This window comes from Magnetospirillum sp. XM-1, assembly GCF_001511835.1.
In the GTDB taxonomy this organism is placed as follows: domain Bacteria; phylum Pseudomonadota; class Alphaproteobacteria; order Rhodospirillales; family Magnetospirillaceae; genus Phaeospirillum.
Genome location: NZ_LN997848.1, coordinates 1 through 55,862, shown reverse-complemented (window position 1 = coordinate 55,862; position 55,862 = coordinate 1). Strand labels below are relative to the sequence as shown.

At 63.0% G+C, this 55,862-nt stretch carries 57 protein-coding genes and 1 tRNA gene (1 of these 58 running past the window's edge); 17 read left to right on the top strand and 41 right to left on the bottom strand.

The annotated features are described in order from the left end of the window. The 5 genes in view from XM1_RS00280 to XM1_RS00265 are tightly spaced (at most 56 nt apart) and all read right to left on the bottom strand, a layout consistent with a single transcriptional unit that may run on beyond the window. A protein-coding gene (locus XM1_RS00280; protein ID WP_172821873.1) for a phage tail tape measure C-terminal domain-containing protein crosses the window boundary here: on the bottom strand, positions 1–1,062 show its beginning. It extends 1,884 nt beyond the left edge of the window; only the first 1,062 of its 2,946 coding nucleotides appear in the window; its start codon is at positions 1,060–1,062; the stop codon falls past the left edge of the window. Beyond that, positions 1,049–1,219 (bottom strand): hypothetical protein, encoded by a 171-nt coding sequence (locus tag XM1_RS22930; protein WP_231920633.1) that lies wholly within the window; start codon positions 1,217–1,219, stop codon positions 1,049–1,051. Before XM1_RS22930 ends, XM1_RS00280 begins: the two co-directional genes overlap by 14 nt. A 56-nt stretch (positions 1,220–1,275) precedes the next feature. Then, the gene (locus XM1_RS00275; protein ID WP_068427994.1) at positions 1,276–1,800 is read right to left on the bottom strand and encodes a hypothetical protein; all 525 of its coding nucleotides are present in this window, start codon (positions 1,798–1,800) and stop codon (positions 1,276–1,278) included. A gap of 8 nt (positions 1,801–1,808) precedes the next feature. Beyond that, entirely contained in the window at positions 1,809–2,771 is a 963-nt protein-coding gene (locus tag XM1_RS00270; protein ID WP_068427991.1) for a phage tail tube protein, read from the bottom strand. 25 nt (positions 2,772–2,796) lie between these two features. Then, complete coding sequence (locus XM1_RS00265) at positions 2,797–3,225, bottom strand: acyl-CoA transferase (RefSeq protein WP_068427986.1); 429 nt, start codon at positions 3,223–3,225, stop codon at positions 2,797–2,799. A gap of 100 nt (positions 3,226–3,325) precedes the next feature. Between XM1_RS00265 and XM1_RS00260 the strand changes: the two genes are divergently transcribed. Continuing rightward, positions 3,326–3,652 (top strand): type II toxin-antitoxin system RelE/ParE family toxin, encoded by a 327-nt coding sequence (locus tag XM1_RS00260; RefSeq protein WP_068427975.1) that lies wholly within the window; start codon positions 3,326–3,328, stop codon positions 3,650–3,652. Then, positions 3,649–3,969: a helix-turn-helix domain-containing protein gene (locus XM1_RS00255; RefSeq protein ID WP_068427972.1), complete on the top strand. Its 321-nt coding sequence runs from the start codon at positions 3,649–3,651 to the stop codon at positions 3,967–3,969. The genes XM1_RS00260 and XM1_RS00255 overlap by 4 nt, the downstream gene beginning before the upstream one ends. Here the strand turns inward: XM1_RS00255 and XM1_RS00250 are convergent. The 7 genes from XM1_RS00250 to XM1_RS00220 form a co-directional block, all read right to left on the bottom strand. Further along, positions 3,938–4,588: a DUF6441 family protein gene (locus tag XM1_RS00250; protein ID WP_068427969.1), complete on the bottom strand. Its 651-nt coding sequence runs from the start codon at positions 4,586–4,588 to the stop codon at positions 3,938–3,940. The genes XM1_RS00255 and XM1_RS00250 overlap by 32 nt on opposite strands. Before the next feature lie 179 nt (positions 4,589–4,767). Next, the gene (locus XM1_RS00245) at positions 4,768–5,079 is read right to left on the bottom strand and encodes a hypothetical protein (protein WP_068427968.1); all 312 of its coding nucleotides are present in this window, start codon (positions 5,077–5,079) and stop codon (positions 4,768–4,770) included. Position 5,080: 1 nt separating this feature from the next. After that, a complete protein-coding gene (locus XM1_RS00240) occupies positions 5,081–6,103 on the bottom strand; it encodes a major capsid protein (protein ID WP_068427967.1) in 1,023 nt (340 codons plus the stop codon). Positions 6,104–6,117: 14 nt separating this feature from the next. Then, positions 6,118–6,507 (bottom strand): head decoration protein, encoded by a 390-nt coding sequence (locus tag XM1_RS00235; RefSeq protein ID WP_068427966.1) that lies wholly within the window; start codon positions 6,505–6,507, stop codon positions 6,118–6,120. Between the two features lie 2 nt (positions 6,508–6,509). After that, complete coding sequence (locus tag XM1_RS00230; RefSeq protein ID WP_068427965.1) at positions 6,510–7,730, bottom strand: S49 family peptidase; 1,221 nt, start codon at positions 7,728–7,730, stop codon at positions 6,510–6,512. Positions 7,731–7,738: 8 nt separating this feature from the next. Beyond that, complete coding sequence (locus tag XM1_RS00225) at positions 7,739–9,202, bottom strand: phage portal protein (protein WP_068427964.1); 1,464 nt, start codon at positions 9,200–9,202, stop codon at positions 7,739–7,741. Between the two features lie 2 nt (positions 9,203–9,204). After that, entirely contained in the window at positions 9,205–9,414 is a 210-nt protein-coding gene (locus XM1_RS00220; protein ID WP_068427963.1) for a hypothetical protein, read from the bottom strand. 118 nt (positions 9,415–9,532) lie between these two features. Between XM1_RS00220 and XM1_RS00215 the strand changes: the two genes are divergently transcribed. Continuing rightward, complete coding sequence (locus XM1_RS00215) at positions 9,533–10,150, top strand: plasmid pRiA4b ORF-3 family protein (protein WP_068427960.1); 618 nt, start codon at positions 9,533–9,535, stop codon at positions 10,148–10,150. Here XM1_RS00215 and XM1_RS00210 read toward each other — a convergent pair. Then, complete coding sequence (locus XM1_RS00210; protein ID WP_369816021.1) at positions 10,147–11,982, bottom strand: phage terminase large subunit family protein; 1,836 nt, start codon at positions 11,980–11,982, stop codon at positions 10,147–10,149. The genes XM1_RS00215 and XM1_RS00210 overlap by 4 nt on opposite strands. A gap of 106 nt (positions 11,983–12,088) precedes the next feature. Then, complete coding sequence (locus XM1_RS24750) at positions 12,089–12,397, bottom strand: hypothetical protein (RefSeq protein WP_231920631.1); 309 nt, start codon at positions 12,395–12,397, stop codon at positions 12,089–12,091. 325 nt (positions 12,398–12,722) lie between these two features. On the opposite strand from XM1_RS24750, the gene XM1_RS00200 reads away from it, so the two are divergent. Beyond that, entirely contained in the window at positions 12,723–13,232 is a 510-nt protein-coding gene (locus XM1_RS00200) for a DUF3489 domain-containing protein (protein WP_068437315.1), read from the top strand. 176 nt (positions 13,233–13,408) lie between these two features. Here the strand turns inward: XM1_RS00200 and XM1_RS00195 are convergent, their stop codons facing one another. From XM1_RS00195 to XM1_RS00150, 10 genes are all read right to left on the bottom strand, one after another. Continuing rightward, the gene (locus XM1_RS00195; RefSeq protein WP_068427951.1) at positions 13,409–13,672 is read right to left on the bottom strand and encodes an HU family DNA-binding protein; all 264 of its coding nucleotides are present in this window, start codon (positions 13,670–13,672) and stop codon (positions 13,409–13,411) included. Positions 13,673–13,732: 60 nt separating this feature from the next. Continuing rightward, a complete protein-coding gene (locus XM1_RS00190; protein WP_231920630.1) occupies positions 13,733–13,924 on the bottom strand; it encodes a hypothetical protein in 192 nt (63 codons plus the stop codon). Between the two features lie 14 nt (positions 13,925–13,938). Next, positions 13,939–15,195 (bottom strand): site-specific DNA-methyltransferase, encoded by a 1,257-nt coding sequence (locus XM1_RS00185; protein ID WP_068427946.1) that lies wholly within the window; start codon positions 15,193–15,195, stop codon positions 13,939–13,941. Beyond that, entirely contained in the window at positions 15,195–16,706 is a 1,512-nt protein-coding gene (locus tag XM1_RS00180; RefSeq protein WP_231920629.1) for a DNA cytosine methyltransferase, read from the bottom strand. The genes XM1_RS00185 and XM1_RS00180 overlap by 1 nt, the downstream gene beginning before the upstream one ends. A 303-nt stretch (positions 16,707–17,009) precedes the next feature. Further along, positions 17,010–17,474 (bottom strand): DUF6362 family protein, encoded by a 465-nt coding sequence (locus XM1_RS00175; RefSeq protein WP_068427941.1) that lies wholly within the window; start codon positions 17,472–17,474, stop codon positions 17,010–17,012. Next, on the bottom strand, positions 17,467–17,664 hold the full coding sequence (locus XM1_RS00170) for a hypothetical protein (protein WP_068427937.1): 198 nt from the start codon (positions 17,662–17,664) through the stop codon (positions 17,467–17,469). The genes XM1_RS00175 and XM1_RS00170 overlap by 8 nt, the downstream gene beginning before the upstream one ends. Beyond that, entirely contained in the window at positions 17,661–18,080 is a 420-nt protein-coding gene (locus XM1_RS00165; RefSeq protein WP_068437312.1) for a hypothetical protein, read from the bottom strand. The genes XM1_RS00170 and XM1_RS00165 overlap by 4 nt, the downstream gene beginning before the upstream one ends. A 189-nt stretch (positions 18,081–18,269) precedes the next feature. Further along, positions 18,270–20,666, bottom strand: coding sequence for a phage/plasmid primase, P4 family (locus XM1_RS00160; RefSeq protein ID WP_068427934.1), 2,397 nt, complete (start codon positions 20,664–20,666; stop codon positions 18,270–18,272). Beyond that, the gene (locus XM1_RS00155) at positions 20,627–21,385 is read right to left on the bottom strand and encodes a PD-(D/E)XK nuclease family protein (RefSeq protein ID WP_068427931.1); all 759 of its coding nucleotides are present in this window, start codon (positions 21,383–21,385) and stop codon (positions 20,627–20,629) included. Before XM1_RS00155 ends, XM1_RS00160 begins: the two co-directional genes overlap by 40 nt. After that, complete coding sequence (locus XM1_RS00150) at positions 21,385–21,591, bottom strand: DUF6511 domain-containing protein (RefSeq protein ID WP_068427927.1); 207 nt, start codon at positions 21,589–21,591, stop codon at positions 21,385–21,387. The genes XM1_RS00155 and XM1_RS00150 overlap by 1 nt, the downstream gene beginning before the upstream one ends. Between XM1_RS00150 and XM1_RS25110 the strand changes: the two genes are divergently transcribed. After that, positions 21,590–21,715: a hypothetical protein gene (locus XM1_RS25110; RefSeq protein ID WP_255360605.1), complete on the top strand. Its 126-nt coding sequence runs from the start codon at positions 21,590–21,592 to the stop codon at positions 21,713–21,715. The genes XM1_RS00150 and XM1_RS25110 overlap by 2 nt on opposite strands. Before the next feature lie 74 nt (positions 21,716–21,789). Here XM1_RS25110 and XM1_RS00145 read toward each other — a convergent pair whose 3' ends face one another. The 8 genes from XM1_RS00145 to XM1_RS00110 form a co-directional block, all read right to left on the bottom strand. Beyond that, positions 21,790–23,469 (bottom strand): DEAD/DEAH box helicase, encoded by a 1,680-nt coding sequence (locus XM1_RS00145; RefSeq protein WP_068427924.1) that lies wholly within the window; start codon positions 23,467–23,469, stop codon positions 21,790–21,792. Positions 23,470–23,480: 11 nt separating this feature from the next. Further along, positions 23,481–24,062 carry a hypothetical protein gene (locus tag XM1_RS00140; protein ID WP_068427921.1) on the bottom strand — a complete coding sequence of 194 codons (582 nt, stop codon included), beginning with the start codon at positions 24,060–24,062 and terminating at the stop codon, positions 23,481–23,483. An 18-nt stretch (positions 24,063–24,080) separates the two neighbouring features. Continuing rightward, the gene (locus XM1_RS00135; RefSeq protein WP_068427918.1) at positions 24,081–25,013 is read right to left on the bottom strand and encodes an ATP-binding protein; all 933 of its coding nucleotides are present in this window, start codon (positions 25,011–25,013) and stop codon (positions 24,081–24,083) included. Beyond that, complete coding sequence (locus XM1_RS00130; protein ID WP_068427915.1) at positions 25,013–25,303, bottom strand: hypothetical protein; 291 nt, start codon at positions 25,301–25,303, stop codon at positions 25,013–25,015. The genes XM1_RS00135 and XM1_RS00130 overlap by 1 nt, the downstream gene beginning before the upstream one ends. A 140-nt stretch (positions 25,304–25,443) precedes the next feature. Further along, a complete protein-coding gene (locus XM1_RS00125) occupies positions 25,444–25,647 on the bottom strand; it encodes a hypothetical protein (protein WP_009870337.1) in 204 nt (67 codons plus the stop codon). 89 nt (positions 25,648–25,736) lie between these two features. Further along, the gene (locus XM1_RS00120) at positions 25,737–26,486 is read right to left on the bottom strand and encodes a sigma-70 family RNA polymerase sigma factor (RefSeq protein ID WP_068427911.1); all 750 of its coding nucleotides are present in this window, start codon (positions 26,484–26,486) and stop codon (positions 25,737–25,739) included. 97 nt (positions 26,487–26,583) lie between these two features. Further along, entirely contained in the window at positions 26,584–26,829 is a 246-nt protein-coding gene (locus XM1_RS00115) for a hypothetical protein (RefSeq protein ID WP_156428592.1), read from the bottom strand. Between the two features lie 93 nt (positions 26,830–26,922). Further along, a complete protein-coding gene (locus tag XM1_RS00110; protein WP_068427905.1) occupies positions 26,923–29,127 on the bottom strand; it encodes a hypothetical protein in 2,205 nt (734 codons plus the stop codon). Between the two features lie 185 nt (positions 29,128–29,312). Between XM1_RS00110 and XM1_RS00105 the strand changes: the two genes are divergently transcribed. The 7 genes from XM1_RS00105 (at position 29,313) to XM1_RS22920 (ending at position 35,305) form a co-directional block, all read left to right on the top strand. After that, positions 29,313–29,516 carry a hypothetical protein gene (locus tag XM1_RS00105; protein ID WP_068427902.1) on the top strand — a complete coding sequence of 68 codons (204 nt, stop codon included), beginning with the start codon at positions 29,313–29,315 and terminating at the stop codon, positions 29,514–29,516. Further along, positions 29,513–29,962: a DUF2924 domain-containing protein gene (locus XM1_RS00100; RefSeq protein WP_068427900.1), complete on the top strand. Its 450-nt coding sequence runs from the start codon at positions 29,513–29,515 to the stop codon at positions 29,960–29,962. Before XM1_RS00105 ends, XM1_RS00100 begins: the two co-directional genes overlap by 4 nt. Then, positions 29,959–31,299, top strand: coding sequence for a recombinase family protein (locus tag XM1_RS00095; protein WP_068427897.1), 1,341 nt, complete (start codon positions 29,959–29,961; stop codon positions 31,297–31,299). Before XM1_RS00100 ends, XM1_RS00095 begins: the two co-directional genes overlap by 4 nt. Continuing rightward, positions 31,296–31,688, top strand: a complete 393-nt coding sequence (locus XM1_RS00090; RefSeq protein WP_068427893.1) for a hypothetical protein — start codon at positions 31,296–31,298, stop codon at positions 31,686–31,688. Before XM1_RS00095 ends, XM1_RS00090 begins: the two co-directional genes overlap by 4 nt. Positions 31,689–31,907: 219 nt before the next feature. Continuing rightward, positions 31,908–33,085, top strand: a protein-coding gene (locus tag XM1_RS00080; RefSeq protein WP_156428591.1) for an IS3 family transposase whose coding sequence is annotated in 2 segments (ribosomal slippage) — positions 31,908–32,166 and positions 32,166–33,085 — 1,179 coding nt in all. Because the reading frame shifts where the segments join, the coding sequence is not laid out codon by codon here. Positions 33,086–33,368: 283 nt separating this feature from the next. Continuing rightward, a complete protein-coding gene (locus XM1_RS22925; RefSeq protein WP_369816020.1) occupies positions 33,369–33,785 on the top strand; it encodes a very short patch repair endonuclease in 417 nt (138 codons plus the stop codon). Continuing rightward, complete coding sequence (locus XM1_RS22920) at positions 33,782–35,305, top strand: DNA cytosine methyltransferase (protein WP_082700302.1); 1,524 nt, start codon at positions 33,782–33,784, stop codon at positions 35,303–35,305. Before XM1_RS22925 ends, XM1_RS22920 begins: the two co-directional genes overlap by 4 nt. On the opposite strand, the gene XM1_RS00070 is transcribed toward XM1_RS22920, so the two are convergent. From XM1_RS00070 to XM1_RS00060, 3 genes are read right to left on the bottom strand one after another with little or no spacing between them, the layout of a single operon-like run. Beyond that, on the bottom strand, positions 35,284–37,353 hold the full coding sequence (locus XM1_RS00070) for an AIPR family protein (RefSeq protein WP_068427884.1): 2,070 nt from the start codon (positions 37,351–37,353) through the stop codon (positions 35,284–35,286). The genes XM1_RS22920 and XM1_RS00070 overlap by 22 nt on opposite strands. After that, positions 37,350–38,324 (bottom strand): PD-(D/E)XK motif protein, encoded by a 975-nt coding sequence (locus XM1_RS00065; protein WP_068427881.1) that lies wholly within the window; start codon positions 38,322–38,324, stop codon positions 37,350–37,352. The genes XM1_RS00070 and XM1_RS00065 overlap by 4 nt, the downstream gene beginning before the upstream one ends. Further along, positions 38,311–41,046 (bottom strand): Z1 domain-containing protein, encoded by a 2,736-nt coding sequence (locus tag XM1_RS00060; protein WP_068427879.1) that lies wholly within the window; start codon positions 41,044–41,046, stop codon positions 38,311–38,313. Before XM1_RS00060 ends, XM1_RS00065 begins: the two co-directional genes overlap by 14 nt. Positions 41,047–41,302: 256 nt before the next feature. On the opposite strand from XM1_RS00060, the gene XM1_RS00055 reads away from it, so the two are divergent. Continuing rightward, positions 41,303–42,841, top strand: a complete 1,539-nt coding sequence (locus XM1_RS00055) for an ATP-binding protein (protein WP_068427877.1) — start codon at positions 41,303–41,305, stop codon at positions 42,839–42,841. Between the two features lie 25 nt (positions 42,842–42,866). Here the strand turns inward: XM1_RS00055 and XM1_RS23760 are convergent, their stop codons facing one another. Together XM1_RS23760 and XM1_RS00045 are read right to left on the bottom strand one after the other, a co-directional pair. Continuing rightward, the gene (locus XM1_RS23760; protein WP_156428590.1) at positions 42,867–43,157 is read right to left on the bottom strand and encodes a hypothetical protein; all 291 of its coding nucleotides are present in this window, start codon (positions 43,155–43,157) and stop codon (positions 42,867–42,869) included. 25 nt (positions 43,158–43,182) lie between these two features. Further along, positions 43,183–43,275: transfer RNA gene (locus XM1_RS00045), tRNA-Ser, on the bottom strand. A 232-nt stretch (positions 43,276–43,507) separates the two neighbouring features. Between XM1_RS00045 and XM1_RS00040 the strand changes: the two genes are divergently transcribed. From XM1_RS00040 to XM1_RS00025, 4 genes are all read left to right on the top strand, one after another. Beyond that, positions 43,508–43,756, top strand: coding sequence for a hypothetical protein (locus XM1_RS00040; protein WP_231920627.1), 249 nt, complete (start codon positions 43,508–43,510; stop codon positions 43,754–43,756). A gap of 445 nt (positions 43,757–44,201) precedes the next feature. Continuing rightward, entirely contained in the window at positions 44,202–46,442 is a 2,241-nt protein-coding gene (locus XM1_RS24745) for a trehalose-6-phosphate synthase (protein WP_068427867.1), read from the top strand. Then, positions 46,439–47,188, top strand: coding sequence for a trehalose-phosphatase (gene otsB, locus XM1_RS24740; protein WP_231920626.1), 750 nt, complete (start codon positions 46,439–46,441; stop codon positions 47,186–47,188). Before XM1_RS24745 ends, otsB begins: the two co-directional genes overlap by 4 nt. After that, complete coding sequence (locus XM1_RS00025; protein WP_068427865.1) at positions 47,185–48,963, top strand: glycoside hydrolase family 15 protein; 1,779 nt, start codon at positions 47,185–47,187, stop codon at positions 48,961–48,963. Before otsB ends, XM1_RS00025 begins: the two co-directional genes overlap by 4 nt. Positions 48,964–49,188: 225 nt before the next feature. On the opposite strand, the gene gyrB is transcribed toward XM1_RS00025, so the two are convergent. From gyrB to dnaA, 4 genes are all read right to left on the bottom strand, one after another. Then, complete coding sequence (gyrB, locus tag XM1_RS00020; protein ID WP_068427862.1) at positions 49,189–51,639, bottom strand: DNA topoisomerase (ATP-hydrolyzing) subunit B; 2,451 nt, start codon at positions 51,637–51,639, stop codon at positions 49,189–49,191. Continuing rightward, entirely contained in the window at positions 51,639–52,817 is a 1,179-nt protein-coding gene (gene recF, locus XM1_RS00015) for a DNA replication/repair protein RecF (RefSeq protein ID WP_068427859.1), read from the bottom strand. Before recF ends, gyrB begins: the two co-directional genes overlap by 1 nt. Next, on the bottom strand, positions 52,814–53,932 hold the full coding sequence (dnaN, locus tag XM1_RS00010; RefSeq protein ID WP_068427856.1) for a DNA polymerase III subunit beta: 1,119 nt from the start codon (positions 53,930–53,932) through the stop codon (positions 52,814–52,816). The genes recF and dnaN overlap by 4 nt, the downstream gene beginning before the upstream one ends. A gap of 243 nt (positions 53,933–54,175) precedes the next feature. Then, on the bottom strand, positions 54,176–55,579 hold the full coding sequence (gene dnaA, locus XM1_RS00005) for a chromosomal replication initiator protein DnaA (protein WP_068427854.1): 1,404 nt from the start codon (positions 55,577–55,579) through the stop codon (positions 54,176–54,178). Between the last annotated feature and the right edge of the window lie 283 nt (positions 55,580–55,862).

Sequence of the window (55,862 nt, the reverse complement as noted above, 5' to 3'; positions counted from 1 at the left end):
CAGATGCTCCCAGGCCAGCCCCAGATCATGGGCGGCCTTGGCCGTACTTCCCATGCCGTCCTCAGCCAGCCCCTTGAAGCGGGCATTGGCCTTGTCGAGGAACAAGGTGACGGCCTCGACCTTCTGGCCATGCTCGAACAGGGTACGGATATTGGTGAGTTCGGAGGCGGTGAGCAGGTTCCACTGCTCATCGAACCGCTTTACCCCCTCATAGCCCTTGGTCACCGCCTCGGCCAGTTGCTCGGCGCCCTTGGCCATGTCCTGGCCGGAAGCCGCGGCGAAATCTCCGGCTAGTCCGGCGACACGGCGGAAGGTGTCGCCACTCAGCTGATTGTTCTTAAGAAGCGCTTGGACCATGGCGACGGCGTCGTCATGGCCGAACGGCCCCTTCTGGTACGAGGTGCTGATCACCGACTTCAGATCGGCCACCGACAGGCGAGCCGAATCACCCATGGCCCGGAGCGCCACCGACAGACGGCGGGCTTCGTCTTCCATCTTCATCAGATGGGCAAGGCCAAGCGCCACCGGTGCCGCCATGGCGGCAATTGCAGCACCCCAGCCGATGATGGCAAGGCTGCCGGCTCCGAACACCGAGGTCAGCCGCATGCCTTCCATGGCGAAGGTGCGGATCGGGCTTTGCCCGGCCATCAGCATCTCGGCTGAAGCGCGCACCGAATGACTGACCGCCTGGATCTGCCAGGTGGCCATGCCATGGGCATTGCCCATGGTGGTGACCGCGCCGCTGGCTTCAGCGCAACGATCCTTCAGCAGCTTCAGGAAGCGACCATGCTCATCGCCGCTGATGGTTCCCCGCTTCAGGGCCTCGGCGAGCATGTCTTGGCCGCGCGCCATGTCGGCCTGAGCCCGAATGGCCGGATCGAGGCTCTCCTTGAGCCTGCGGATGGTGGCTTCAAACTTGGCCGACGAAGTGCCGGCCCGATCAGAGGCGGCCTCGATCAACTTCAGAGCACTCTGGCCGCGATCGCCCAATTCCACCAAGGCGGCTTTCACCGCCTCGGCATTGGTCAGGCTCAATCGGATCGCAAGGTCACGGGTCGCCATGATCGGTCTCGCCCTGGTGAAGTGATGCCAGACCTTCAACCATGCCGGCCTCGGCATGGGGCAAGAGTTCGGCCATGGCGCGAGGGCAATAGCCCAGGCCGGTCCCCATGGTCAGACTGGCGGTGAGATCGATACCGATGATGGTGGCGCCGTTCATACGAAGTTGGCCGGTGGAACGTTCCAGCAGATCCCAGGCCTGCCACCCCTCGATGGTCAGAGGAGCGTGTTCGACGGTGGGGCAGCGTTTGCCTTCGGCGTTTTTGCGGCCACGGGCGCAAGGGGAACCGTCGTCGCGGCACCGTCGGCAATACTCCTTCCCGCCGCCCCAGAGCCACCGAGCGCGGGAGTGGAGGCGTTTTTTTCCACGTCCAACATGGTCAGGGGTTCGAGATAGGCATGGTGGAACACCTGGGCCAGAATCGGCTGGCCATCGATGAGGGCTTCGATGGAGGCAGGCGTTACCGGCACCGAGCCATCGGCATCACCGATGCCCTCCCAGGCCAGGATCGCGTAAAGCGCCAGGCCCTTGGTGATCAGCGCCCGGTAAAGCGCCTCCCGGATGGTTTGATTGGCGCCATCCAGCGGTAGTTCGCCGTCGTCCTCCAACTGCCCCATCAGTTCCAAGGCCCGGGCCTGGATCAGGTTGTAGACCGGTGTGGTGAGGGGCCGGACCTGTACACGGACATCGCGTCCGAGGTCGAACCAGCGGGGTTCATCGGACAGATCGAGACGGATCATGGTGGCCCTCAATAGCTGGCGATGTCGTTGGTCAGTTTGACCTGAAGCAGATAGCCTGCTGTCGGATCGTGGGCGGCGCGCCAGTCATAGGTGGCCTGGATGCCGCCTGGGCCTTTGACCTCCTGCTTCTTGCGCGGCAGAAACACCCGCGGAAGATGGAAGGTCAGGGCATAGCCTTCGGCCCCCGGAATGGTGAAGCCGTATTCCAGCTCCACCGGGCTCTCTGCGGCAATGGCTGCCGTCAAGGTGGTGTCGGTGGAGAAGCGCACATCGATGGAGCCTTCGGCGGTGGCCTCGGTTTCATCGACACCGTCGATCATGCCGTCGGAGCGGATGGTTTCGACCCGCTCGAGGTTGTTGGCATAGGTCAGCTTGCCGCCCACCACATTGGCGAGTTGGGTGCCGCCCACTTTGATGGTGCCGCTACCCTGGCTGAACCGCTTGAGCGCCAAGGTAGCCGGCGCTGCGTCAATGGTCTGGCTCGCCTGGGTTTCGCCCTGGGCGACCAGGGATACGGTGGCATTGGCCGCTCCCGACCGGGCCATGGTGAAGGACAGCTTGTCCAGTTTGGCGCCGCTATGGCGGAAGAACTTTGCCGTCGCCAATCGGGCATGGCCGATTTCCAGGCCCAAGCTGGGCAGGTCGCCGCCCGAGGTGAAGCAATGGCTGAAACTGCCATCATGGTGATCGGTGGTGACGGGAGCTCCGAACAGACCCTTCAGCCAGAAGCCCAACCCGCGCAGATCGAGAGGCACACCAATGTCACCCTCATCCTTGACCGCCTCGTAGAACGGATCCTGGGCATCACGCCCCTGGCCCAGCAGCGGGTCGTAGCCCAACGGGCGCTCGGCTCCCAACGCGGAATCCTTGAAGCTGAGCCTGGTGTAGCCGTTGGCCGGCAGGGTGCCGTAAGCCGCCTCAAACGCAGCCAGCAGGATGCAATCGGAGCCATAGGCCCGCGTCTTTGCCATGATGAATTCCTTGGTCGGAGATTGATCAGCCCAGCGGATTGGTGCTGGCGTAATGGATGGTGACCGGGACCACGGCCCCTTTCAGCCCGGCGGCCCCATCGATGGCGAGGTCATGGGTCTTGGGCGCCCCCCAATCCAGCCAATCGGCGAGGCCGCCCAAGGATCGGTCGGCCTCCAGGGCTTGGCCCACGGCCATGAGCAGGCCGTCGAGGGCGGTGTTGGCATCGCCAGCCCCGCGGCTGACAATTACCTCGATTTCCGCTTTGTGCTGCCAGAGATAGGTCGGAGGCGACACCAGCATCTCAGGCTCGCCGGGATCGCCGTCACGCAGGACAATCAGGCCGCCCACTGGGACCGTTTCCGGCAGCGGGGCTTCCCGCTTCGCCGTGGCGCCGGGGATCGTTTCCAGGCGGGCCAGGAGAGCCTGGAGGATCTGCTCTCGCGTGGTGGGCATTCGGTATTCCTGCGGGCATTGTCCATTTGGAAGCCTTGAAGCCTCCGCAGACCGCCGTTATGTGTTGCCGAATATCGCACGAGTGCGATATTGTCGCGGTATGGAATGGCGGATCGAAATTCTGAACGAGACGGTAAAAGCGGAAATCACCGCCCTGCCGATGGATATCCGGGTCAAACTGACCCACATCCTCGACATGATGGTGTCGCTCGGACCGCAAAGGATGCGCGAGCCCCATGTCAAGCCGCTACGCGACAAGCTGTGGGAAATGCGGATGAAGGGTAAGGACGGAATCGCACGCGCGATTTACGTTCTCGCCCATGAACGACGGATCGTCATCGTCCATGCTTTCGTGAAAAAGACGCAGAAGACCCCGCCGTACGCTATCGATCTGGCCCTCCAACGGGCCAAGGAGTTGGAACCATGACCCTGCCGTTTAATGCTCTCAAGGACGAGTGGATGAAGGATCCGGCCTTCCGGGCAGAATACGACGCTCTGGCGCCGGAATTCGCCCTGGCGCGGGCGCTGATCGAGGCGCGTTCCAACGCAGGGCTCACCCAGGCTGAAGTTGCGGAACGGATGGGAACCACGCAGTCGGTGGTGGCGCGCATCGAGAGTGGCCGCAATCCGCCGAACCTCCGCACCCTTGAAAAGTATGCTCATGCCGTTGGAACGAGGATCGCGGTCACGCTGGTCCCCACGGTATTGTCGGCTACGACGCCCCACCATCCCGCCAGTTCCTGATCACGAGATCAGGCACGGCATCGATCCATTTCTGCGCGGCTGCCGCCACGTCCAGGCGTTTGCGCAAACTCACCTGGGGCACCAGGATGAACATCACCACCGAGGCCAGCCCGTTGCCGCTTCTCAGGGCGCTGTCGCTGCCCTTGGCAAAGCCGCCCCGTTTGCCGTTGCGGGCCCGCATGTTGTCGGCCACCAGCAGGGACACGCCCGAACTTCGATAGATGAAGCGAAGCCTCTGGCCCCGCATCCGCTCCCACATGCCCGGATCCATACGTTTGCCGCCGACGCCTTTGCCGGCGGCGGGGGTTGGAATGGCCAGCCAGAACCCTTTCTGTGAGCGGATGACGGTTCCATCCTCGAAAGCCGAGACGATGTCCGGGGCCTTGCTGAAGACGTAGCCGGCTGCTCGCAGGCTGGTCCCATTCTTGGGGTAGACTTCCGAGCGCCAGGTATTGGCTAGTTTGGGGCCAAGCCCGGCACCGACGATCTGCTGGCGCAGTTCCACCTTGAGCCCCTCGGAGGCATCCCGCATGCCATCAGTGACGGCAGTTTCAGCCTGGGTCAGTTCGTCGGCGAGGATGCGACGCAGATCGCCGTCTATCCTGCAGGTAAATCCCATCGACAGACCTCTGTGACCAAAATAGGCACACACTTATAGCAAGCATGAAATCCAAGCCTGGGCTTTGATACCTTTTGGCGACGACAGTAAGAACACGACCACGGTGGACGGAACGCCTGAGCAATAGCAGGTCGGTGGTTAATGAGCCCGCTACTGTCGTCACCTATGGGCATCCATGCTTAGCCCGGCCGGGTATCGATCCGCCAGATCAACTGCTCGGCATCGCGGGACGGCTCGCCTTGGACGATGAAGACCTCATTGCCCAAGGTGATGGTATCTCCGGCCTGAGGATTGGAGATCTTGCCGACCCGGATTTCAAACAAGGCCGTCGAGGCATGAACCGCAATGTCACCGAACTGGACATCCTGGTCCGGCCGACGCATCAGTGCCCTGACCGACCGGGCCTCGCCGACCACCGGCTGGTAGAGCACGGTGACGGCGAGATTGGGATCGGCAAACAGGTCGTCGACCGCGTCGGAGAAGGCGCTCACCTCAGTTGCCCGAGAAGATACGGACCGCCAGCCGGGGGCGCTTGTTGACGGGCAGGATCGAGGCCTCGGTCTTGACGTCGATGGCGCTGCCATCCTGACGGGCGAGTTGGCGGGCATACATGGGCAGGCCCATGGTGTTGACCGTCTCGATCAGGTTGGCAGGAGCGCCATAGGTGACGAAGGTGTCGGTGGTGCCGAGGGGGAAGGCAATGCCCTCTCCAGCCGGAACCAGGGTCTCGGTCGAGCCGGTGGCCAGGGTGACGGTGGCGTTGTATTCCTCGAACACCATGCCGGCGAAGGGGAAGCGGCGGCGCACATCCTCCCGGAGCGGCTGGGCGCCGGTGGAGGAGAAGTACTGGTAGGCCGCCTCCACTTTGGGATGGCTGATCAACTTGTCGAAGAAGGTGGGGCTGACCAGGGCGGTGACCGAGGTCATGGTCTCGCCCTTGAGTTCCACCTCCACCAGACGCAGCACTTCGCGGATCTTGGCCTGCACATTGGTGGCCGCCGTGCCGAGCGCGAAATCCACCTGCTGACGGACCAGGCCGAACTCGGCGAAGTAGTCGTAGAGGGTGGAACCCGAGCCATCGCGGACGATGCCGCGGAGCGCGTTGATCTCCATAAACTCGCGGGTCTGGGCATGCTTGGTGCGCATGCGGGTCAGCTTGCGTTCCATGACGGTGGCCAGGGGATCGGCGGCATCGGCGACACCGAAACCACGCACCCCCTGGACATCCTGAGGCGTGATGGAATCGTCGTGCGGGATCCACGGTACAGTGAACGACCGCATGGAGCGGGCGTCGCGGTTGGCAACGGTGGCCGGACCACCCAGCGGGACGGTGGGCAACAGGTTGAGGACGCCCTCGGCCTGCTCGATGATCACCGAGCGCTGGGTGACGCCCTCGAAGCGGAACAGGCCCATCTGGCCCAACCTGGTGTAGAGGTTGGGCAGGATGTTGATCGCCTGGGTCATCTCGGCCAGCGAATAGCCGCCCCCGTCGAAGGGATTGATAATTTCGACCATGGTATCTCCTGAGGTCAGGCGGTGACGCGGGCGACGAGGCCAGCGGTGGCGAGTTGAGAGAACTTGGCATTGCGCTCAGCCGGCAAATCGACGGAGGCGTCGAACACCAAGGCGGCCTGGGACAGGATCACCGGTCCGCGGACGGCGACCACGGCCAGGGTGTCGCCACCGGATGCGTCGATCGCTTCCAGCAGCACAGCACTGGCAATCTCCGCCCCTTCGTCACCGACCACCTGGGCGGCCGGCGACAGGCAGTAGTGCCCGTTGACGGTGATGCGTCCCAGGACGGAACCGAGGGCGTAATGGCTGCCGCCCTTCAAGGTGACGACCTCACGGCAATAGCTGGCATCGAACTCCAGCTTGAGCAGGTCGCCCAAGGTGGGCTGCATGGTCAGGACAGGCATGGTCATTCTCCGTGACGGGAGGCGGCTTCACGGGCGCGCCGGACGATGGGGCTTTCGGTGCTGGGCTTGGCCGCGGGGATGGGAGCGGTAGCCAACACATCGGCGGCATCGGATCGCGCCACCAACTGCTCCAGAACCGAGCGGCGCAACGCCTCCGGCTTGATGCCTTTGGTCAGAGCGTCAGCTGCGTCGATGCTCACACCCAGGCGAGCTGCCTGAGCCGCAATGGCGCTGATCTCGGAATACTCGGCTCGCAGGCGCTGCTCGATTTCTGCGCTGGGCTCGACGACGGGCTGCTGAACCGCAGCCATGACGGGGATGTCCCCCGTTTGCTCGGACATGATGAACTCCTTGGACTTGGACAAGACGGGGGAACGAGGGGAGGGGCGGGCCAGAGTGGCTCCGAGATCGGCCAATGCGACGCGGAGCGTGCCTACCTTGTCGGCTAAGCCCATGGCGACGGCCTGATCGCCACGATAGATGCCGGCCTCGGTAGCGCGGATGGCGTCAGGCGTCGTCTTGCGGCACTTGGCCACCAGATCGATGAAGCGACCGTAGAGGGCATCGACATCGGCCTGCAGGGTGGCGCGAGCCGTGTCCGACAGGGGCTGATGGGAATTGCCATCAATTTTGGCAGAACCGGCGTGGATGAAACTCCAGGTCAGTCCGGCCTGGGTATCGGCGCCGGATTCGTCGAGATGGACCGCGACCACGCCTACGGAGCCAACCTCGCCGGTCTGGGTGACGTAGAATCGATCCGCAACACATCCGATGGCATAGGCCGCCGATAGAGCAGCCTCATCGGCCACGGCCCAAATGGGCTTGCCGCACTGGCTACGGATCGCCTGGATCTGGTCGACCAAGTCGAACAGGCCACCGACCTCGCCACCGGGAGAATCGATGTCCAGCAGGATGGCCCGCACATTGGGGTCGGTGGCTGCGGCCTCGATGTCTTCGCCGATGTCGGAATACGAGCTGAGGCCACTGGCCGCGCCCAGATAGCTGGATCGGTTCACCAAGGAGCCCATCACCGAAATGATGGCGATGCCGTCGGGGGTCACCTGGGTGTCGGGGGCCTCAAACGGATCCTCATCGCCCACCGGAAAGGCCATGCGTCCAGCCAGCCGAGGAGCCATCACGCCCAGGATCACGTCCAATTTGGCGCGGGCAATCATCAGCGGCGCCCCGTAGAGACGGGCCGCCACATGGGGGAGATCAAGCATGGAAAACCTCAGTTGGGGGCTGCCGGATCGGCGGCATTGGGATCGCCGGGCGGCACGGGCGGCGGGCTGCCAAAAACCAAGCCCAGAGACTTCTCGCGGGCCTTGTCGGCCGCGATCTCGGCATCCACCTGCTCGGCATCGAAGCCACGTTCGGCCAACGCTTGGGTCCTGCTCTTGAGACCGGCGTCGATCTGCTCGATCTCGGCCCGGGCGTCCTTCATCGGGTCCACCCAATCCCACTTGGGCGGCAACCAGGAGCACGATTGTGCAAGGGCTCGAGCTTTCTCATAGCCGGGGATGGTCAAGGCGCCAGACATAACCGCCATATCCATCCAACGCTGCCAGACCGGCCGGCAGAGCTGGTGGACCATGACGGCATGCTGCCAAGCCTCGATCCGGCGCCGGAACTCCAGCAACGCGAGACGCGAGTTGGAGTAGTTGGCCTTCAGCATGTCATTGGACAGGTAGGCGTAGGGCACTCCCAGGGCAGCCGAGATCTGCAGCAAGGTCCGATACTGGAAGGCCTCGTAGGAGCCGCCCACATCGGCCGGTGCCGAGGTCTGGATCTGCTCACCCGGTTCCAGCATGACCACCTGGCCGGGCTGGACATCCATCAGACGATCGCCGGAGCCACTGTCCTCGGCAATGTCAAAGGGCTCGCCCGGTGACGGCGTGGTGACGAAGAGCGCGTACATGGCCGCCACCTTCTTACGGTCCAGTTCCGCGTCATCGTACTGATCCAGCAGGAATAGCTTCACGATGGCCGGGGCGAAGCGCGAAACGCCCCGCAACTGGCCGGCATCGACCGGGTCGATCACATGGATGATGTCGTCTGCTGGCACCCGGGTCAGTTCACCAGCCATACCGGGATCAGTCAGATCACCGGGATGGCGGCGCAGGAACCAGTAGGCCACCCGCCGACCGATGGCGTCGAACTCGATACCCTGGCGGATGACATTGCCGCCGGGCAGATCCTCATTGCGGTTCAGCGGCAGCATCTCGGAGGGCAGCATCTGAAGCTGCAGCGGCACCGCCAACCCATCCTCGGGTCGGCGGGGACGGAAGCGGAAGAACACCTCGCCTGCGATAAACACCTCCCGGGCGGCCCGGCGCTGCTGGCCGTAGAAATCGGTCAGCCCCTCCGCGTCACTGTCATCGGTCCAGGCTAGCCAGAGCTTCTGGACCGCGGCCTTCTGCTTGGAATCGCCAATGAGCGAGGACGGCTTGATGCCCGCGCCCACCACGTTGCCGGCCCAACTCTCAATGGCATTGGCGGCATAGCCGTTGTTGCGGACCAAATAGCGGGCCCGCGCGGTAATGTCCGGACCGGCCGCCGCGATCAGGGTATTGAGATGGGCGCGGGTCGCCTGGAAGCTCTTGAGTCGGCGATTGCCTTGGCCTGCCTCGAACCCACCCCAAAACCACGAGCCGCCGATCCAGGCGCCGAGCCTGCGGCGAACGCTGCCCAGCATGATCACAGCCCCTTGCTGGCGACGGTCAGCACCCGGCGGCGAGGCGCTCGGTTCTCGGCCTGGGCGATGCGGCGATCGAGGTCATTGAGAACCTTGTCGGCCTGGGCCAGGTCATAGTGGACGGTCCGATCGCCGACGGTGACCCGGCTGACCAGCGCATTGCGCCGGGCCAGCACCCGTTCGCGCTCGGCCTTGAGTTCGTCGATGGTCATGGATCATCCCCACGAGCAGCAAGGCTGCGCATGTCAGAGAAAATTTGATGTGTGCGATTGATGCCGGCACGGGTCGCCGGATACCGTATGGCAACGAAAGAATTCAAAGAGGCGGCACATGATCGAACCGATCGCCCGGATCAGGATCGAACTTCAAGACATCGAGCCCAAGATTTGGCGACGGGTGGATGTCCCTTTATCGACCAGCTTGATGGGGCTGCACGACATCATCCAGGTGGCCATGGGCTGGCAAGATGAGCACCTGTTTGATTTCCGGGTCGGGGACAAGATTTACAGCGAGCCCTATCCCGACGATGACATGTACGAGCGCAAGACCTACAACGCCAAAAGCATCCGCCTCAAGACGCTGGTCGAGCGAGGTGTCGGGCAATTCCTCTACACCTACGATTTTGGCGACAACTGGCAGCACGACATCGTCATTGAATCCGTGCGGGACGGTGATGCCGAGGTCGACTACCCCGTGTTCGTCGATGGCGCCAAGCGTTGTCCCCCCGATGATGTCGGAGGGCCTCCCGGCTTCATGGATTTCCTCGAAGCGATGCTCAATCCCACCCACGAGGAACATCGTCGGATGCTCGAATGGTACGGGAAGCCGTTTGATCCCCAGGATATCAACGAAGCCCATGTCCGGCGGGTGCTGTCCTGGTTTGCCGACCGTCGACGCGGCCCATTGGCCAGCCATCGTAATGGTCGCCGTAAGAAGGCGATCAATTAGCCCATGTAGCTGGATTGGAACACCCGCCGCGGGCGGCTATTGGCCCGCCGGATCTGACCGGCTTCCGGTTCATCAGGAGCCATGGCGTCGGGGTTTGCCGCGGCTTCGATCTGGGCCTCCAGATCCAGCCACTTGGAATCCGGCCAACGATCAGCCCCGACGATCCAGGCCGCTGCGCGGGCATAGACCCGACAATCCAGCGCCTCGTTGCGTTCACGCATCTTTTGCCATTCGAGCTTGGTGAAGCCACGGCGGTTCTTCACCGTCACCAGTTGCTCGGCCACGAACTGTTTGCACCACTCCGAATCCGCCCACGATGGCAGATGCACCGTTCCGGCCGGGTAACGGACACCCTCGGCCAGATCCTCATCGGTCGGTCTTTCGAGTCTCAAGAACCGATAGGTCTCGGACTTGAAGGTAGACACCGCCACCGTCCACAGCCTCGCACCGCGGCGGATCTTCTTGCCGCCCTCGGTGGCATCCACGAAGGTCGGCCCCGATACCGGGCTGGAGCGGTTGAAGCCCTCGACGCCCTTGATGGCCGAGACCTGGGTGATGCCGATCTTGCGGCTCCAGGTATAGACCGCCGAGGTCTCATAGCCGGTGTCGATAGCCAGCCGCGCAATGCGCAAGATGGCCCCATTGGCGTGTTTCCAGGTCTTTGCCAGGATGGTTTCCAGGCTTGCCCAGGTCTCCGCCTTCTCCGGGCCGCCATCGATGACGATGTGGTCGACCAGCCAGCTTTCCAGCCCGTGTCCCCAGGCCCAGACATCGATCTCGACGCGGTCCTTCTGGACGTCGGCCCCTGCGGTCAGGAACAGCGCCCCTGCCGGTACGGTGCCGTTGGCCCAGGCTTCCCGGCGATCGTACAGACGCTGCCAGTCGGGGGCTTCACCGGTCTCGACCCAGGTTTCGCCCAGAACGGTGTTGCGAAACACCCGGAGCGCATCATCAGACCCCTGGGCGGCCTCCCACATACGGGCAATGGTTTCCCAAGACTGCCAACCGGGCGGCGAATAGAGCGCCGAGATGTGGAAGCCGACGGTGCCGGGATCGGCTGCCTCGGTGGTGCTGCGCCATTCCCCGGCTGCCAGCATGGTGGCCTTGGCCGGTTCGAAGATCGGCTTTTCGCAGTCCTCACAAAGGTAATGGACGCTGGCCGGTTGGTTCTTCTCCCATTTGAGCCGCTCGAACTTCAGCCACTGCATGGCCTCGCAATGAGGGCATGGCACGAAGAAGCGACGTTGGTCGCTGGCATCAAATTCCCGCTCGATCCGGGACAGGCCGCGGATGGTTGGGGTCGATACCAGGAATGCCTTGGCGCGATGGGCGAAGGTGGCCATGCGGGCGCAGGCCAATGCCACCGGGTCGCCCTCTTCATCGGCGGAAGCCGGATAGGCATCCACCTCATCGAGGAACAGGTAACGGGCCGGCATGGAGCGCAGGCCTACTGCGCTGTTGGCGCCGGTCATCACCAGCACGCCGCCGGGGAAATCCTTGGACAGCATGGTGTTGCCGGCGTCGCGCGACCGGGCCGGCTTGACAAGATTGCGAAGCGCCGGGCTTTCATCGATCAGGGTATCGATGCGCTGGCGTGAGTTGCGCTTGGCCATCTCCACGGTGGGCTGGACCGCCAGGACCGGGCCGGGGGCATGGTGGATGATGAAGCCGAGGAAATTGTTGCCGGCTTCCGTCGCCCCGACCTGGGCGCCCTTCATGAACACCACCCGCCGACAGGGATGCGACGGCGACAGGCAATCCATGATCTCACGCAGGTACGGCGTCCGACTGGTGCGATAGCGGCCAGGCTCGGCCGAAGCCCTGCTGGACAATATCCGGTGTCGATCCGACCATTCCGAAACGGTCATCGCCGGATCGGGCCGCAGGCCATCGCTCCAGGCGCTTAGGAGTTCCTCGGCCCCATCGAAGCTGATCAGATCACCGGAACTCCGGCCGGATGTCGGAAAGTTCGGCGAGATGGGCTCGGACATGGGCTTCCAACAGCGTCTGCATGGTGTGAGGCTCGATGCCAGCCTCCACCGCCATCTGAGCGGCCACCCGCGCCGGCCAGGTCACCCAGGAATCCCGTTCCTGACGGGCCAGCTTGAACACCAGGGCCAGGGCCTTGGAACGGTCGACCACCTCATCTTTGAGTTTGGCCACCTGGATGCGGGCGCGCTGGGCCTTGGCCACCTCGTGCATGGTGCGCGCCTGGGTGAAACTGGCCGCAGGCGGCGTGTCGTTCACCTTGGGCGGTGCCGATGGTTTCGTGGCTGTGGCCGGGGCTGTCGCCTTCGAGGGTGGCGGCGGACGTTTGGCTGGATCGGTTTGAGCGTCCCAGGCGGCATCGGCCTTGATGGGGTCAATGGTGCCGTCGGCTTCTTGTGGGATCCGGCCAGAGCGGGCGGCTTTCATCACCGCTACATGGCTCACGCCGCGATGGCGCGCATAAGCGCGAACCGATAAGCCCATGATCGAAAGTCCGCAAAATTCGCAATGAAATCATCTGGTTATTGAGTTGATGGTGTGGGCGCCGAGAGCGATGGATGGGTCACCAACCAAGGAGATCGCCATGACCCAGCTTTCCGACACCCAAGCCGTTATCCTGTCTACCGCCTGCGCCCGCGAGGGCGGATTGGTTCTGCCTCTCACCACCTCCCTGACCGGCGGGGCGGTCAATGCGGTGCTCGGCAGCCTGATCAAGAAGGGGTTGATCGAGCCCACCGCCGCTGAAGGCGGGGCGCCGATTTGGCAGGAGGGCGATGACGGTACGCCCCTGACCCTTCGAGCCACCCCGGCTGCCTATGCCGCGCTCGGGATCGAAACCGATGTGATCGCGGACGTTCCGCCAGCCACTCCCCGCCGCCGCCGGGACGGCAGCAAGCAGGAGATGCTGATTTCCATGCTGAAGCGGCCCGAGGGCGCCAGCATCGAGGAGATCTGCAGCGGGTTTGATTGGCAGCCCCATACGGTGCGGGGCGCCATCGCCGGGACTTTGAAGATGAAACTCGGTCTCGCAGTGATCAGTGAGAAGGTCGAAGGGAGGGGACGGGTCTATCGGCTCGATGAGCCTGCAGAGTGACGCCGCTCGACTTCGGAAAGGATCATCAAAGCTTGATCGAGGGCCGGCATGTCACCGGCCCTCGACGCGCGTTCCACGTGGTGCCGCGCGATATCTAGCGCGGATGGACCATGGGCATGGATCAGTTCATCGGCCGCGCGAGATACCGCGTGAGGATCGACGGCTATGGGACTTGCCTATTTCTTCAGGGCCGAGGAGGCCTTGAACTTGATGGTCGAGGACGCCTTGATCTCGATGGTCTTGCCGGTCCGGGGATTGCGCCCCTGGCGAGCGGGGCGCTCCGACTTGGAGAAGGTGCCAAAGCCGATCAGGCTGAACCGGCCTTCCGTCTTCACGCCATCCAGAATGGTGGCGATCACGGCATCAAGGGCCTCATCGGCCTGAGCAACAGTGCAGCCGGTGGCGGTGCGGATGGCTTTGGAAATCGCGGCTTTGCTCATACTGTGTTTCCTTCCCGGACAATAATCCCGGAAGAATACTAAGGGCATAAGGCAGACTTGTCACCGGAAGCGTTCAAAGGCCCGCCTCAGTAAGTAGCTCCGGATCAGTGAAACCACCGTGAATACCGCGCCGATGGCGAGGTCATCCGCCAAAGTGACGTGGACGCCGAATAACGGGAAAACCACGCTCTGGGTCGCAACGGCAATGCCATAACCCACGCCGACATTGGCGAAGGATTCGACTAGCGACATGCGACGCGATTGCCTCATGGCTTCCGCTCGGGCGTAAGGTCCTCGAAGCTCCGGCCATCGCCCTCCAGGATGGCCTTCTGGCCGGTCAGTTTCTGCCAGCGCCCGATCACCACATCCACATAGGCCGGGTTCAGTTCAATGGCGACGCAGACCCGGCCAGTGGTTTCGGCGGCAATCACCGTGGTGCCGCTGCCGGCGAAGGGCTCATAGACAGCATCGCCCTCGGCACTGTTGTTAAGGATGGGACGGCGCATGCATTCCACCGGCTTCTGGGTGCCATGGACGGTGGCCTCGTCCTCGTCACCACCCGAACCGATGGCCCATACCGTGGCCTGATCCCGAGCCCCTTGCCAATGGCCGGTGCCGTTCTTGCGGACCGCGTACCAGCAGGGCTCGTGTTGCCAATGATAATCCCCGCGCCCCAGCACGAAGCGGGGCTTCGACCAGATGATCTGGGCCCGCACCTTGAAGTCGTTGGCCTCCAGGCTGTCGGCCACGGTCTTGGCGTAGATGGCTGCATGCCAGACATAGGCGACTTCGCCGGGGAACAGGGCCCAGGCCTCGCTCCAGTCGGCACGATCATCATTGGCGACCTTGCCTGTGCGGGTGGTGGACGACACGCCAGCCTGATTGCGCCAGGACGGATCGTATTCCACGCCATACGGTGGGTCGGTCACCATCAGGTGCGGCTTCGCGTTCGCCAGCAGGCGGTCGACATCGGTGACCACCGTTGAATCGCCGCAGAGCAGTCGATGCTTGCCGAGGCACCACAGATCACCAGGCCGGGATACCGGCTGTTCTGGCGGTTCCGGGACTTCGTCCTCAGCCGCATCATCACCCTGGCCCTCGTCATCGAGGGGAGCCATCAGGTCTTCAAGTTCCTGGTCTGAGAAACCCGTCAGAGCCAGATCAAAGCCCTCCTCATTGAGGGCATGGAGTTCTGCGGCCAGAGTCTCGTCGTCCCAACCGGCATTCAGCGCCAGCTTGTTGTCGGCGATGATGTAGGCGCGGCGCTGGGCTTCAGTCAGATGATCGATCAGCAGGACCGGCACCGTGTCCAGTCCAAGGCTCTTGGCGGCAGCCAGTCGGCCATGGCCCGCGATGATGTTGCCCTGGCTGTCGGCGAGGACCGGATTGGTCCAGCCGAATTCGATGATGCTGGCGGCGATCTGGGCGACCTGGCCGTCCGAGTGGGTCCGCGAATTGCGGCCATAGGGACGCAGGCGATCGAGCGGCCAATGCTCGACGGCTTCGGGCAATTGATGGGGCATTATCGTTTTCCAGCGTTCTGGATACGGCGGCCCAGCCAAGCCATCACTGGGACTGCCATGGAATTTCCCAGTGTCCGATAGCGGGGGCCGTCGGGGCAGTTCTCTGCCGTTTTGTTTCGCCAAGGGATCAGGGTGTAATCGTCTGGGAAGCCCTGGAGCCGTTCGCATTCCCTAGGCGTCAGGCGACGCACCGCCATATCGGCCGAATGGACTGCGAAGGGTGATTTCTCGAAGGCCTGCAGGCAGTCCGTGTGATCCACGGCAATGCCGAGCGATGACTGGGCATTGCCGCTCTTGTGCATATTGAACGCCACGTAGGTCTGCTGTTTGGCGCCCGGCTCGGCCGCAAGAGCACCGGCAACATCAAGGTGCCGGACTTCGTTCCGTTGGTTCTGGGTAAACGCCACGGCGTGCTGCTTGCCCGCCTGCAACGTGAACATTGGATCGCCGTCGCTGCCGATGCCGATACCGGCGCGTGGGTCGGAAGTACTGTTTCCCGTGCGGGCACCGGCCTCCAGAATCGGGATGGCAACTGGCACCAGGGGGGTACCGCGTCCAGTTCCATCTTCAGAGGCGTCGAAGCCCTCACCACGTAGACTATGGGCGACCAGCGTGTCAGTGCAGTCGCTATCCACGCCACGGGACAGGTCGCGTGCCCGCAAGGTAGTAGCGACGAAGGTTTCGGTCTCAAAGTCCATCCGCCCGCTGGCTGAGGCACAGGCGTTGAGCGCTGTAGCGAGGTCAATGGGGCCAGAGGTGTTGTTGCCGCCAAAGGCCTCGGCGATCAGCCCTCCGTCAAGATCGAAGTCGGTCCCGAGCCCGCCACCGCCATGAGTGCGTGCGCTAATCGTGGGGGCAATTTTTTGCCCCGTTTCTCGGCACGGCGGATGATCCCGGCGCACGCCTTCGCGCTCAAAAAGTACCTGGACGGGATTAGCCCTGTCTCCAGCACCTGCGACAACGAACACACGGCGGCGGCGTTGGGCCAAGCCGAAATATTGGGCGTCGAGCACCCGCCACGCGACTGTGCGCGCGGGGCCAACGACAACACCAGAGTCCGACCATTTTCCCCCTGGCGGGAAGACCGGACCATCTTCTCCGGCCAATCCGCCCAGAAGGCACCCGAAGGCGTTGTCGCGGGTGGACAGGACGCCGGGGACGTTTTCCCAAACAATCCAAGCTGGATCGATGGCATCGGCAAGTTCCACAAATTTGAGGGCAAGGTTGCCGCGGGCGTCATCAAGCGACTTACGCAGGCCCGCCACCGAGAACGCCTGACAGGGTGTTCCGCCTACCAGAATGTCGATCTTGCCGCGCCAATCCGCTCCGTCGATGCGGGTCATGTCGCCGAGATTGGGAATGGCTGGATGGCGGTGCGCCAGAACGGCGGAAGGAAATGGCTCGATCTCAGCGAAGAATGCAGCCCGCCAGCCCAACGGCTCCCAGGCCGCCGTCGCAGCTTCGATCCCGCTGCACACCGAACCGTAAACCAGGCTCGGAACGTGCAACATCGGGCCGAGCGCCGGGGAGCATGGCTCAGAGTGAAGCGCATCCATGAAGGCGGTAACCGGCTGGGGCTGGTAACTGGAGGGCGGTTACCGAGGCGGATTGTATGGTCCCGCAAACACGAAAGGCGCGCGGGCCTAGGCCTTGCGCGCCTCAGGTGGGGCTTTCCGGTAACCGGGGTGGTAACTCAGTTTTCGGGGCTGTCGCTAGCGATCTGGAGCGCCTTGCCCGCCCGCATAGGTTGCTAGCCAGGGAGGACCCGCTCGATTTCTTTGGCCGGAGGAAGGGCATCGCCTTCGTTCCCCAGGCTATGGGCTGACCCTACCACTTTTGGCCCGATATGTTGCACCCCATGATGTTGCAACAGTGTTGCACGGACTTCCGCCCCTTTGCGGGGTGTTGAGCCGGGCGGCGATAGTGACCAGGGCATAGGTCCAACGTCGCCAGGCGGTGGTGCGATCACAGCCGAATTCATGGGCGATGGCCTTCCAGGGCCGGCCGCAGGCGCGGTGCCAAACCAATCGGCTCTCTTCGATCTCAAGCCAGCGCAGCCAACCCAGGGTGACGTCCATCTGGTCGATGGCCTTGGCGGAGGGTGGGCCGGGGCGGACCTGGACCTCATCCCGACCAAATGCGTCCCAGTAGTCCCGGACGATCTCCGGCCAAGCGGTGACGTAGCCCTGGACCTTGACCCGAGGCAGACGGCGAAGCGTCTCGGCGGCTTCCTCCAGGTAGACGGCCACCATCTTCGGCGCCCAATGAAGATCATCCATGCGAGTTCTCCTCCGTCGGGCGTCGCCCATAAAGTTTTGCTCCCAGTTGCCGCACCAGTTCCCGCTCGGGCCAGGTGAGGCGATCGTCGTTTTCGGCAATGACCAGGACGCCGCGTTCCTGCCAGCCGTCCCGCTTCACCTGTTCGGGATCTCGGCGGGTGCCGCCATAGCCGGGCGGATGCCACCTCATCGGACACCTCCCTGGGTGTCGATCACCCAGGTCAGGATGGCCAGAGCATCGGCCTCGTTATCGTCCTCGGGGGTGAAGCCCTTGGACCGCATGGCGGCGATTACCGCATCCTTGCCAGCATTGCCCTTGCCGGTGGTGTGACGCTTGATGGTGCCGACCGGCACACCCTGATAGGGGATATGGTTCAGTTCGCACCAGGCCGAGAGATGGGCCAAGAAGCCGCCATAGAGGTGCGCAGCGTCAGTGCCGGCATGGCGACGGACTTCTTCGAAGCAGACTGAGCCAATCTCCTTGGCGCTGCTCAGCAGGTGATCCAGCCAGGAGCGGAAGCGCAGATAACGCATGCCGCCGCCCTCGTAGCGACTGGGCCGGAACTGCATGGTGCCGGAGACGATGGTGCCATCGGCCAGAAGCATGGCCCAGCCGGTGGTGCTGCCCAGGTCGAGCGTCAACACCGCGGATTTGCTGGTGGTGACGGATGTGTCGGGTTCTCCCTTATAACCCGTACACGCGTGCGCGCACGCCCGCGTGACGTAGATATAGGAGGGACCCGTCACATCCGTCACCGCATTGATTTCACAGCGTTCTTTCTTTGAGTGCATGACCTAGAACTCCATATCCTCGGAGGTGTCAGTTCCCGCGCACAGTCGGACTCCCCGGAAATGGCGGGCAGTTTTGCTGCGCCACTGCTCCAGCCCTCGATTGACCAGGTTTTCCGCGAATCGCTTGATGGAGCCGGTGAACTCGCCGTTCGCCTCGGTCCAGTTCTTCCAATCGGCAAACAGGGCCGAGGTGGTCTCGCTGAAGCTGTTCCCGCGCTCGCAGCGCTCATCCAGCCAGCGGCCGAAGGCATCCTCGGACTCGAAGTATTCGTCGGTGGCGGCCATCACCGCGGCCGGGGGCCGCAGACCGGTGCGTTGCCAGGCCAAGCAACCTTCGACGGCCCATGCTAGGATGCCGTCGCGCTCGGCCAACAAGCGGTCGGACAGTTGCTTGTCGCGCTTGGCCGGCGGGATGGTGATGGTGAAGGGCACCATGTGCAGGCGCCGCCGCATGGCCTCATCGACGTTGCGGATGGCGGGCTTGTGGTTGCCTGCGACCAGCAGCTTGAACTGCGGGATGAACTCGAAGAAGTCCTGGCGCATGAAGCGGGCGGTGATCTTGTCGCCACCGGTCAGTGCCTTGAGCTTACTCTCGGCCCAGCGGCGTCCCTGTTCGGTCTCGATGGAGGTGACGATGCGGGCGCCCCGCAGCCCCGCCATGTCGGTCGGGTGCCGCTCGGACGTGGTGGCCATGAACATGTCCATGGCGGCGACGGTGGCGTAGTCCCCCAGGATGGCGGTCAGGGTATTGGCAAAGACCGATTTGCCGTTGGCGCCGGTGCCGTAGAGGAAGAACAACGCATGCTCGCTGGTCACGCCGGTGAGGCAGTAGCCGGCGACCCGCTGCAGATAATCCTGCAGATCCTTGTCGCCGCCGGTGACAGTGGCTACGAACTGCCGCCAGATCGGACAATCGCCCTGGGGTGTCGCCATGGTGATCTTGGTCATGGCCAGGGCGCGATTGTGCGGCTGGATCTGGCCGCTATGCAGGTCGACCACGCCGCCGGGGGTGTTCAGCAGCCAGGGATCGCGATCCCACACCTCGGTGGTGGCGGCATGACTGCGGTCCGCCCGAGCCAGGCGTTCGACGGCGGCGACGGTGGAGGCCGATGACAATTTGGATCGGAGCTTGGCAGAACGGGCTGCGGACGCGGCATCCCGACAAATGAGCCGGGCCATATCGTAGGCCAACAGGGTGCTTTCGCGCTCCCAGCGGCAACCGGTCCACAATAGCCATTGGCCCCAGCCGGCAACGAAACGCCAATCCTCGGCATGGGTCTGTGTGAAAGCCGCGGCCAAGGCATCTTCCGTGAAGGCGACGGGCTCGGCGTCCTCATCGTCGTCTTCCATGTCTTCGTCAGCCAGATCATCTCCGTCCAGGGCGTCGCCGTGCCGCTGATCGCGTACCCACAGGCGCTCCGCTTCGCGCTGAAGCCGGTCCATGGGCCAGGGCGGATCGATCCGGGCCTCGTTGTAGGCGACGATCTCATCCCAGGCATCCGCCGGGGAGATGTGGCCGTCACGGCAGCGCCGGATCCAATACCCCATCACCCGCGACAGCGCATCGAACCGGGTGGTGCCATCCATGCCGCCTTCACGGACCTGCTGGCTGAACAGGTCGGTCACCGAACCGCGGGCGGTGCCCGCATCATTGAAATCCAGCCAGGACGATCCCTCGCCATCCAGGGGAGGCATGGCCAGAACGGCTTCCACCAGTTCGCCCAGGTCGCGCTCGACCGAACCGGCCGACAAGATCTCGACCAGGCGTCGACAGCCATTCTTGGCGTGGATGGTGCCAGCAACCCGGATGGGCTGATGGGCCGAACGGAACGAGGGGTCACCGCCGACCTTGGTGGCGATGATGTGACGGACCCGGCAGACAGTGGTGATGTCGTCGCCTTCAGCAGGTTCGGTCAGGCGCCAATAGAGGTGGAGCTTGCGCTGGCCTTCCGGGGTGACACCGCCCGAGGCCACTTCCATGGTGGCCGGGCCGATGTGATGGATCAGGTGCTCGCGCTTGCTGGCGATGTCTCCGTGATCCAGGTCGACCAGAACCACCTGGGTTTGGACCACGTCGTCGGACTTGGCCGAGCCGTGCTTGGCGACGGTGCCAGGCACGACATAGATGGCCATGTCACCATGGGCGGCCCACTGGGCCTGCCGGACCAGGTTGGTCGCGAGGTCGGCGTCGGCCTCGAGGAAGGGCGTATGCGAAGGTTGGGCTTCGTCCGTGCCCTTCTCCGGCAATGCCCGCACCGGTACCCAGCCATCACAATAGCCGAATACCAGTTCGGCATAGGCCGTGATCATGGCGGGATCGGGTTCAGCACCGCCCACGATGGAAACCGGAATCTGCGCGGTCATGCCCAGCACCTCATCTTCCAGGGGCAGAACCGGCATTCGAAGTAATCAGGATCGGAGGTCATGCGCGGCAGCAATTCGCCGGCATCAGTGGCCTGCAGAATGCGGACAGCGCGATCGCTGGTCCGCTGGGCCAATTCCCCGTCGAACGGCACCAGTTCGTGGTGCAATTCGGCGGTGTCCTTGTTGATCGCGGTGAACAGCGCCGGGCTGGCCGAGATACCGGTGACAGCACCCTCCATGTAGGCCTGGTACAGCGCGATCTGCGCTGCATAGATCGGCTTGGAGACAGTGACACCCTTGGCCACCGTTTCACGCCAGTTCTTGGCGTTCATGGTCTTGCATTCCCACAGGGCGGGATAGCCCATCCCGGGGATGACAGGGCCGTCGGCCAGGATGCCGTCCACATGGCCTCGGACACGGCCACCAGCCACCGAGAAGCCGAATTGCTCGCCGTCGGGCCGGTTGCCTTTGCGGGTGTAGATGTCGAAACCAGCCCGCCGCAGCCAGCGGATAGCTACATCTTCCAGGGCATGACCGATGGCGAAGATGCGAAGCGTCTGGCCATTGAAATCGGCCTCGGGGTCCTTGGGCGCACCGGCGAATTCGTACTGCAATGCCCGCTCACAGGAATGGCCCAAGCGGGAGCCGCCGAGATAGGTCCTGGGCGGTGTCGCATCCCGATCCGCGGCCAAACCGGAATCGATCAGGGCGTTGATGCGTTCGGCGAGGCTGGGTTGGTGATTGAAGTCCAACATCAGAACGGTATCTCCGTGCTGTCGGACGCCGCGGTGGTGCGCATGGCGTCCTGAAACCCTTCAACGGCAGCTTCGATCAGGCCCAGAACCTGGACCTCGGTGAGCTCGGCCAATCGCTTGTCCCAGCCAATCTCGTCCATCAGTTCGGCGACCAGCTTCATGGCGGCGCGGATCGCGGCCTGTTCCTGTTCGGTGAGGTCAACCATGGCCGGCGATCTCCGCGCCAATCGCGACCAGAAGCCCTGGCAGGCCTTGGAGCAGAACCAGACCGATGGCCGAGGCCGCTTCGATCGCACCGGGTCGCGCCAGCCAAAGCCATGGGCAGGCTGATGACAGACCGCGCACAGCACCCCACGTGGATGCCAGAGGCGAAGGCGGGTGTTGGCGGACATGGGCGCCTTCCATCACGCAGCCCTCGCCGAGGTATCGTTGCTGGCATCGAACACCAGGGTGCGGATGGCCTGGCGATTGAATCGAAACGCCAGCAGCGCCGATGCCTGATAGCGGGTCAGGCTGAGGTCCTGGCGAAACTCCACCGGCAGCAAGGCCAACTGCTTGTCGGTGGGAGGCTGGTTCAGCCACCGCCGCGACTTGTGGGCGCTTTCGTCGGTTTCGTTCTGGTTCAGCCAGTCATCGGCAGCAGCCAGGCAGACGGTGCGATCTCCGATCGCCAACAGATGGGGCATCCCCCTGGCGAGGCCGCCGACGCCATACCAACGACCGTTGAGGAAGAAGACGCCACCCCAGGCATTGAAGCCACTGGCCACCAGCGCGGCATCGTCGCCGAACAAGTCGCACCACCGGAAGCTGGAGCGCTTCAGCAGGTCGATCTCGGTCATCAGGAATTCCGTGACCGGGGTGCCGGGGTCGGAGGCGGCGCGCTCCCAGACATGGCCGCAGAGGGGGCATTCGGTGACGCCGAGCGGCACCACGGCGCCGCATTCCGGGCATTCCTTGGTCGGCGCCTCGCCGTTACCCTCGCTGCCGTTCAGGTCGATGTCCTGTTCCAGCGAGCCATGCAGGATGCTGGATGTGCCGAAGTCCAGGACGATGCAGTCGGTCTTGATGATCCCGGGATGCTCTTCCGGACTGACCGTCCGCAGGCCCCGGCCGACCATCTGGATCATGGTGCTCTTGTAGGAACTGGGACGGAGCAGCACCACGCAGCTGGTGGGGGGATGATCCCAGCCTTCGGTCAGCACCGCGACATTGACGACGACCTGGGCCTTGCCGGCAGCGTAGTCGGCCAATGCAGTCTTGCGTTCGCCATCGGGCATCTCGCCGGTGACCATGATGGCTTGGATCCCGGCGCTTTCGAAGGCAGTGGTGACGCTACGGGCGTGTTCCACCGTGGAGCAGAACACCACCGTCTGGCGCCCGCCGGCCTTGGCCTGCCAATGGCGAATGACCGCCTCGTTGACCGGCACGGTATTCATCACCCGTGACACCTCGGCCATGTCGAAATCGTCGCCGGAGCAGCCGACCTTGGCGAGATCCTCCTGGACGCCGACATCGATGACGAAGGTCCGGGGCGGAACCAGATGGCCGGCGGCGACCAACTCGCCGATCCGGATCTGATCGGCCACGTTGGAGAAGATCGGCCGCAGGCCCTTGCGGTCGCCGCGATTGGGCGTGGCCGTGACGCCGTAGATCCGGCACATGGGGTTTCGGTGCAAAGCCTGGTCGATGATCCGGCGGTAGCTGTCAGCCGCCGCATGATGGGCTTCGTCAATGACCAGCAGATCGATGGTCGGCATGCTGTCCAGGTTGGCCTGCCGAGCCAGGGTCTGGACCATGGCGAAGGTCACCTGGCCCTCCCAGGACTTGGCCTTGGAATCCACCACCGACGTGGTCAGCAGCGGGGCGACGCGGCCAAACTTGCTCCGATTCTGATCGGTGAGCTCATCGCGGTGGGCAAGCACGCAGGCTTTGGCCTGGGTGCCGCCGATCACCTCGGTGGTAGTGGCAGACAGCATGATGGTCTTGCCGGCACCGGTGGGCGCGACGCCCAGGGTGTTTTGGTGCTCGTCGAGCGCGCGGGCGCTACGCTCGACGAACAGCTTCTGGCGGGGGCGCAGCAGCATGGCCGTTCCCCTTACTGGGCCCAGGACGGACGATTGCCGGTATTGGCGACCGTCATGCTGGTGGACTGCCCGGCGGGCTTGGGCGCCGAGCTGACGATCCCCATCAGGCCGGCATATTCCTTGTGATCGGGTGTGATGGCGGCACGGATCTCATTCTTGTCGTCGCCGTTGGTGTCCTTGCCGACGTCGATCTTGGCCACGAACTCGATGCCATCCAGATCGCCAATGCCGCTGATGCGCCGCGCCGCTTGGGCCTGGGGCGACGAATCCTTGTCGGACAGGCCGCGGGCGGAGTTCAGCATGGCGCGCACCAGGGCGCGGCCCATGTTGCCCCATTCCGGACCCTTCGGACTGTAGAGGCCGATCAGGGTGAAGATCTTGCGCCGGGCGTAGGGGCCTTCCAGCACGGTGAATTCACCGCTGATATAGACCGAGCCGGTGGTGCCGCGGGTGGCATAGCCGCCAGTCCACCCCTGGGTCGGGTCGTCGTAGCCGCCGGGGCGGATGGACAGCCGGACCTTGGCGATGGTGCCCTTGGGGATGATGTTGACGACCGGTTTGGCGTCGTTGAAGTCGTTCCAGGAATTAGCCATGACAGTGCGCTCCTCTCGTCAGGATTGGGCGTGTTCGGAATTGGTGGGGGCCGGGGCGGCTGGGCTGGGGCGGCCATATTCCAGGCGCTGGGCGGCAGGCGCGGCGGGGCCGCGGATCTTGTCCATCAAGCGGCCGAGATGCGGTTCTTCGATCAGATCGAGGCGCCCACTGCGGTCCTTGGCCGGATAACCCCAGGCGTTCAGGGTCTGGCAGATGAAGGCCCGGTGAAGGTGGCCGTCGTCGCCCTTCACGTCGGTCATGGTGATGACCTGATCGACGATGCCGGGGAGTTCCAAGCCGGTCTTGGCCCCATCGATCTGGGGCACGAAGACCTTGCGGTTGAAGTCGTCCAACTTCTCGTCCAGGACGCCCACGAAGATGATGTTCTTGCCGCGGGTGTGCTGCAGGTGGGTCAACCAGCCGATCATTTCACGGCCGTGCAGGCCGTAGGCTCCGCGGATGTCGGGTTTGCCGGTCTTGTCCGAGAACGCGTCCGGCTGGCCGCGGCACCACTGGAAGCAGAGACGGCCTGCCACCGTGATCGAGTCGATGAACACCGTGTCGTAGCGATCCAGAACCGTGGGGTCGCCGAACCGCTCGCAGACCGCGTCGTAATGGGCCTGGCTGTAGGGCTGGTCGTCGCGCAGTGCCGGATTGGGGCCGCCGATGAAGACGGCGAAGTCGCGGCATTCAGGCCAGGTGCGCGGCCGGATGGTGTCACCCGGCCAGCCCTCGATGGCGAGGTCGCCCGCCTCGAGATCCATGAACAGTGCCGTCGAATACGGCTGGCCATTGGCCAGGGTCGTGCTCGACAGCAGCGTCCACAGGAGCGAGGTCTTGCCGATGCCGGGCCTGCCGAAGATGCAGGCCTTGATGCCACGGGGCTCCGCCAGCCGCTGGTCGGCGGTGATGATGCGGAAGCCCTGGTTGGGGATGGATGGGGTGCTCATCACACCCCCTCCACGGCGCGGACCGCCGCATCGACCGCATTGGACACGCCCATGGCACCGGCACAGCGGGCGTAATCGTGAAGGCGGCGCAACGCCGAAACCTGATGGATCAGGTTCGCCGACACCTTGTCCAGCGCCTGGATGGCGAGGGCCACGTCATCGACGCTGGCGTCTTCGATGGCCTTGACCACCGAGGCGGTCTCGTCGCCGATCGGGGGCACCTCGATGGTGTCCGGGATGGCGTCGAAGGACATCTTCTTGCGCAGGCGTTCGAGCAACTGGGTAGACATAGGGGTGCTCCTTTTCGTCAGAGCCAGATTTCGTCGGAAGTGCTGCTGCCGGGCCCTGACGCCGCTCTGGAGCCTGCGGTCGAGGTATTCGCCTTGATGGCTGTTCCATTCCCCCGAAGGCCCGGCATGAAGTGCTGGGCTCAGTCGTCGCCCGTCGCTTCGCGGGGGCTGTTCGGCGTCTGGCCGGATTCGGTGGCGTAGATGGAATAGAGCGGAGTGCCGTCAGCAGCCGTACCGGCGCCTTCAATGCGATAGTCCTCGCCAGGCTCGATCACCTGGTTCAGTTCCCAACGCCGGTACAGGCCGGGCAAACGGAGGAACTGGTTGTCCGAAGAATCGTGCATTCCCAGGCTTCCCTTGGCTCCTGGCCGGACCATCCGGACCAATCGAAAGGAAAACGCGGTGCAGCAGCGGGATTTGGGACAGGCCCGCATCAGATTTCTCCCAGCACGTCACGAAGACGGGCCAGGGCGCGCTGGTAGCGCTTGCGGACGGCGTCATAGCCGAGGCCAAGGCGGTCAGCGACATCACGCTGGCCTTCGCCCATCATCACCACGGCGACAACAATGTCGGCGTCGTTCCCAATCAGATCGGTCAGGACACGATGGACAAAGCCGGCCACCGCATCAGGATCAGTCCCGGCCGGCAGGCCGAAGCTCGAAGACGTGGATGCGTGAGAAGCGAATTCGTCGGGATCGGGCAGTTCCTCATACGTCGCAGCCTCCGCCCACCGGCGACGAAGGTCGTCACGGATATCGCGCTCGACATTGGTGATCAGGGTGGCCGCGACCCGGTTGATCCGGCTCAAATCCGCCCGCTGCATGCCCATGGCAAAGCGGCCGGCGATCTCGGAGGCCAGTTCATTGGGGTCGGAACGGAAGAAACGCCAGAGCCGCCGATAAAGAGCATCAAGCCCGGGCCAGAGTCCCAACCACACCATGGCGGTGGCGACATCGCGGTCATTTCGGTGCCGCTGCGCCGCTGCGACCAGGGTGGCCAGGATCAGATCCTTGTCGCCTGGGTCGCCATTGCGACTATGGAGATGATCCAGCACCGCAGTGGTGTCGACAAAGCGTCCAAGAACGGGATGTTCCCGTCGCAGAAGCTCGAACTGGGTGTTGGACGAGTGAAGGGTGAGGGTCCGCTCGAAATCCGCTTGGATTTGCTGCCAGAGAGCGCGCACGAGATGCCTGCCTTACGGCCGGGCATCTCGTGCCTCCTGGTGGCCAGGTCAGGGTGTCGAGCGCCTCTGCGATTTCATTGGGGGGTAGGTGAGAGCGTCAGCTCTCGGGCGTGGTCGCGTGGTTGAGCGTGCCGCAGCCACGGCAGGTGGCCTGAACCGGGAAGCCCACGAAATACTCGTGGCCATGACCAAAGCGCAGGTGCATGCGGCCGTCCTGGCAAATGCCGAGCAGCTTGCCGCAGCGCGTGCAGCGCCATTCGGCGTTCAAGGTGGTGGGGTTGATCTTCGCAGCGCCGGACATGCTCGTCGGGGCGGCCTGGCGCGGAGGGAAGGGAGTCGGCATTGAAGTGCTCCTCTGATCGATGGAGCCCTTCTATTGGCCCAAAGAATCGGAGCTAGTCAGACCCCCCAATCGGAGCCGGATCGGAGTTGGCCGTCAGTAGGCTATCTCCCACACCCCTTTTCTAGGGCTTCTGAGGAACTGTTCCTTCAGCTTGTCCCAGAGCGGCTGGTTGAAAATATTCGCCATCGACTGGTCCTCGGCGATCCCTTGGACGAGATCCTTTGTCGCCATCGGCATTGGACCTGCATTGTGAGCATCTACCAATTTCTGGAGAACCTGGATTCGATGCCCGCCTTTGATGTCGATGCTGCCCTTCCCCGGCACGAACAGGGTCGCGATCTCTTCCCCTAAGCGGGTGAGTTCGACCGCCTGGCCACCGCGGGCCAAGATCCGGTGCCTTCTGAACACCGACCGGAGCTTGTCTGCCATCAATTTGATTTCAGACTGGGCATTGTCGATATGGTCGGCCAACTGCGTCAGAACGTTGGCCGCCAGGCATGGCCCAGGAGCGTTGCCGGCCTGCAGAACCAGTCCGATGCCAAGGTTGTGGCGTGCCCTAAGCTCTGTATCGACGCTGGACCGCACTTTCTCACGGTTGAGGCCACGCGCAAGGTAAATCGGAACATCTCCACCATCGACCACTAGCGTCCCAAGGTAGAGAAGTTGGTCGGTAAGCGTCTCGAAGGCGGGCGCGTCTAGAACTTGTTCGAGACGTGACTTCAGGTGTTCCGCGACCCAGCCACCACGCACCCGATAGATCCTGTAGCGATCCGGGTTACCGCCAGGAGTTACCTGTCCCTCGGCGACCTTGAGGTCGGCCACCTTCCGGTCGCCTGCCTCAGTGGCTTTCTCATCGACCCGAACAACCACCTCGGCAGCGACTGGGCCTACCTCATCCTCATCGTCAATCAGGTCATCGCCTTCCCAGCCAGCGGGCACGAGAAAGCCTAACTCCGTCAAGAGACCAGGATCGACACCGCGATCCAGAAGCCAAGCGCCGGTTATCTTCTCTGCTCCAACGTCCCAGATGGCCAACAAGGCGGGGATGACTGCCATGCTATCTGAGTCGCTTGGCGATCGACCATCGCGCAAGATCTTCCAATATCGCAGCAGGCTATGCCCAAGAACTCGTTCGAAGGGGTCATCGACGCTGAGAAGGCTGCTCGTGTTGCGGTCGGTGAGCGTGAAGTTGAGAGTTCGCGCATCGTCCCGCCCAGCGCTGCGATACCGCACCGCGATTTCGACCAAGCGGATTGCCACCGCCCGCTCGAAAATCATTGGGAGTCCAGGTTGGCTGCCGATGATTTCGGAGATGTTCTGATCGATCGTGGTGGAAAGCGAGAGGCGATTGGCAAGATTGCCGACGCTTATATCTGCCCGGATCACTTGTGCTCGGAGGATCGCCGCGTCATCGAGTTCCGGCAGTTCAAGATCGAATCCTTTCAGGAACTGCGAAATATCGTAAGCTTGGAAGTCGACCGGCTGATTGGAATAGGTCTGATCAAGAGCCGTCTCGATGAAGCGTTCGGCGATGGTGTGCCGTAGCCTTCTGTTGCCTGCGCGAACATGGACCCGCCCGGTCGACGGCGTGTAGACGATCATTGCTTCTCCGGGCGGGCGGAAATAGATACTTGACCGATTACCATCGTCGTCGATTTCCCGGACACTTGTCGGGGGATCAGGGTGGTACAGTAGGTACATTTCTGCAGCCGGTTCGTCACCCTCCTCGGGGATGTCGAACCTGTCGATGCTGTAGCCATCACCGCGATCAAGGCGCTGATTGAGGTCGGCCAGGAGTGCATCAAGTACTGCGCTACCGGCGTCTGGACCTCCGTCAACCGACGGTTCGGCCATGAATGTCTGGTAATGCTTGTCGTAGCGCCGGTAGAGACGCAAATGGAGGCTGTTCTCCGCCGCCTCGAACAAGCCGTGTTCGTTGGCGAAGGTCCATAGGCTTCGCGCCAGTTCATTCCGCTGGTTCAGAAGGATCTTGGCGCGATCGGGTTCAAGCTTGGTTTTGGCAAGGCCTTCGAGGACGTACTGGCCGCGGGTGCTCGCGATTGTAACAACCCGGGCGGCTTCGGCTTCGAGTGGTCCCAGCCGGTCTTTCTTTTCTTGCTGCAGCATTTTGCTGGCCGTGGGGGGATGGCCAGGTTCTTTCGGGGCGAGTTTATAGGCTTCAAGCCACGTCAATCTCTCGAAGGCTTTGCTTTCGAGAAATTCTGCGATCAGCTTCGGCTCCAAGTCCTCGAAGAGTCGAGTGAGGTTTGGGCAGGTCTTGGCTGCGGCTCGAACCATCTAAGTCTCCGTCAACGCGTAAATTTGCTGGAGCGCAGGCCACATAATAGTGGAAGCCAAATCGGGGGGCAAGATTGCGGGTTCTTCATATGTTCCAGGCATCCAGTTTTCTGCCTTACCTGTCCCATATCGAGCCACGGGCAAGCGTTTAATCGGTATCAACAACACCGATCGCGGCCCTGAAAATGTTCATCGCCCTATCCCCCGACCGCATGACCGCCGCCGAGCGCCTTGACGAGGTCGCCGAGATTCTCGCCACCGGCGCGATGCGTATGCTGGCGCGGAAGTCCACTCGTTTATCTCCTGACGGCGGAGACAGTTCCGTCGACTTCACTGCCAACCGGAGCGTGTATGGCGAGGTCCCCAACAGCAGGGCTTCCCGCTCATGACAAACGCGATCCTTTCCCAGGTGGCTGAATTGCCCACCCTGCCAACGCCCAGGCTGAAGGCCATGTGGCGCGAACTGACCGGCACCGAGCCACCGCCCTATAATCGCACCTTCCTGGTCAAGCGTCTGGCCTACCGGATCCAGGAACTGGCTTTCGGCGGCTTGTCGGTGCGGGCTGAACGTCGCCTCGATGATCTGATCGAGGAACTTGACGGCAAGAAGAAGCCTAGGCCCAAGGACATGACCGCCCCAGTGATCGGCACCAAGCTGATCCGGGAATGGCAGGGCGTGCTGCAGGAAGTGACCGCCCTGGCCGATGGCTTCGAATGGAAGGGCCGCCGCTATCAGAGCCTGTCGGCGGTGGCCCGCGCCATCACCGGTACCCGCTGGAACGGGCCGCTGTTTTTCGGCCTGCGCAAGCACGGCAAGCTGGAGGGCAACCGATGACCGCTGCCAAGCCCCTCCGCAAAGTCCGATGCGCCATCTATACCCGCAAGTCCTCGGAAGAGGGGCTGGAAATGGAATTCAACAGCCTCGACGCCCAGCGGGAATCCTGCGAAGCCTATATTACCAGCCAGAAGGCTGAAGGCTGGGTGCCGGTGCCTGACCATTACGACGATGGCGGCTTCTCCGGCGGCAACCTGGAGCGCCCCGCATTGAAGCGCCTGCTGGCCGACATTGAGGCCGGGTTGATCGACGTGGTGGTGGTCTACAAGATCGACCGCCTGTCGCGCTCGCTGATGGATTTCTCCAAGCTGGTCGAGGTGTTCGACCGCAACGACGTCACCTTCGTGTCGGTGACGCAGTCGTTCAACACAACCACGTCCATGGGGCGGCTCACGCTGAACATCCTGCTCTCCTTCGCTCAGTTCGAACGCGAGGTGATCGGCGAGCGCATCCGTGACAAGTTTGCCGCCTCGCGCAAGAAGGGGATGTGGATGGGCGGGGTACCCCCGCTGGGATACGACGTGGTGGCCCGCAAGCTGGTGGTCAACGAAGCCGAGGCCGATCTGGTGCGCCACATCTTCCGCCGCTTCCTCCAGGTCGGCTCCGCCACCCTGCTGGTCAAGGAATTGAACTCCGCCGGACACCACACGAAGTCCTGGATCACCCAGGATGGCAACGAGCGCCTGGGGGCTCCGTTCACCAAGAACTTCCTCTACAAGATGCTGGAGAACCGGGTCTATCTGGGCGAGGCTGTCCACAAGGGCGTGGCCCATCCCGGTGAGCACGAGGCCATCATCGACCGTACCACCTGGGAACGGGTCGAAGCGGTAAAGGTCGATAACGCCCCCAGGAAGCGGGCCGCTGCCGCCCGCGCCACAACCCCTGCACCACTGAAGGGCCTAGTGGTCTGCACCCATTGCGGCCGGGCAATGACGCCAACCCATACTCGCAAGAAGGGGCGGCTCTACAGGTATTATACCTGCATGAAGGCGATCAATGCCGGCCACGACACCTGCCCGGTGCGTAGCATTGCCGCGGGTGAGATCGAGGCTGCGGTGATTGGCCAGGTCCGAGCCCTGCTGCGCGCCCCCGAGATTCGGGCTCGGGCGGAGCGCATGGCGCCCCAACTGGCCATAGCAGACCTGCACGCAGCTCTCGACCGGTTCGACGCGGTATGGGATGAGCTTTTTCCCGCCGAACAGGCTCGCCTCCTCCAACTGCTGGTGGAGCGGGTTAGCATTTCGCCCGACGGGGCGGACTTGCGCTTACGCGCTGAGGGGCTGGCCAGCGTGGTCGCCGACATCACTGCCCAGGCAAGTGAACGGAGCGCTGCATGAGCGGCGTCAGCATCGACACCTTCACCGTCCGGGTGCCGCTGAAGCTGAAGCGGCATGGCGGCCGGAAACTGGTGATCGTGCCTGATCGGGGCGGGATTCCTGAGCGCCCCAGTGCTAGGCCGGACGACACCCTGCTGAAGGCATTGGCCCGTGCCCACCGGTGGAAGCGGATGCTGGAGTCTGGGCAGGTGGCATCGCTGAACGAACTAGCCGAGGCCGAGAAGATCAATCCCTCCTATCTCAGCCGTATCTACCGCCTGACCTTACTGGCCCCCGACATCGTCGAAACCATCCTCGACGGTCGCCAGCCGCGCACACTCCAACTTGCCAACCTGATGGACGACATGCCGGTGGAATGGGAGCAGCAGAGGGGATTGCTAAACGGCTGACAGTTTCCATAGTGTTGCGCGGCGTCGACCAATCCTTATGATGGCCCAATGAATGTAGGTGCTTCTACTTCTCAGGAAATTATTACGGTTCTGGCCGTTGCCACTGTTTACGGCGTGCGGCTTGTCGCCTTGCCGATGTGGAACTTTTGACCTTCCCCCCTGAAACCGGTCCACGCGGAGAGTGAGTTCCCATAACCTGACGGAAACAGGGGAACTCAGATGAAGCGCAGTCGATTTAACGAGGAACAGATCATCGGCATCCTGAAGGAGGCCGAGGCGGGCGAGATGCCCGCCGTGTCGGTGTGCCGCAAGCACGGTATCTCCGAGCAGACCTTCTACCGCTGGAAATCCAAGTATGGGGGTATGGAGGTGTCGGAGGCCAAGCGGCTGAAGGCGTTGGAAGACGAAAACACGCGGCTGAAGAAGCTGTTGGCCGACGCCATGCTGGACAATGCCTTGCTGAAGGAAGTCCTCGGAAAAAAATGGTGACGCCCACGGCGTTGAGGGAAGTCGGATGCTGGCTGATGTCGGAAAAGGGCATCAGCCAGCGCCGCGCCTGCAACCTCGTGGGCCTTCACCGTTCGGTAGCGCGGTATCGGCATCGCCAACGTGACGATGGCCCGATCCGGGACAGGCTGAAGGATCTGGCCGGCCGGCATCGTCGCTACGGCTATCTGCGCCTGCATGCCTTGCTTCGCCGGGAGGGGCTGGTGATCAATCACAAGCGAACATACCGACTGTACCGCGACGAGGGGCTGGCGGTGCGGACCAAGAAGCGCAAACGGCTGGCGGGCCGGGAGCGCGTGCCGCTGGCGGCGCCGGAGCGGCGCAATCAGCGTTGGTCGATGGACTTCGTTTCCGACAGCCTGTGCTCGGGCCGCCGCTTCCGGGTTCTCAACATCGTCGACGAACACACAAGGGAAAGTCCCGGCCAGTTGGTCGACCTGTCGATCTCGGGTGAGCGGGTGGCCCGTCTGCTCGATCAGTTGGCCGTTTTGCATGGCCTCCCCGAGGAGATCGTTACGGACAATGGTCCGGAATTTACCAGCAAGGCCATGTTCCTGTGGTCGCTGAGAACCGGCGTCCAACTCCGCTTCATTCAGCCCGGCAAGCCCATGCAGAATGGCTACGGCGAGAGCTTCAATGGCAAGTTCCGGGATGAATGCCTGAACGAGAATTGGTTCACCAGCCTGGCTGAGGCCCGCCGCCTCATCGAGGGCTGGCGCCGCCATTACAACGAGGAGCGGCCCCATAGCGGACTGAGGTATCAAACACCCGCCGCCTTTGCGGCCAAGCGACGTGGTGCCGTCCTGCGGTCGCCTTCGGCTCCCTCCGGCCAACACCACGTCGCCAGCACTATCGCAACCATGGTATCAACCGAAACACTCACCCTCTGAGTGGGCCGAATCAAGGGGGAAGGTCACTTTTGCTCGACGGGGTTCCGGGCAGAGTCAATGACCCCAGATTTCTGCCCAGCACAACGGGTCTTCCTCAATCCGAGTCAATCAGGGACGAAGGAGTTTCAGTTTGGGAAGATACTTTGGCGTACCTTGGCACCACCGCGGGGCTCTGCGGAACAGAAGCCTAGGTGGAGGATCGCGTTGGTCGACGGCATAAGCTCACGTCCCTAGGTGAGCATGAACGCAGTGAAGAACTTTTTTAACAACCGTCAAGAGGTCTGTGTTGGTTGATGTCTTCTCGCCACAGAAACGCAGTTCCATCATGGCGGCGATCAAGGGAAAGAATACCAAGCCTGAACTCGTGGTGAGAAGGTTGGTGTGGGGACTTGGTTTTCGTTACAGACTTCATGGTCGAAACCTTCCTGGACGGCCGGACCTCGTGTTTCCGGGGCGACGCAAGGTGATATTCGTGCACGGCTGCTTTTGGCATCGCCACGATGGCTGTCGGCTTGCCTATAAGCCCTCGACGAGGGCGGAATTTTGGCAGGAAAAATTTGATCTTAATCGGCAGCGTGATCTTGACGCGGTCAACGCCCTCGAGGACCTTGGGTGGACAGTACTTATAATCTGGGAATGTCAGACGCGAAGAGACATCAAGTTGCTTGAGGCTATGGTCATGGAGTTTATTGAAAAATGAGTGTTGCCGCCAAGGCCGCCGTGGAGCCCGGGGAGGTATGGGACATTGCACCGCAAACCGAGGACGTGATCCGAGCCAAGATATTTGGGATCCGCCGCGGCACTTCGCCGCGCGTGATTGACATATTTAGCGGCTGCGGGGGCTTCTCACTTGGCTTCCTCCGTGCAGGATGTGAAATAGTCGCAGGACTGGACATCGATCCTGAAGCGGCAGCGAGCCACGCCTTCAATTTTCACGGAGTTGAGGTTCCTTCGAATAGGGACGAGCTCTTGCAATTAGCTGCAGACATTACCAAGCTAGCCCCGCATTACCTTCCGGCTCATTTGGGACGCAAGGGGACAGGCTCAAATGAGTTCGCTGACATCCTGATTGGCGGCCCTCCCTGCCAAGCGTTTGCCCGGATTGGGCGCGCGAAGCTGCGCCAAGTAGCCGAGCATCCTGAAGCTTTTCTGCTCGACCCGCGCAGCAATCTGTACCTCAGATACCTAGACTACGTTCGCGAACTGCTGCCAGTCGCTCTGGTGATGGAGAACGTGCCGGATATTCTGAATTTCGGAGGACGAAACGTCCCTGAGGAGATCTGTGAGACGCTGAAACAAATCGGCTACATCCCACGATATACTCTCTTGAATGCGGCCTCTTACGGTGTTCCCCAATTCAGGGAAAGGTTCTTCCTCGTCGCGATCCACAGATCTCTGGGCATTGAGCCGTCCTTCCCGCTTCCGACGCATCACTCTACTATCCCTAATGGATATAAGTACCTAAGGGCTACAGCTCTGGCAAAAGTGCCGGATCACAGCGAGTATTTTGTCCCCGCACCTGCTGGACAGGGGCCGCTCAAGCCATTCGTGACCTCCAGGCGGGCGCTGGCGGATCTCCCAGTCATCACAGAACACCGCACTGACCCCGCATTGATGCGTCGGCGGAAGATGTCGGAAAGGATCCCATACTCTACCTACGTTGCACTGGACGATTTTGCGCTCACCATGCGTGACTGGAAAGGACTTCCAAAATCAATTGCGTCCTGCGACGGCCATTTAGTGCGCTTAACACCGCGTGATTTTGAAACTTTTGCAAACATGAAGCATGGCGGCGACTATCCTCATGCGCTCGAAGTTGCAGAAGCAATTTTCCTGAGGCGCCTGTCCAAAATGGATTCGCCCCCAAGGCGCAATAGCTGTGAATACATTTCTCTTCGCAGCCAGTTCGTCCCCCCCTATGATCAGGAAAAATTTAAAAACAAGTGGGGAAAGCTCGACCCCAAATTGCCCGCAAAAACACTGACGGCCCATCTGTCAAGGGATACGTATTCCCACATTCATTGGGACTCCAGGCAAGGGCGTGCAATTTCAGTTCGAGAGGCGGCCCGTTTGCAGTCGTTCCCTGATTCTTTCCGGTTCGTTGGTGCAATGAACGCTGCTTATCGTCAGATTGGAAACGCTGTGCCTCCGCTGTTGGGGTACAGCGTTGCATCGCACCTATTGAACCTCCTACGAGCCTATTCTTTTTCGAAACCTTGATCCCGCATGCGTAAAAGCGCATCGAGGGCGTGACGCGATTGTAGATCAGTGGGCAGCCGACGTGGCATCGCCGTACAACTTTCTAAAATCTGTTGGTCCTTCGGGCTAAGGCACTTTTTCTTGCGCCCCCACACAAGGACCTCCTTCCAATAATCCGCTCCCAGCTTAACAACTTCAGACTGGGCATTGATGCCGTCGGTCATTGCCTTTTTAGCCTTTTCTTCGCGCTCCGCAGTCCGTGCGGTGCCGACAGGCGTCAGGCAGGTATCGAAATCATCGTCATACTTCAGCGAGCGCCCCTTCATTCCGTTCCAACACGCCTGCTGCTTGGCCCATTCGGACATGTTACGAACACCCGCCGGAGGATGAGTGATGACGTTGTGGGCTTCCGCCGCAGCAAGGAGCAGGGCTCGCTGGAGTGCCTCAGGGGCGGACTGCCGCCGCCAGATCACATCGAGGTCAAGCACCAGCTTTTCGCCATTAGCATCGTTAAAAACCTTTGCCATGGCATAGGTGACGATGTTTGCACGGTAACCGCCTTCATACCACGACTGCTTCGGCACCTCCGTCTCCAGCCATCGAAAGACGATCGCTTTAGATATCAGTCTCTTATACCAAAGCTCATCATATCTGGCATCGTTCTTCGACCAAGATTCGCCGATGTCCTTAGCGAACTCAGCGAAGTTCTTCTGGGCGCCACGCGAGACGATGTGCGGCTGCCCGACGGCCGAGAATTCGAACTTCGCTAGGTCAGTCTTGCTGAAGAGCTGTGCCTTCGGGAACTCAAGATCGAATTTTTTCTGCTGGGCAATCGTCAGGCGGGCCCGCGCATTGATGAACTGCCCCCGAGACCGTTCATAGAACCACTTTGTATCGTGTCGTTCGCCCTCCCGCGCGGTGAAGATCACTTCGCGCGAGAATTGCTCCATCCGAATGTGGAACGGGTGGTTCGAGAAAAAGTCGGCAGCATTCACCTTATTTTGAGTATTGGCGAATTCCGAAATCCTTGGAACGATGTCCTCTGACCGATCGATGGGGACAATTGCTAGCTTCATCTGGACGAATACTTTTGGAAGACTGTCCTTTGCGAATTTGATTGCGCCGTGGATAGAGCCTGTCGTCTGTGCGCCATTCACAATCTGGAGGTTGCTGACCGAAGCAATTGCAAGACCGCTATCCGTCTTGATGCAGGACACTGCATCGGCCGTGGCGGACAATCCATTATTGTAGGGAAAGAAAAGCTCTGGCTCATCCTTGATAGTCTTCTGGATCCCCTTGTTCGTCTTGGCCCGCGCCTGAAGGAACGAGCGCACATTGGCTTCGAGAAGTCGAGCTCCCCACTTGTCGTAAATGGCTGCCAGTTGCTCGCCTGGCACGATTAGTAAGTAGCTTTCGAGGGCCGCCCCTGACTGCGAGGCCTTAAGGGCTGGAAGAGGGCCGCCGAAGTCATGGGCAAAGTCAATGACCATGTCCTCGCGGGCTTGCCCTGATCTGTCAAACCGCTCAAAGCGGGTCAAATCCCATACGGACCAAGTAATCGGCACTTCACCGGTATCTGCCAACTTTACCGTGTCGTCGCGGCCGATATAGCGACGGTTGGACATAAGAATCAATTTGACCTTCGTGACACGGGGCCAAGTCGTGATTATAAGGTCCGAGATTTGGAAGGCGGGATTCACCTCGTTCAGCGAGTCACGAAATTCCTCGAATTTCGCCCTCTTCAGAAACCGAATCAATGGGTTGAGGATCGGAGGGATGTCCCCTTTACCGAAGGTCTGGACCTTGTCGCTGTCCACAAAGTCGCAAACGATCAGCCCAAGCACACCTTCACTGTCCCGCGGGTCGCCAGCATAGCCATCGATCCGCAGTTTCTGGGCACCCTCGCCGCTCTGATAGTAGGCGCGATCGGCAACCTCGAGCTCACCTGCCTCGGTCAACCGTTCGGCCATCCTGTCAAAGAATGCTTCGACCGGGAAAATGCCACTGGTATCCGCCTCGCGGCGGATGTCGGCCATTAGGTTATGGTGATACTCGTCGAGTTCGCTCATGTTTGGACCTCATCGATCAGATTCCCCAGCACATCGCCCCAGTCGGCCCGGAATGGGGTGCATGCAGATAATGCAAGGGCATAGGACACCACAGATACGCCGAGGGGCACAGGGGCCGCGATCCGCGGGAACCCCTCGGGAACAGCATAAAAGTCAGGGGCTGAGACGATCCATCGCCACGCCGAGTAATCGTGCAAGACGTCGTAACCACCGTCAGCTAAATGCAGGTCCCAGTCCATGATGGCCGACGGATCCGTCCTTTCCAGCAGCTCGGTGACCTCGGACACATAGTCAGTCAGTGTCTTGCCATGGGGCGATTGCACCTTGTCGACGGCCAAGACCGCGAGCCAAAGACGGCGATCGGGCACATCTGCCAGCTGGAATTCGTTCGTGATCTTCACGAAGGGCTGTGACGCCCCGCGTCTGGCCTTGACCTCGATGCAACCGGCCTTAAGCTCGAAATCTTTCGGGGCTCCGGAAGGCCCGGTCCACGCCGTCAGGGCTGGTTTCGCACCGATGGTAGCGATCAGCAGCTTTAGAACGTCAATTTCGCCGATCAGGCCCTTCTGGGCCTCCTCCGATAGGACTTCCAGCTTCCCGCCGCGCAGCAGGTAATGCCACCGGAAGGTGCGTCCAATGGCGCGCTCCAAGGCATCTCCCTCGGTTTCGGCAAGTTCTCCTGCCGCCATCACATCGCGGCAGAGGGTTTCAAACAGCTCAAGCTGCGCATTGTCCTTCAGCCGAATGTAGAGGATCGGTCCACCCGGCAGGGTCTGGAACCGGATTTCGAGGTTGCGGAGCTTGGGCAGGTCAGGCGTCGGTTGCGGCAGAGCGCCCAGCTGCAAAACCAGAGCAACATCGGCGCGCGGCATCACCGCCCAGAACCAATTCCACCGTGCAGATGCCGAAACCCGCCGTGTATCCACCTTTCCAGCTTCGAGGCCGGACCATGGCGTGTCATTCCGTATCACCAAGCGCCTCCTCCTCGATTTCCTCCTCGCCGAACATTTCGCGCATGCGGATCGTGTTCACGACGTATTCGACTGTCCCGCCCAGAACGTCGGACGGCGGGAAGCAGATGCTCCAAGCAAGGACAGTTCCCGGCAATTTGGCTTTCAAATTATCTGGAATCTCTGGGTCCACGAACCGAAGGATGATCAGTGGGCGGCGGCCCGGAATTTCACAGAAGATGCGCGGAGGAAGGGTCTCCGGAACAGCCTTTCCATCACGAACCCGCTCTTCACGAAAGGCCGTGATCGCCGCCTCAATCTGTTCCGGGGTCAGGCCCACACGCTCGTCACCGGGCGAGCCAACCCTTCTGCTGGTGCCGCTGATCGCAAGCACTCCCTGAGAGAGATCAGTCTCTCCAACCGATCTGCCGAAGGCTCGCATCTTAAAACCGGCCAATTTATCTTCAATTGCATCTGCCTTCTGGGCGCTGGCAAACAGGACATCCCACTCTTTAAGCTCCCCATCGGCGCGGGCATCGATGTAGTCTCTCATCAGGCGCGGATCGGTCAGCGGATCGGCAGCATCGGCGCGAAACACCCGCAGGAAATTGCGGATAAGTTCCACGGATACAGCGGTAAAGAGGGTGCCTCTGGAGGGATGCTCCGCAGCCTGACCGCTTGCCATGAGGGTTGCCGCCAGATCCTGCCCTGCCTTCCGGTTACGATCCAGTTGATCGCGATCCATGCGGATGCGAGTCGTTTCGACCAATTTGCCTGCTAAACCGACTTTCACCGGGAACTCGCGGCCGGTACCCATCTTGTTTCGGGCTGTTACGATCAGCGATTCCGGGTGGCTGCGAACGGCTAGGCCGAATTGCTCCGGTGTGGCCTTGGCCAGCTCCATGCGCTTCAGCTGGGCCTGGAGGTCATCCATCGCCTGATGGATGTGGGTATACCAGCCAACTCCATCTGCGGGGATCCATACCCTGCATAGATCCTCATAGCCTGGCCGATAACCGAACCAGCGTCCCATCTGCATGAGTGTGTCATACATCATGGAATTTCGCAGAAAGTAGCTGACTGTCAGCCCCTCGAGAGTGAGCCCGCGTGAGAGGGAAAAGCCACCGACGGCAATGACCGTCACGCCATGTTCGCCGCCTTGCTCATAGTCGAGCGCCTGAGACCGCTTTGACGCGTTAACCTCACACACGCGGGTGGCAGTCAGGGCCTCGTGCAGTCGCGCTTGCACCTGCGGCCAGTGTAAGCCTTCAGCATCCGCATATTCCTCCTCCCAGACCTTGTGCAGGGCAGCGATCTCCGGGTTCCGCAGGGCGCTTGCTCCCTTAGCGCCATCGACTGCAACCGCGTCGCGGATGCGACCGACGACATCGGCCAAACTGGAGCGCAGTCGTCCTTGGACGTCCGTGAAGCGCGAGGCGTTGACCAGCATCGATGCGTGCGACGCCTGCTGACCCCGAGTATTGCGGATTGCTCGGGCGACGATGAAGGCCCGGACGGCACGCACCAAGCTATCCGGCAGCACATCGACCGGATGGTCAATCTTGTGCTTCATCGGCAGGACATCCTCGTTGTCGTCAATCAGCCGGACATGCCGGTCGCGTGCGTCAAGGAACACCTTCTGCGCGCCGAAATAGTTCGATGGCGCATCGAGGCCGATGATGAAATGACGGGGGAACAAGTCCTGCTTCAGCGCCTCGTCATCCGTATCCGGGTCGATGAAGATATTAGCGAAGGGGGTGGCCGTGTAGCCGACATAACAACTGCGGTGGAACAGCGAGAGCAATTCGCGGATCTGTCCATTGATACGTGTGACTTCGTTGCGAGCATAAGCTGTGTTGATGGACGCATTATCGGCCTCGTCGTCGATCAAAAGCATCGGCTGACTGACCATCTGGGTTCCCTGATTAACGGAATGCTCCTTCAGCCATTCCAGCAGGTTCTTTAGTGTGCTCGAGTTCTTCTTGATTACGAGCACGACGGGAACATTGTACTGCCCGATCTGGCTGGTGTTTGTCGTGGCTGTCGCCTTATTGAAGTCGCGCAGCGTATTGGTGAGGGAAACAGGGAATTCCCGCTGGTCGAACTGTCCAACCCCAATAAGCTTCTGGCGCTGTGACTTGTTGGAATGGGCGAGCCGCCCGGTGTCACGGCCGATGACCCCCTCATCGATCCGGGCCTGCGTCTGGTTGCGCAGGTTATTGTGGATGCCCGCTATTACTACAACTAGGCGATAGCCTGCATCTGCTGCCTTGCAGATCAGCCCGGTGTAGTTCGCGGTTTTCCCGCTCTGGACGAAGCCCACGACCATGCCGCGGCGGCTCCAGGGGCTCATGTTGCGCGGGTCGCCAAGACGGTCAAGCACCCGATCCGTCACCTCATCCGTGGCGTCGATTACCGATTTCGGCAGGCCCTTGAGGTTCAAAAGCTTTCTGTAGCGACTCCAGTAAAAGTCGCCAATCTCACCATTAATCCTGGCGTCATGCAGCCAAGGGCGGAAGTCTTGCGCATCGACGATTGCACCCAGGCCCATGCTGATGCCATATTTTTCTTCTATAAGGCGAGCCAGTTCCTCTGCCTCTTCATCTTCCACTCGCCCCAAAAACATCGGCGTGACACGCAACTGGGCAATAATGTCCCGGATGGACTGAGCCGTGTGGGGCCCTTTCTGCGAGGCCATGTAAATGGACGTCATGCCTTCGAGGCTGCTTAGGATCGGGTTCACTTGTCATCCCTCTTCTTTGTCCATTTGGTCTAGCGTAGCGCAACAATTGGAGTCTGTCTCGGCAGGAGAGATGTCTCCTATAACATGGAAAAAAACCGATTGTTGAGCCAGTAGAAGCCTATTCCGCATCCATGCCAAAAGCGGACACCCAGGGCGCCAAAACCTAACCCCATTGCGCCCCCGCCCTCATTACTACCCTTGTAAGATTCATCTGTTCGCGCCAGAGTAGATCGGGATGGTTGCACTGGGGGGCTGCATGCCGACAGTTGTTGTTTCAAGACGAGCAGACGCCACTCCTCACGCTGCAGCATTGATTGAGGGGCTCAGAGACATAGGGTATTCCCTCGAAACCGCAATTTCCGACATCATTGATAACTCAATCACCGCTGGCGCCCATCAGATAGAGATCGTCACCGAGGCCTACTCAGGCGAGCCGTACATCGCAATCATCGACGATGGTGGGGGCATGACGGAGGAAGAACTCGTCTCCGCCATGCGGCCCGGCAGCCGGAATCCGTTGCTCACGCGCGATGAACCGGATCTCGGGCGGTTCGGATTGGGGCTGAAGAGCGCAAGCTTTTCCCAATGCCGCCGACTGACGGTCGTTTCAAGAAAATCGGGGCTGACGAGCGCAGCTATTTGGGATCTCGATGACGTCGCCGAACGCAACGAGTGGGCCGTCGAATTGCCCGACAGTTTCGATAGCATATGCTGCGTCGACAAATTGGGCCCCAAAGGCACGCTTGTTCTCTGGGACAAACTCGACCGACTGACCGGCGGCTACTCTTATAATGCCGCCAAGCGTGCCGAGGTGATCAACCAAAGGATCGCGGAAACTGAACGACACCTTCGCCTCGTATTCCATCGGTTCATGGAGGATTCCAAACCGCTTCGCATCTTCATGAACGGACGGCTGCTGCGGCCGCTAGATCCTTTTGCCCGAAAGAATCTAGCCCACATCCCGGACCCCGAAGAAATGCTGCCCCTAGACAGGGGCGTTGTGGAAATCCAGAGCTTCACCCTTCCGCACCACAAACAAATGAGCAAGGCGGAGTGGGAGGACATCGGCGGCCCGGAAGGCCACCTGAAATCCCAGGGCTTCTATCTCTATCGAGGTAAGCGCTTAATTCTTCACGGCACTTGGTTTGGCCTTTGCCGTCAATCCGAGATAACAAAGCTGTCCCGTGTCAGGATCGATATATCCAACAGCATGGACGCTGACTGGAAGATCGACGTCAAGAAATCCTCGGCGCAGTTGCCGCCTGTCGTTCGGGACCGGCTGAAGAAGGTAATCGAACGCATTTTGGCTGGGTCCAAACGCACCTACAGCAGACGTGGCCAAAAGCTGGTCGATCAAGATCGACTACCGATGTGGCACCGGATTCAGGCCGATGGGCAAATTCGCTATCGTCCAAATATCGAACATCCCGCGTTCGCAAGTTTCGCCGAAAGTCTACCACTAGGCCTGAGGCAGGGATTCTTTAATTGCATTGTGCTCGTGGGGGCGTCACTGCCAATCGAGACCCTTCACTCAGACATGGGTGGCTCAGCCGAAAAGATCGTTCCAGACTGGGTGGACGAAGACACCCTCGCTCAGGCAGTGCAGGCAACGCTTTCCGTTCTCATGCGCGCGAATAAGGACATTAACGAAATTACGTCGCTGATGAAGGATGTCGATCCGTTCCGATCAGCCTGGGAAGACACCCAGCGCCTCATCGCGGCGACAATCGAATCGACGATCGAAGCTAGCCGCCTCGGCATTGCTGATCAGCCCATAGCATCCAAGCCAAGCTGAAAGAGTTAGTGACTGAAGGCGCGGGCTAAGGAAAAAGTGCACAATGCTGCGCGAGCAGCTGAATGATTTGGCGCCAGGCTCCCGCGCCCGCCAGTAAAAAGTACGGAAGGGTCAGCAGCCTTGCGGGCCGCAACATATTGATTTTCCACACCATCGCAAACCCGTACCGTTTGGCGGCAGTCAACAGCTCGCAGAGAATACGGGGCGGAGAGAAGAGAAAACGGGCTAAAATTCGGATGCCGCAAGACGAGACGGTCAACAGATACTGCCCACAAATGGCGCAGAACCTGGGGGTTTCACCCCAGGCGCTCGGCATCAGAGAATCTATTCTTTGGAAGTAATGGCGGAGGGAGAGGGATTCGAACCCTCGATACGGCTCAACACCGTATACACACTTTCCAGGCGTGCGCCTTCAACCGCTCGGCCACCCCTCCGCACCACGCGAACCCGGCGTGCCGGGTTCGGGGAAGGGCGGGAAGATACACGAGGGCTTGATGGCACGCAACCCCCTATGCGATTCGGCCAATGTTACCGAAAAACGGTTGAATTTCAGAGAACTTCGGAGCAAACCTATATTCATTCGTTAGAGAATGGCGATAATCGTCGGGGGCGTACATGTTCTTCGGGCGTGTAACGGGATGGTTGCTGATCGGGCTTGCCGTAATCATGGCGTCGGCTGACGCCGTGCTGGCCCTGGGGCCGGCCGAGTATGCGAGCATCGTCACCGCCGATGTGGTCACGCTGATTGCCGGCCATACCCCCGATACGACCGATGCGGGACGCTCCGCCCTCAGCGGCCTGGCGGCCACCATTCTCGACATGCCCGCCTGGATCGCCGTCGGACTGATGGGTCTCACCCTGTCCGTCGCCTGCCGCAAGCGCCAGCGTCAGCGCCGCTTCGTGTTCCGCCGCTGAAACATTCCCGCTTTCTTGTTGCCGCAACCGTCCGTTTCAGGCGCCGGAACCTGACGGCCGTCTCTTTTCCGAGAGGGCGCCGTGATCAGGGGGGGACGGGGCAGGGGCCCCTGTCGGATGACGCATAATCCGCAAAGTCACACGCCCTGACCCATTGGAAGCAATGGTGGTGGTGGCGGGTATCCGTCGCCCCAGAATCCAGCAAATCGGCGGCGGCTTCGACGCATGGGCTGCGAGTGGCGGCCGGCGCGCCGAGGTCGCTTGTCTCACCTGGGCCATTTTGTCGCCATAATTTGCGCATCCAATCAGCCTCATCGAAAACGTTGAATTGTGACCGGGGCCGGGCTTCCTCGCCGGCTCGCCCGAGTCCGTTGCTTCCTCCAACGCCGCTGACGGGACGCCCCTTCTGTCTCGTTCCGTCCAAGGCCGTCATAGGAGAAGGTCCATGCCAATGGCAATCCGCTTCGCCCTCCCCCTCATGGTGGTTCTGGGCTGCATTGCCTGGGGGACGGCGCCGCTGGTGGGCGCGCTGGTGGAGCGCTGGTTCCGGGTCGACGTGGAAATGCGCTCGCAACTGGTGTTCAACTCCATCTCGGAATCGGTCAAGGGCCTGATCGCCACCAAGGCCGAGCGCAAGATCGGCGACATGTTCCGGCACATCACCCAGGATGAGCGGCTGCTGGCGCTGGGGCTGTGCCTGGGCGACGGCCGTCTGCTGCAGCGTTCCGCCGACTGGCCCGCGGAGTTGGCCTGTCCGCCGCCGCCCGGGCAGGGCCACGTCTTCACGGTGGAGCGTCTGAGCAGCGGACCGGTCCTGGTGGCCACCTTCGCCTTGGCCCCGGATGATTCCGAGATGGGGCATCTGGTCATCCTGCACGACCTCAGGTTCATCGAGAAGCGCAGCGACAGCGCCGAGCTTTACCTCGCCGCATTCCTCGGCCTATTGGGCCTGGGGGCGGCGGCGGTGACCGTGGTGGTGGCGCGCCTGACCCTGCGCGGCTGGGTTCGGGCGGTGCGCAAGGGGTTGTCGGGGCCAGGCGACGGCAAGGACGATTCCGCCATGCCGTCCGAGGTGGCGCCGCTGGTCCGCGAAATGCGCAAGATGCTGCGCGATCTCGACATGCCGCGCGCCCTGAACGAGGCGATCCGCATCGAGTGGTGTCCCGACAGCCTGCGCCGCGTGCTGCGCGACGAACTGCCCGGCGCCGAGGTGATGGTGGTCTCCAACCGCGAGCCTTACATCCATAACCGGGACGGCGACAAGGTGGTGATGCAGCGCCCGGCCAGCGGCCTGGTGACGGCGCTGGAGCCCATCATGCGGGCCTGCGGCGGCACCTGGATCGCCCATGGCAGCGGTTCGGCCGACCAGGCCACGGTGGACGGCCAGGACCACATCCAGGTTCCGCCGGACGCCCCGGCCTACACGCTTCGCCGCCTGTGGTTGTCCGACGAGGAGCAGGACGGCTATTACTACGGCTTCGCCAACGAAGGGATGTGGCCGCTGTGCCACATCGCCTTTGTCCGCCCTGCCTTCCGTGCCTCGGATTGGGAGCAGTACGTGGCGGTCAACCGGAAGTTCGCCGACGCGGTGGCGGCCGAGGCCCGCACCCCCAATCCGGTGGTGCTGGTCCAGGACTACCACTTCGCCCTGCTGCCCCGGATGGTGCGCGAAAGGCTGCCCGAGGCGACCATCATCACCTTCTGGCACATCCCCTGGCCCAATCCCGAGGTGTTCAGCATCTGCCCCTGGAAGGAGGAGATCCTGTCCGGGCTGCTGGGGTCTTCCATCCTGGGCTTCCATACCCAATTCCATTGCATCAACTTCCAGGACTCGGTGGACCGCTTTCTGGAGTGCCACATGGACCGCGAGCACAACAGCATCCGGGCCGGCGACAGCACCACCCTGGTCCGGCCCTATCCCATCTCCATCGAATGGCCGCCGGCCGCCCTGGCCAGCCAGCCGCCGGCCGACGAGTGCCGCGAGAGCGTGCGGACCAGATACGGCATCGCCGCGGGAACCAAGCTGACGGTGGGGGTGGAGCGCTTCGACTACACCAAGGGCATCACCGACCGCTTCCGCGCGGTGGAAAGCCTGCTGACGGCCCATCCCGAATGGATCGGCCGCTTCACCCTGCTTCAGGTCGCCGCCCCCACCCGCTCGCGCCTCCCCGCCTACCGCGACACCCAGTCCGAAGCGGAAGAGGCCGCCCGGGCGGTCAACGCCCGCTTCGGCCGCGACGGCTGGTCGCCCATCATCCTGGTGTCCCGGCACCACGAGTCGGACGAGGTGTTCACCCTGTTCCGCGCCGCCGACGTCTGCCTGGTCTCCAGCCTGCACGACGGCATGAACCTGGTAGCCAAGGAATTCGTCGCCGCCCGCGACGACGAGGATGGGGTGTTGATCCTGTCCACCTTCGCCGGGGCGTCCAGGGAATTGCGCGAGGCGCTGATCGTCAATCCCTACGATATCCAGGCCATGGGCGAGGCGTTGCACGCAGGCCTGTCCATGCAGCCCGAGCAGCGCCACGAGCGCATGCGGCTGATGCGCGAGATGGTGGGGGAGAACAACATCTACTTCTGGGCCGGGCGGATGCTGTTGGACGCCGCCCGGATACGCAAGCGCCGCAACATCGAGCACCGCATCGCCGCCGCCAGCCGGGCCGCCGTCGAGGACGACGCGCCATGACCCGCGGCACTCTTCCGCCCATGGCCGATGCCGCCGGCTGGGCGATGTTCCTGGACATCGACGGGACCCTGCTCGACATGGCGCCCAGCCCCGGTGACGTCCGGGTGCCCGATTTTCTTCCCCCCTTGCTCGACGACCTGAGGCGGAGATTCGGCGGGGCGCTGGCCCTGGTCAGCGGACGCGGCCTCGACGGTATCGACCGGTTTTTTCCCGGAAAGCCGGATGCGGTCGGCTGCCACGGGGCGGAATGGCGGCACGGCGACACCCTCTTCATTCCCCCGGCGGGTTGGGTCGACGAGGTCGCCGCGCGGATCGGCGCCGGCATCGGCCGGCTTCCCGGCATTCGGGTGGAGCGCAAGGCCCTGTCGCTGGCCCTGCATTACCGGGGGGCGCCGGAACTGGAGCGCGAGGCGCGCGCCCTGGCCGCCGGCGTTCTCGGGGCGGGCCTGCCGCCGCTCAGCCTGCTGGAGGGAAAATCGGTGATCGAGATCATCCCCGCCGGCACGGCCAAGGGGACGGCCATCGCCCATTTCATGGGGCTGCCCCCCTATGCCGGCCGCCGTCCGGTCTTCGCCGGCGACGACGTCACCGACGAAAGCGGATTCGCCGCCGTCAACGGCATGGGCGGCCTGTCCATCCACGTGGGCGGCGGCGCGACCCGCGCCCGCTTCCGTATTGCCGACCCCGAGACCATGCGCCGGTGGTTGGTGGAACTGAACATCGCATTGGCGGGAGAACGGCCATGAGCACCCTTGATCTCGGCGTCATCGGAAACTGCAACATCGCCGCCCTGGTCGACCCTCAGGCCACCATCGTCTGGGGGTGCTTTCCCAGGATCGACGGGGATGCCGTGTTCAACGCCCTGCTTAATGACGGCACGGCCGACGGATTGTTCTCGGTCGGGCTGGTGGACCAGCTGCATTCCGAACAGGCCTACCTGCCCAATTCGGCCATCCTGCGCACCATGCTCTACGACCATCACGGCGGAGTGGCCGAAGTGATCGACTTCGCGCCGCGCTTCGCCCTCTATGAACGGATCTTCCGGCCGCCGATGATCGTGCGGCGCATCCGGCCGGTGCAGGGGCGGCCCCGCATCCTGATCCGGCTGCGGCCGGGCTTCGAGAATGGCGGACTGAAGCCGCAGGTCACCCGGGGCAGCAACCATCTGCGCTACGTCTCTCCCGCCCTGACGCTGCGGCTGACCACCAATGCCCCGGTCTCCTACATCACCGAGGAACGGCCCTTCGTCCTTGACCGCCCCATCGACCTGCTGCTGGGCAGCGACGAGAGCCTGCAGGCCGGAGTGGAGACCACGGCGCGCGACCTGTTCGAGCGCACGCTGGAGCATTGGCGCAGTTGGGTGCGCTCGCTGTCGATTCCCTTTGAATGGCAGGACGCGGTGATCCGCGCCGCCATCACCCTCAAGCTGTGCAATTTCGAGGAGACCGGGGCCATCGTCGCCGCCCTGACCACCTCGATTCCCGAGGCGCCCGCCACCCAGCGCAACTGGGATTACCGCTTCTGCTGGCTGCGCGACGCCTATTTCGTCATCCACGCGCTGAACCGCCTGGGGGTGACGCGGACCATGGAAGACTATCTGCGCTTCATCAACGACATCGTCGAGGAGGCGGACGAAGGCGAGCTGCGCCCGGTCTACGGCATCACCCGCGACACCTCCATCGACGAGTTCGCCATTCCTCATCTGACGGGCTATCGCGGTTTCGGCCCGGTGCGGGTGGGCAACCAGGCCCATGTCCAGATTCAGAACGACGTCTACGGTAGCGTGGTGTTGGCCTCGACCCACGCCTTCTTCGACCAGCGCCTGTCCCATCCCGGCAACACGGCCATGTTCGAGCAGCTGGAACGCCTGGGCGGGCGCGCCGTCGCCGTCTTCGACAAGCCCGACGCCGGCCCGTGGGAACTGCGCACCATCGCCTCGGTCCATACCTTCTCGTCGGTGATGTGCTGGGCGGCCTGCGACCGGCTGGCGAAGATCGCCCGCCATATCGGCCAGTCCGACCGGGCCGTCTATTGGCGCAAGGAGGCCGACCGCCTGCATTCCATCATCTCGGCCCGGGCGTGGAACGAGGAGATGGGGACCTTCGTCTCCACCTTCGGCGGAAACGAGCTGGACGCCACCTTGCTGCTGCTGCACGAGGTGGACTTCCTGGCCGCCGACGATCCCCGCTTCGCCGCCACGGTGAACGCGGTGGCGGCCAGTCTGCGGGTCGGCGATTTCCTCTACCGCTACGTGGCCGAGGACGATTTCGGCCGGCCTGCCACCGCCTTCGTCATCTGCGTCTTCTGGTACATCGACGCCCTGGCGGCGCAGGGGCGCCTGGACGAGGCCCGGACCCTGTTCGAGACCGTGCTGGCCCGGCGCAATCTCCTAGGCCTCCTGTCCGAGGACATCGATCCGCGCAGCGGCGAATTGTGGGGCAATTTCCCCCAGACCTATTCCATGGTCGGCCTGATCAATTGCGCCATGCGGCTGTCCCGGAGTTGGGAGGAAGCGTTCTGACATGCCGGGGAATGCCGGGGAGGCTGTGCCCAACCTCTGAGCGGAAACGATCGGTGAAACAGGCCACGAGCCGCAAGAGCAGGCAAGGATAGCTCTCTCCCCGGCAATGTGGATTCCAAGGAACGCCAAAGGCCGCCCCATTCGGGGCGGCCTTTGCACATTACGCGTCAAGAATTAGCGCGTTATGGGCCGCGTTTGCGGGTTATGCGTCACCCGACAAACACCCTACACGTCCAGGTTCGAGACCTTCAGCGCGTTGGTCTGGATGAAGTCGCGGCGCGGTTCGACCACGTCGCCCATCAGGGTGGAGAACACCTGTTCGGCGTCGTCGGCCTGGGCCACCTTGACCTGGAGGAGCGAGCGCACCTGGGGGTCCAGGGTGGTTTCCCACAGCTGTTCCGGGTTCATCTCGCCCAGGCCCTTGTAGCGCTGGATGGCGATGCCCTTGCGGCCGGTGTCCATCACGGCGGCGACCAGGGCGACGGGGCCGGCCAGCACGACTTCCCGCTCCTTGACCATCAGGGAGGCGGCGCGCTCGAAGGTCTCGCGCAGGCGGGGCGCCAGGTCGTGCAGGCGGCGCGCCTCGGCCGAGCGGATCACCGCCGAATCCAGGTGGTGGGTCTCGGTGACGCCGCGCAGCGTGCGGGCGAAGGTGTAGCCGTCGCCCTCCACCCAGGTGCCGGCCCAGCCGCGCTCCAGGTCGGATTCCAGGGCGTCCAGGCGGTTGGCCAGGGCCTCGGCCACGACCGGGCCACGGGTGGCGTCGGTGAGCAGGGCGGAATCCAGGGCGTCGGCGATGGCCGCCTGTTCCACCAATTTCAGCGGCAGGCGCCGGGCCAGCGGGTTGAGCAGGTTCCGCACGGCGCGGGACTGCTCGACCAGGGCGCGCAGGTCGGCGGCGGCCACTTGTGTGCCGTCGGCCAGATTCAGCACGGCGTCGGACAGGCCGCCGTCGATCAGGTATTCCTCCAGCGCCCTATCGTCCTTGAGATAGACCTCGGACTGGCCGCGCTTGGCGCGATACAGCGGCGGCTGGGCGATGTAGAGGTAGCCGCGCTCGATCAGCTCGGGCATCTGGCGATAGAAGAAGGTCAGCAGCAGGGTGCGGATGTGGGAACCGTCCACGTCCGCGTCGGTCATGATGATGATCTTGTGGTAGCGCGCCTTGTCGACGTTGAAATCCTCGCGGCCGATGCCGGTGCCCATGGCGGCGATCAGGGTGCCGATCTCGGCCGAGGACAGCATCTTGTCGAAGCGGGCCCGCTCCACGTTGAGGATCTTGCCCTTCAGGGGCAGGATGGCCTGGTTGGCGCGGTTGCGCCCCTGCTTGGCGGAGCCGCCGGCCGAGTCACCCTCGACGATGAACAGTTCGGACAGCGCCGGGTCGCGTTCCTGGCAATCGGCCAGCTTGCCCGGCAGGGTGGCGATGTCGAGCACGCCCTTGCGGCGCGTCAGTTCGCGGGCCTTCCTGGCCGCCTCGCGGGCGGCGGCGGCCTCGACCACCTTGGTGACCACCTTGCGGGCTTCGGCCGGGTGCTCCTCGAACCACTCGGCCAGCTTCTCGCCCACCAGGTTCTCGACCAGCGGGCGGACTTCGGAGGAGACCAGCTTCTCCTTGGCCTGGGACGAGAACTTGGGGTCGGGCATCTTGACCGACAGCACGCAGGTCAGGCCCTCGCGCATGTCGTCGCCGGCCAGGTTGACCTTTTCCTTCTTGGCGATGCCCGATTCGTTGGCATAGGCGTTGATGGTGCGCGTCAGCGCGGCGCGGAAACCGGCCAGATGGGTGCCGCCGTCCTTCTGCGGCACGTTGTTGGTGAAGCACAGACAGGTCTCGTGGTAGCTGTCGGTCCATTCCATGGACAGTTCCAGGCGCACCACGTCCTTCTCGGCGGCCACCAGGATGGGGGCGTGCAGCGCCTCCTTGGAGCGGTCCAGCCACTGGACGAAGGCCTGGACGCCGCCTTCGTAGTGCAGCAGGACCTCGGCCGTCTCGGCGTGGCGCTCGTCCTTCAGCATCAGGGTGGCGCGCGAGTTGAGGAAGGCCAGTTCGCGCAGCCGGTGCTCCACCGTGTCGAAATCGAAATCGGTGTGGGAGAAGGTGCCCTTGGAGGGCAGGAAGACCACCTGGGTGCCGGTGCGGTCGCCGCACTCGCCCACCACGGCCAGCGGCGCCTCGGGCTCGCCGTGGCGGAAGCGCATGAAGTGCTCCTTGCCGTGGCGCCAGATGCGCAGTTCCAGCCATTCCGACAGCGCGTTGACCACCGAGATGCCGACGCCGTGCAGACCCGACGAGATGCGGTTGGAGTTCTGCTCGAACTTACCGCCGGCGTGCAGCTTGGTCAGCGCCACCTCGGCGGCCGAGATGCCTTCCTCGGGGTGGATGTCCACCGGGATGCCGCGGCCGTTGTCGGTGACCAGCACCGAGCCGTCGGCGTTCAGCACCACGTCGCAGCGGTCGCCGAAGCCGTTCATGATCTCGTCGACGGCGTTGTCCACCGCCTCGTAGATCATGCGGTGCAGGCCCGACCCGTCGTCGGTGTCGCCGATATACATGCCGGGACGCTTGCGCACCGCTTCCAGACCGCGCAGCACCTGGATCGATCCGGCGCCGTATTCCTCGGCTCCGTTCGCGCTGGCGTGGGGATCGTTGGGGGTCATGGGTTCGGTGCTCATCACGTCATTACCTTGTCTGGGGCGACCGTGGCGTCGGTCACCCGGAAAAACTGGGCCCTTTCTCCGAAACCGGCGAACAGCAGCGCGTCGGTTCCGGTCATCCAGCTCTGCGCCTTCAGTGCGCAAAGCTCGTCGTACAGGGCGGCGCGCCGGACCTCGTCCAGATGGGCCGCCACCTCGTCCAGCAGCAGCAGCGGCGCCCGCCCGCCCGTCTGGTCCTGGACCCGGCCCTGGGCCAGCACGATGGACACCAGAACCGCCTTCTGCTCGCCGGTGGAGCATTGCCCCGCCGGCAAATCCTTGGGCACGTGGCGCACCAAGAGGTCCGAACGGTGCGGACCCATGGTGGCGGCCCCGGCCGCCTCGTCGCGCGCGCGCGCGAATCGCAGCGCGCTTTTGAACCTGTCCTCGGCCTCGTCGGGAGAGGCGCCTGAGGCCAGCCAGCCCTCGATCTCGCCCTCCACCCTCAGCCCGGCGGCGGGAAACGGCCCCAATCCGGCGCGGCAGGCCGCGTCCAGGCGGGCGATGGTCTCGACCCGGGCCTGGGCGATCCTGGCGCCATGGCGGGCCATGCCCTCTTCCAGCGCCGCGATCCAGGCCGGGTCCGTCCTCGGCCCGCCGTCGCGGGCGGCCCGCATCAGGCGGGTGCGTTCGCGCATGGCGTGCTCGTAGGCCCCCGATTCGGCCCCATGGCCGGCGACCAGCCCGAACACCAGGCGGTCAAGGAAACGCCGCCGTCCGCTCGCCCCCTCGATGAACAGGCGGTCCATGGCCGGGGTCAGCCACAGCGCCGAAACCAGTCCGGCCAGATCGCCGGGCTTGGCCGGCTTGCCGTCGATGCGCACCGAGCGGCGTTCGTGTCCGGCCTCGCGGCCCGTTCCGATCTCCACCCGTCCCGCCGGCCCGTCCAGGCTTGCCGCCACCGCCCAAGGCGATCCGGCCGGCAATCCGTGGCGGGTGATGTCCGCCGCCCCGGCGCGGCGCAGGCCGCGGCCCGGAACCAGGAAGGACAAAGCCTCGAGGATGTTGGTCTTGCCGGCGCCGTTGGGCCCCGTCAGTACCACCGGACGGTTGTCCGTCTCGAGGCGTAGCGTCCGATAACAGCGGAAATCCGCGAGCGACAGGCGGCGGATCGCCGGCCGCTCGGTTTCCGTATGGGGCACCGGAACGCCGATCACACCCGCATGGGCATCAGCACGTAGACAGCGCCGCCATCGGTCATCTCGCGCACCACGGTGGGCGAGGCGGCGTCGGCCATGGCGAAGCGGGCGGTGTCGCCCTCCACCTGGGCCAGGATATCCATCAGGTAGCGCGAGTTGAAGCCGATCTCGAGCGGCGTCGAGGTGTAGTCGGCCTCGATCTCTTCCACGGCGCTGCCGTTTTCGGCGCTGGAGGCGGACAGGGTGGCGCTGCCCTTTTCGAGCGCCAGCTTGATGGCCCGGCTCTTCTCGGTGGAGATGGCCGAAACGCGGTCGACGGCCTGGGCGAAGCTCTTGCAGTCGACCACCAGCACCTTGTCGTTGTCGGCGGGGATCACCCGTTCGTAATCGGGGAAGGTGCCGTCGATCAGCTTCGACGTCAGCACGGCGTCGCCGAAGGCGAACTTCAGCTTGGTCTCGGACAGCGACACGGTGATCTCGCCGTCGGTCTCGTCGATCAGCTTGCGGATCTCGGCCACGGTCTTTCGGGGCACGATGATGCCGGGCATGCCGGCGGCGCCGTCGGGCAGGGTGATCTCCACCCGGGCCAGACGATGGCCGTCGGTGGCCACGGCGCGCAGCACGTCCACGCCGTCCGCCTTGGCGGCATGCAGGTAGATGCCGTTCAGGTAGTAGCGGGTCTCTTCCGTCGAGATGGCGAAGCGGGTGCGGTCGATCAGGGTCTTCAGCTCGGCCGCCGAGAGCGAGAAGCTGAACGGCAGGTCGCCGCCCGACAGGACCGGGAAATCCTCGACCGGCAGGCAGGCCAGCGAGAACTTGGAGCGCCCCGAGCGCAGCGTCAGCTGGCCGCTTTCGGAATCATGCTCGATCTCCACCTGGCTGCCGTCGGGCAGCTTGCGCACGATCTCGTAGAAGGTGTGGGCCGGGGCGGTGGTGGCGCCGGGGCGGACCACGTCGGCGGGCACCGATTCGATGATGTCGAGATCCATGTCGGTGGCGTTCAGCGACAGAAGGCCTGAACGGCCCTCGAGCTTGACGTTGGACAGGATCGGAATGGTGGTCCGGCGTTCGACGACGCTCTGGACGTGGGCCAGCGACTTCAACAGCGCGGCGCGCTCGATGGTCAGTTTCATGGCGTTCTGCTGATACCCATATGATTCGTTACTGCCCCCCTTCAGGCAGGGTTGGGCAGTATATCACAGGCGCCGGAGTCCAAAAGCGATTTCGGGGGCGGGGAGAGGGGCTGGGACGCTTGTTGCATGGCGGTGGGAGCGGCCACGGCAAATGCGGCCGAGACGGCCGCGCTCCAGGGGAAAATGCGACGTGTTTGGGGCGCGGGCATCCTGCCCGCCCTGGCGTGCCGCCTGGAGGGTTCCCTATCCCTGCAGCATGCGGCGCAGCAGTTCCACGTCCTCGGCGAAGTTCTGGTCCACTTCCTTCAGCTCCTCGACCTTTTTCACCGCGTGCATGACGGTGGTGTGGTCGCGGCCGCCGAACTTGCGGCCGATCTCGGGGAGCGAGCGCGAGGTCAGCTGCTTGGCCAGGTACATGGCGATCTGGCGGGGACGAGCCACCTGGCGCGAGCGCCGGGCCGAGGACATTTCCGCCAGCTTGATGGTGAAGTGCTCGGCGACCTTCTTCTGGATCTCCTCGATGGTGATCCGGCGGTCCGAGGCGCGCAGCAGGTCGTGCAGCACTTCCTGGGTGGTCTCGAGCGTGATGGTGCGGCCCACCAGCTGGGAATGGGCGACCACGCGGTTCAGCGCGCCCTCCAGCTCGCGGACGTTGGAGATGATCTTGTGGGCCAGGAATTCCATGACCTTCTGGGGCACGATGACGCCCATCTGCTCGGCCTTGGACTGCAGGATGCCGAGGCGCAGCTCGTAGGTGGTGGCGTGGATGTCGGCCACCAGGCCGCAGGCCATGCGCGAGCGCAGGCGCTCCTCGATGCCTTCCAGGTCCGACGGCGACTTGTCGGCCGAGATGACGATCTGGCTGCCCTGGTCCACCAGGGCGTTGAAGGTGTGGAAGAACTCCTCCTGGGTGGCGTCCTTGCCGGCGATGAACTGCACGTCGTCGATCATCAGCACGTCGACGGAGCGGAACTGCTCCTTGAACGACATGGTGTCCTGGCCCCTGAGCGCCCGGATGAAGCGGTACATGAACTTCTCGGCCGAGAGGTACAGCACCGAGCGCTCGGGGTTGCGCTCGCGGATGTGGTGGGCGATGGCGTGCATCAGATGGGTCTTGCCCAGGCCGACGCCGCCATAGAGGAACAGCGGGTTGAACGAGACCTGGTCGGCCTCGGCCACGCGCCGGGCGGCGGCCCAGGCGAATTCGTTGGGCTTGCCCACCACGAAATTCTTGAAGGTGAAGCGGGTGTCCAGCGGCGCGCCCAGTTCGTCGGCATCGGCGGCCGGCGCGGCGGCGGGGGCGCACGGGGCGGCGGGACGGGGCGTCTCGACAGGGGCGGCCTTGGGAGCGGCGGCGATTGCGGCCGCCTGGGGGGGGGCGGTCTTGGCGGCGGAGACGGCGCGGGCGGCCTCGACGACGATTTCGACGTTGCGGATGGCGGGGTTCTCCGCGCCCCACAGGGTGCGAATGCGTTCGGCGTAATGGGTGTTGACCCAGTCGCGCATGAAGCGGGTGGGCAGCGCCAGCTTGACGGCGTCGTCACTCATGCCGTGCAGGGTGATGGGGCGCAGCCAGGAACGATAAGCGGCGTCGCCGACCTCGTCCTTCAGCCTGACCTTCACGCGATCCCATTCAGATTTTACCATTGCCGTCCCCGAATCCTTAGCCCACCGTCCCACGGCGCCGTGAAACCTTGATCACGACACCGTCCCTCGCTCTACCTTTGCGGCGCCATGCGTTGGGCTCCCCTCCCAGCGAAGCTTGCGCCCCGCTCGCATGCGACCTTTGCCTCCCCTGACATCGGCCGGGCCGAGTCATACTCTGGAGTACCCAGCCTGTAAATATGTCCGACCATCCATATTACAAAAAGTCATCAACGGGCTGTGATCTGCTTCACACAGTCGTGTGAGGCAGAGAATAAATAAAAAA

What these genes read in the sequence shown, in the direction of transcription:
- XM1_RS22930 (WP_231920633.1), bottom strand. Translation starts at nt 1,219, where the DNA reads ATGAACGGCGCCACCATCATCGGTATCGATCTCACCGCCAGTCTGACC.
- XM1_RS00275 (WP_068427994.1), bottom strand. Translation starts at nt 1,800, where the DNA reads ATGATCCGTCTCGATCTGTCCGATGAACCCCGCTGGTTCGACCTCGGA.
- XM1_RS00270 (WP_068427991.1), bottom strand. Translation starts at nt 2,771, where the DNA reads ATGGCAAAGACGCGGGCCTATGGCTCCGATTGCATCCTGCTGGCTGCG.
- XM1_RS00265 (WP_068427986.1), bottom strand. Translation starts at nt 3,225, where the DNA reads ATGCCCACCACGCGAGAGCAGATCCTCCAGGCTCTCCTGGCCCGCCTG.
- XM1_RS00260 (WP_068427975.1), top strand. Translation starts at nt 3,326, where the DNA reads ATGGAATGGCGGATCGAAATTCTGAACGAGACGGTAAAAGCGGAAATC.
- XM1_RS00255 (WP_068427972.1), top strand. Translation starts at nt 3,649, where the DNA reads ATGACCCTGCCGTTTAATGCTCTCAAGGACGAGTGGATGAAGGATCCG.
- XM1_RS00250 (WP_068427969.1), bottom strand. Translation starts at nt 4,588, where the DNA reads ATGGGATTTACCTGCAGGATAGACGGCGATCTGCGTCGCATCCTCGCC.
- XM1_RS00240 (WP_068427967.1), bottom strand. Translation starts at nt 6,103, where the DNA reads ATGGTCGAAATTATCAATCCCTTCGACGGGGGCGGCTATTCGCTGGCC.
- XM1_RS00235 (WP_068427966.1), bottom strand. Translation starts at nt 6,507, where the DNA reads ATGCCTGTCCTGACCATGCAGCCCACCTTGGGCGACCTGCTCAAGCTG.
- XM1_RS00230 (WP_068427965.1), bottom strand. Translation starts at nt 7,730, where the DNA reads ATGCTTGATCTCCCCCATGTGGCGGCCCGTCTCTACGGGGCGCCGCTG.
- XM1_RS00225 (WP_068427964.1), bottom strand. Translation starts at nt 9,202, where the DNA reads ATGCTGGGCAGCGTTCGCCGCAGGCTCGGCGCCTGGATCGGCGGCTCG.
- XM1_RS00220 (WP_068427963.1), bottom strand. Translation starts at nt 9,414, where the DNA reads ATGACCATCGACGAACTCAAGGCCGAGCGCGAACGGGTGCTGGCCCGG.
- XM1_RS00215 (WP_068427960.1), top strand. Translation starts at nt 9,533, where the DNA reads ATGATCGAACCGATCGCCCGGATCAGGATCGAACTTCAAGACATCGAG.
- XM1_RS00200 (WP_068437315.1), top strand. Translation starts at nt 12,723, where the DNA reads ATGACCCAGCTTTCCGACACCCAAGCCGTTATCCTGTCTACCGCCTGC.
- XM1_RS00195 (WP_068427951.1), bottom strand. Translation starts at nt 13,672, where the DNA reads ATGAGCAAAGCCGCGATTTCCAAAGCCATCCGCACCGCCACCGGCTGC.
- XM1_RS00190 (WP_231920630.1), bottom strand. Translation starts at nt 13,924, where the DNA reads ATGTCGCTAGTCGAATCCTTCGCCAATGTCGGCGTGGGTTATGGCATT.
- XM1_RS00185 (WP_068427946.1), bottom strand. Translation starts at nt 15,195, where the DNA reads ATGCCCCATCAATTGCCCGAAGCCGTCGAGCATTGGCCGCTCGATCGC.
- XM1_RS00180 (WP_231920629.1), bottom strand. Translation starts at nt 16,706, where the DNA reads ATGTTGCACGTTCCGAGCCTGGTTTACGGTTCGGTGTGCAGCGGGATC.
- XM1_RS00175 (WP_068427941.1), bottom strand. Translation starts at nt 17,474, where the DNA reads ATGGATGATCTTCATTGGGCGCCGAAGATGGTGGCCGTCTACCTGGAG.
- XM1_RS00170 (WP_068427937.1), bottom strand. Translation starts at nt 17,664, where the DNA reads ATGAGGTGGCATCCGCCCGGCTATGGCGGCACCCGCCGAGATCCCGAA.
- XM1_RS00165 (WP_068437312.1), bottom strand. Translation starts at nt 18,080, where the DNA reads ATGCTTCTGGCCGATGGCACCATCGTCTCCGGCACCATGCAGTTCCGG.
- XM1_RS00160 (WP_068427934.1), bottom strand. Translation starts at nt 20,666, where the DNA reads ATGCCGGTTCTGCCCCTGGAAGATGAGGTGCTGGGCATGACCGCGCAG.
- XM1_RS00155 (WP_068427931.1), bottom strand. Translation starts at nt 21,385, where the DNA reads ATGTTGGACTTCAATCACCAACCCAGCCTCGCCGAACGCATCAACGCC.
- XM1_RS25110 (WP_255360605.1), top strand. Translation starts at nt 21,590, where the DNA reads ATGGCCGGCGATCTCCGCGCCAATCGCGACCAGAAGCCCTGGCAGGCC.
- XM1_RS00150 (WP_068427927.1), bottom strand. Translation starts at nt 21,591, where the DNA reads ATGGTTGACCTCACCGAACAGGAACAGGCCGCGATCCGCGCCGCCATG.
- XM1_RS00145 (WP_068427924.1), bottom strand. Translation starts at nt 23,469, where the DNA reads ATGCTGCTGCGCCCCCGCCAGAAGCTGTTCGTCGAGCGTAGCGCCCGC.
- XM1_RS00140 (WP_068427921.1), bottom strand. Translation starts at nt 24,062, where the DNA reads ATGGCTAATTCCTGGAACGACTTCAACGACGCCAAACCGGTCGTCAAC.
- XM1_RS00135 (WP_068427918.1), bottom strand. Translation starts at nt 25,013, where the DNA reads ATGAGCACCCCATCCATCCCCAACCAGGGCTTCCGCATCATCACCGCC.
- XM1_RS00130 (WP_068427915.1), bottom strand. Translation starts at nt 25,303, where the DNA reads ATGTCTACCCAGTTGCTCGAACGCCTGCGCAAGAAGATGTCCTTCGAC.
- XM1_RS00125 (WP_009870337.1), bottom strand. Translation starts at nt 25,647, where the DNA reads ATGCACGATTCTTCGGACAACCAGTTCCTCCGTTTGCCCGGCCTGTAC.
- XM1_RS00115 (WP_156428592.1), bottom strand. Translation starts at nt 26,829, where the DNA reads ATGCCGACTCCCTTCCCTCCGCGCCAGGCCGCCCCGACGAGCATGTCC.
- XM1_RS00110 (WP_068427905.1), bottom strand. Translation starts at nt 29,127, where the DNA reads ATGGTTCGAGCCGCAGCCAAGACCTGCCCAAACCTCACTCGACTCTTC.
- XM1_RS00105 (WP_068427902.1), top strand. Translation starts at nt 29,313, where the DNA reads ATGTTCATCGCCCTATCCCCCGACCGCATGACCGCCGCCGAGCGCCTT.
- XM1_RS00100 (WP_068427900.1), top strand. Translation starts at nt 29,513, where the DNA reads ATGACAAACGCGATCCTTTCCCAGGTGGCTGAATTGCCCACCCTGCCA.
- XM1_RS00095 (WP_068427897.1), top strand. Translation starts at nt 29,959, where the DNA reads ATGACCGCTGCCAAGCCCCTCCGCAAAGTCCGATGCGCCATCTATACC.
- XM1_RS00090 (WP_068427893.1), top strand. Translation starts at nt 31,296, where the DNA reads ATGAGCGGCGTCAGCATCGACACCTTCACCGTCCGGGTGCCGCTGAAG.
- XM1_RS22920 (WP_082700302.1), top strand. Translation starts at nt 33,782, where the DNA reads ATGAGTGTTGCCGCCAAGGCCGCCGTGGAGCCCGGGGAGGTATGGGAC.
- XM1_RS00070 (WP_068427884.1), bottom strand. Translation starts at nt 37,353, where the DNA reads ATGAGCGAACTCGACGAGTATCACCATAACCTAATGGCCGACATCCGC.
- XM1_RS00055 (WP_068427877.1), top strand. Translation starts at nt 41,303, where the DNA reads ATGCCGACAGTTGTTGTTTCAAGACGAGCAGACGCCACTCCTCACGCT.
- XM1_RS23760 (WP_156428590.1), bottom strand. Translation starts at nt 43,157, where the DNA reads ATGCCGAGCGCCTGGGGTGAAACCCCCAGGTTCTGCGCCATTTGTGGG.
- XM1_RS00040 (WP_231920627.1), top strand. Translation starts at nt 43,508, where the DNA reads ATGGCGTCGGCTGACGCCGTGCTGGCCCTGGGGCCGGCCGAGTATGCG.
- XM1_RS24745 (WP_068427867.1), top strand. Translation starts at nt 44,202, where the DNA reads ATGCCAATGGCAATCCGCTTCGCCCTCCCCCTCATGGTGGTTCTGGGC.
- otsB (WP_231920626.1), top strand. Translation starts at nt 46,439, where the DNA reads ATGACCCGCGGCACTCTTCCGCCCATGGCCGATGCCGCCGGCTGGGCG.
- XM1_RS00025 (WP_068427865.1), top strand. Translation starts at nt 47,185, where the DNA reads ATGAGCACCCTTGATCTCGGCGTCATCGGAAACTGCAACATCGCCGCC.
- gyrB (WP_068427862.1), bottom strand. Translation starts at nt 51,639, where the DNA reads ATGAGCACCGAACCCATGACCCCCAACGATCCCCACGCCAGCGCGAAC.
- dnaN (WP_068427856.1), bottom strand. Translation starts at nt 53,932, where the DNA reads ATGAAACTGACCATCGAGCGCGCCGCGCTGTTGAAGTCGCTGGCCCAC.
- dnaA (WP_068427854.1), bottom strand. Translation starts at nt 55,579, where the DNA reads ATGGTAAAATCTGAATGGGATCGCGTGAAGGTCAGGCTGAAGGACGAG.